Annotated in this window: 47 protein-coding genes and 1 tRNA gene; 21 read left to right on the plus strand and 27 right to left on the minus strand. The window is 47.0% G+C overall.

Features of this window, described 5'->3' with window-relative positions:
• From VLE72_02520 to VLE72_02530, 3 genes are all read right to left on the minus strand, one after another.
• A partial coding sequence (locus VLE72_02520) for an SOS response-associated peptidase family protein (protein HSX14761.1) occupies positions 1–212 on the minus strand: 212 nt, incomplete at its 3' end.
• 188 nt (positions 213–400) lie between these two features.
• Positions 401–1,069 (minus strand): Ltp family lipoprotein, encoded by a 669-nt coding sequence (locus VLE72_02525; GenBank protein HSX14762.1) that lies wholly within the window; start codon positions 1,067–1,069, stop codon positions 401–403.
• An 84-nt stretch (positions 1,070–1,153) separates the two neighbouring features.
• Positions 1,154–1,399 (minus strand): helix-turn-helix transcriptional regulator, encoded by a 246-nt coding sequence (locus VLE72_02530; GenBank protein HSX14763.1) that lies wholly within the window; start codon positions 1,397–1,399, stop codon positions 1,154–1,156.
• Between the two features lie 160 nt (positions 1,400–1,559).
• Here VLE72_02530 and VLE72_02535 point away from each other — a divergent pair, with 160 nt between their 5' ends.
• From VLE72_02535 to VLE72_02545, 3 genes are all read left to right on the plus strand, one after another.
• Positions 1,560–1,829, plus strand: a complete 270-nt coding sequence (locus tag VLE72_02535) for a hypothetical protein (protein HSX14764.1) — start codon at positions 1,560–1,562, stop codon at positions 1,827–1,829.
• A gap of 161 nt (positions 1,830–1,990) precedes the next feature.
• Entirely contained in the window at positions 1,991–2,476 is a 486-nt protein-coding gene (locus VLE72_02540; GenBank protein HSX14765.1) for a helix-turn-helix domain-containing protein, read from the plus strand.
• Positions 2,469–2,831, plus strand: a complete 363-nt coding sequence (locus VLE72_02545) for a hypothetical protein (protein HSX14766.1) — start codon at positions 2,469–2,471, stop codon at positions 2,829–2,831. The genes VLE72_02540 and VLE72_02545 overlap by 8 nt, the downstream gene beginning before the upstream one ends.
• A 1,570-nt stretch (positions 2,832–4,401) precedes the next feature.
• On the opposite strand, the gene VLE72_02550 is transcribed toward VLE72_02545, so the two are convergent.
• The 5 genes from VLE72_02550 to VLE72_02570 form a co-directional block, all read right to left on the minus strand.
• A tRNA-Asn gene (locus VLE72_02550) sits at positions 4,402–4,476 on the minus strand.
• Between the two features lie 47 nt (positions 4,477–4,523).
• Positions 4,524–4,907, minus strand: a complete 384-nt coding sequence (locus VLE72_02555; protein ID HSX14767.1) for a DoxX family protein — start codon at positions 4,905–4,907, stop codon at positions 4,524–4,526.
• Positions 4,908–5,121: 214 nt separating this feature from the next.
• Positions 5,122–5,262 (minus strand): hypothetical protein, encoded by a 141-nt coding sequence (locus VLE72_02560; protein ID HSX14768.1) that lies wholly within the window; start codon positions 5,260–5,262, stop codon positions 5,122–5,124.
• A gap of 162 nt (positions 5,263–5,424) precedes the next feature.
• Positions 5,425–6,042, minus strand: coding sequence for a transcriptional repressor LexA (lexA, locus tag VLE72_02565; protein HSX14769.1), 618 nt, complete (start codon positions 6,040–6,042; stop codon positions 5,425–5,427).
• A 115-nt stretch (positions 6,043–6,157) separates the two neighbouring features.
• Positions 6,158–8,035, minus strand: a complete 1,878-nt coding sequence (locus VLE72_02570) for a VanW family protein (GenBank protein HSX14770.1) — start codon at positions 8,033–8,035, stop codon at positions 6,158–6,160.
• A gap of 149 nt (positions 8,036–8,184) precedes the next feature.
• Here VLE72_02570 and VLE72_02575 point away from each other — a divergent pair, with 149 nt between their 5' ends.
• The 5 genes from VLE72_02575 to VLE72_02595 are packed head-to-tail and all read left to right on the plus strand — an operon-like array spanning position 8,185 to position 12,431.
• Positions 8,185–8,889, plus strand: coding sequence for a glycosyltransferase family 2 protein (locus VLE72_02575; GenBank protein ID HSX14771.1), 705 nt, complete (start codon positions 8,185–8,187; stop codon positions 8,887–8,889).
• Complete coding sequence (locus tag VLE72_02580; protein HSX14772.1) at positions 8,882–9,256, plus strand: hypothetical protein; 375 nt, start codon at positions 8,882–8,884, stop codon at positions 9,254–9,256. The genes VLE72_02575 and VLE72_02580 overlap by 8 nt, the downstream gene beginning before the upstream one ends.
• A gap of 49 nt (positions 9,257–9,305) precedes the next feature.
• Positions 9,306–10,349: an SDR family NAD(P)-dependent oxidoreductase gene (locus tag VLE72_02585; protein HSX14773.1), complete on the plus strand. Its 1,044-nt coding sequence runs from the start codon at positions 9,306–9,308 to the stop codon at positions 10,347–10,349.
• Positions 10,350–10,354: 5 nt separating this feature from the next.
• Positions 10,355–11,203, plus strand: a complete 849-nt coding sequence (locus tag VLE72_02590; protein ID HSX14774.1) for a sugar nucleotide-binding protein — start codon at positions 10,355–10,357, stop codon at positions 11,201–11,203.
• Positions 11,190–12,431, plus strand: a complete 1,242-nt coding sequence (locus VLE72_02595; protein ID HSX14775.1) for a glycosyltransferase family 4 protein — start codon at positions 11,190–11,192, stop codon at positions 12,429–12,431. The genes VLE72_02590 and VLE72_02595 overlap by 14 nt, the downstream gene beginning before the upstream one ends.
• Before the next feature lie 17 nt (positions 12,432–12,448).
• Here VLE72_02595 and wecB read toward each other — a convergent pair whose 3' ends face one another.
• Together wecB and VLE72_02605 are read right to left on the minus strand one after the other, a co-directional pair.
• On the minus strand, positions 12,449–13,531 hold the full coding sequence (wecB, locus tag VLE72_02600; protein ID HSX14776.1) for a UDP-N-acetylglucosamine 2-epimerase (non-hydrolyzing): 1,083 nt from the start codon (positions 13,529–13,531) through the stop codon (positions 12,449–12,451).
• Complete coding sequence (locus tag VLE72_02605) at positions 13,528–14,817, minus strand: class I SAM-dependent methyltransferase (GenBank protein ID HSX14777.1); 1,290 nt, start codon at positions 14,815–14,817, stop codon at positions 13,528–13,530. The genes wecB and VLE72_02605 overlap by 4 nt, the downstream gene beginning before the upstream one ends.
• A 96-nt stretch (positions 14,818–14,913) precedes the next feature.
• Here VLE72_02605 and VLE72_02610 point away from each other — a divergent pair, with 96 nt between their 5' ends.
• From VLE72_02610 to VLE72_02625, 4 genes are read left to right on the plus strand one after another with little or no spacing between them, the layout of a single operon-like run.
• Positions 14,914–15,267, plus strand: a complete 354-nt coding sequence (locus VLE72_02610) for a hypothetical protein (protein ID HSX14778.1) — start codon at positions 14,914–14,916, stop codon at positions 15,265–15,267.
• Between the two features lie 3 nt (positions 15,268–15,270).
• Positions 15,271–17,256: a hypothetical protein gene (locus VLE72_02615; GenBank protein HSX14779.1), complete on the plus strand. Its 1,986-nt coding sequence runs from the start codon at positions 15,271–15,273 to the stop codon at positions 17,254–17,256.
• A 51-nt stretch (positions 17,257–17,307) separates the two neighbouring features.
• Positions 17,308–17,868 carry a hypothetical protein gene (locus VLE72_02620; protein ID HSX14780.1) on the plus strand — a complete coding sequence of 187 codons (561 nt, stop codon included), beginning with the start codon at positions 17,308–17,310 and terminating at the stop codon, positions 17,866–17,868.
• A complete protein-coding gene (locus tag VLE72_02625) occupies positions 17,855–19,564 on the plus strand; it encodes a hypothetical protein (protein HSX14781.1) in 1,710 nt (569 codons plus the stop codon). Before VLE72_02620 ends, VLE72_02625 begins: the two co-directional genes overlap by 14 nt.
• Here the strand turns inward: VLE72_02625 and VLE72_02630 are convergent, their stop codons facing one another.
• From VLE72_02630 to VLE72_02640, 3 genes are read right to left on the minus strand one after another with little or no spacing between them, the layout of a single operon-like run.
• A complete protein-coding gene (locus VLE72_02630; GenBank protein ID HSX14782.1) occupies positions 19,565–22,453 on the minus strand; it encodes a glycosyltransferase in 2,889 nt (962 codons plus the stop codon).
• The gene (locus VLE72_02635) at positions 22,413–23,582 is read right to left on the minus strand and encodes an ABC transporter ATP-binding protein (protein ID HSX14783.1); all 1,170 of its coding nucleotides are present in this window, start codon (positions 23,580–23,582) and stop codon (positions 22,413–22,415) included. The genes VLE72_02630 and VLE72_02635 overlap by 41 nt, the downstream gene beginning before the upstream one ends.
• Positions 23,583–24,377, minus strand: coding sequence for an ABC transporter permease (locus VLE72_02640; GenBank protein HSX14784.1), 795 nt, complete (start codon positions 24,375–24,377; stop codon positions 23,583–23,585). It abuts the gene before it with no gap.
• A gap of 41 nt (positions 24,378–24,418) precedes the next feature.
• Between VLE72_02640 and VLE72_02645 the strand changes: the two genes are divergently transcribed.
• The 3 genes from VLE72_02645 to VLE72_02655 are packed head-to-tail and all read left to right on the plus strand — an operon-like array spanning position 24,419 to position 28,122.
• On the plus strand, positions 24,419–25,444 hold the full coding sequence (locus VLE72_02645) for a glycosyltransferase family 2 protein (GenBank protein HSX14785.1): 1,026 nt from the start codon (positions 24,419–24,421) through the stop codon (positions 25,442–25,444).
• Entirely contained in the window at positions 25,431–26,732 is a 1,302-nt protein-coding gene (locus VLE72_02650; GenBank protein ID HSX14786.1) for an oligosaccharide flippase family protein, read from the plus strand. The genes VLE72_02645 and VLE72_02650 overlap by 14 nt, the downstream gene beginning before the upstream one ends.
• A 7-nt stretch (positions 26,733–26,739) precedes the next feature.
• Positions 26,740–28,122: an O-antigen ligase family protein gene (locus tag VLE72_02655; protein HSX14787.1), complete on the plus strand. Its 1,383-nt coding sequence runs from the start codon at positions 26,740–26,742 to the stop codon at positions 28,120–28,122.
• 3 nt (positions 28,123–28,125) lie between these two features.
• Here VLE72_02655 and VLE72_02660 read toward each other — a convergent pair whose 3' ends face one another.
• Entirely contained in the window at positions 28,126–28,884 is a 759-nt protein-coding gene (locus VLE72_02660) for a hypothetical protein (GenBank protein HSX14788.1), read from the minus strand.
• Between the two features lie 176 nt (positions 28,885–29,060).
• Between VLE72_02660 and VLE72_02665 the strand changes: the two genes are divergently transcribed.
• On the plus strand, positions 29,061–30,164 hold the full coding sequence (locus VLE72_02665) for a glycosyltransferase family 1 protein (protein HSX14789.1): 1,104 nt from the start codon (positions 29,061–29,063) through the stop codon (positions 30,162–30,164).
• Here VLE72_02665 and VLE72_02670 read toward each other — a convergent pair.
• The 4 genes from VLE72_02670 to rpmH are packed head-to-tail and all read right to left on the minus strand — an operon-like array spanning position 30,157 to position 31,823.
• The gene (locus VLE72_02670; GenBank protein HSX14790.1) at positions 30,157–30,612 is read right to left on the minus strand and encodes a R3H domain-containing nucleic acid-binding protein; all 456 of its coding nucleotides are present in this window, start codon (positions 30,610–30,612) and stop codon (positions 30,157–30,159) included. The genes VLE72_02665 and VLE72_02670 overlap by 8 nt on opposite strands.
• Positions 30,612–31,340: a YidC/Oxa1 family membrane protein insertase gene (locus VLE72_02675; protein ID HSX14791.1), complete on the minus strand. Its 729-nt coding sequence runs from the start codon at positions 31,338–31,340 to the stop codon at positions 30,612–30,614. The genes VLE72_02670 and VLE72_02675 overlap by 1 nt, the downstream gene beginning before the upstream one ends.
• Positions 31,333–31,686: a ribonuclease P protein component gene (gene rnpA / locus VLE72_02680; protein ID HSX14792.1), complete on the minus strand. Its 354-nt coding sequence runs from the start codon at positions 31,684–31,686 to the stop codon at positions 31,333–31,335. The genes VLE72_02675 and rnpA overlap by 8 nt, the downstream gene beginning before the upstream one ends.
• Entirely contained in the window at positions 31,686–31,823 is a 138-nt protein-coding gene (gene rpmH / locus VLE72_02685; GenBank protein ID HSX14793.1) for a 50S ribosomal protein L34, read from the minus strand. Before rpmH ends, rnpA begins: the two co-directional genes overlap by 1 nt.
• A 237-nt stretch (positions 31,824–32,060) precedes the next feature.
• Here rpmH and dnaA point away from each other — a divergent pair, with 237 nt between their 5' ends.
• The 5 genes from dnaA to VLE72_02710 are packed head-to-tail and all read left to right on the plus strand — an operon-like array spanning position 32,061 to position 36,144.
• Entirely contained in the window at positions 32,061–33,422 is a 1,362-nt protein-coding gene (dnaA, locus tag VLE72_02690; GenBank protein HSX14794.1) for a chromosomal replication initiator protein DnaA, read from the plus strand.
• A complete protein-coding gene (locus VLE72_02695) occupies positions 33,415–33,690 on the plus strand; it encodes a hypothetical protein (protein HSX14795.1) in 276 nt (91 codons plus the stop codon). The genes dnaA and VLE72_02695 overlap by 8 nt, the downstream gene beginning before the upstream one ends.
• Positions 33,687–34,790: a DNA polymerase III subunit beta gene (gene dnaN / locus VLE72_02700; GenBank protein HSX14796.1), complete on the plus strand. Its 1,104-nt coding sequence runs from the start codon at positions 33,687–33,689 to the stop codon at positions 34,788–34,790. Before VLE72_02695 ends, dnaN begins: the two co-directional genes overlap by 4 nt.
• A gap of 12 nt (positions 34,791–34,802) precedes the next feature.
• Positions 34,803–35,879, plus strand: a complete 1,077-nt coding sequence (gene recF / locus VLE72_02705) for a DNA replication and repair protein RecF (GenBank protein HSX14797.1) — start codon at positions 34,803–34,805, stop codon at positions 35,877–35,879.
• Positions 35,866–36,144, plus strand: coding sequence for a DciA family protein (locus VLE72_02710; GenBank protein ID HSX14798.1), 279 nt, complete (start codon positions 35,866–35,868; stop codon positions 36,142–36,144). The genes recF and VLE72_02710 overlap by 14 nt, the downstream gene beginning before the upstream one ends.
• Here VLE72_02710 and VLE72_02715 read toward each other — a convergent pair.
• The 9 genes from VLE72_02715 to VLE72_02755 form a co-directional block, all read right to left on the minus strand.
• Positions 36,141–36,578, minus strand: coding sequence for a hypothetical protein (locus tag VLE72_02715; protein HSX14799.1), 438 nt, complete (start codon positions 36,576–36,578; stop codon positions 36,141–36,143). The genes VLE72_02710 and VLE72_02715 overlap by 4 nt on opposite strands.
• Positions 36,575–37,795 (minus strand): C39 family peptidase, encoded by a 1,221-nt coding sequence (locus tag VLE72_02720; protein ID HSX14800.1) that lies wholly within the window; start codon positions 37,793–37,795, stop codon positions 36,575–36,577. The genes VLE72_02715 and VLE72_02720 overlap by 4 nt, the downstream gene beginning before the upstream one ends.
• Positions 37,792–40,431, minus strand: a complete 2,640-nt coding sequence (locus VLE72_02725; GenBank protein HSX14801.1) for a hypothetical protein — start codon at positions 40,429–40,431, stop codon at positions 37,792–37,794. Before VLE72_02725 ends, VLE72_02720 begins: the two co-directional genes overlap by 4 nt.
• The gene (locus VLE72_02730; GenBank protein HSX14802.1) at positions 40,431–42,491 is read right to left on the minus strand and encodes a DUF87 domain-containing protein; all 2,061 of its coding nucleotides are present in this window, start codon (positions 42,489–42,491) and stop codon (positions 40,431–40,433) included. Before VLE72_02730 ends, VLE72_02725 begins: the two co-directional genes overlap by 1 nt.
• Complete coding sequence (locus tag VLE72_02735; GenBank protein HSX14803.1) at positions 42,491–43,243, minus strand: hypothetical protein; 753 nt, start codon at positions 43,241–43,243, stop codon at positions 42,491–42,493. The genes VLE72_02730 and VLE72_02735 overlap by 1 nt, the downstream gene beginning before the upstream one ends.
• Entirely contained in the window at positions 43,230–44,255 is a 1,026-nt protein-coding gene (locus tag VLE72_02740) for a PrgI family protein (protein HSX14804.1), read from the minus strand. The genes VLE72_02735 and VLE72_02740 overlap by 14 nt, the downstream gene beginning before the upstream one ends.
• A 44-nt stretch (positions 44,256–44,299) precedes the next feature.
• Complete coding sequence (locus tag VLE72_02745) at positions 44,300–46,711, minus strand: hypothetical protein (protein ID HSX14805.1); 2,412 nt, start codon at positions 46,709–46,711, stop codon at positions 44,300–44,302.
• Between the two features lie 143 nt (positions 46,712–46,854).
• A complete protein-coding gene (locus VLE72_02750) occupies positions 46,855–47,529 on the minus strand; it encodes a hypothetical protein (protein HSX14806.1) in 675 nt (224 codons plus the stop codon).
• A 100-nt stretch (positions 47,530–47,629) separates the two neighbouring features.
• The coding region (locus VLE72_02755; GenBank protein ID HSX14807.1) for a hypothetical protein at positions 47,630–47,825 on the minus strand (196 nt) is incomplete at its 5' end.

Here is a 47,825-nt window from a genome sequence, read left to right on the forward strand (position 1 = left end):
GAATTAATCATTGAATATCCAGTATTTATTCCTTTGGCCCATTGGGGCACTAATCCCCAGTGCATTCCCTCAATCGCCTCTGACGTCACCACAGGCAACGTTTGGGCGGGAGAAGCGTTGTAATTCGGCTTATAGCTTTGCAGGTTACTCGTCTTATGATAATACCGCTCTAGGTCTTGCTGTTTTTTGATTAAATCAAATCGTCCACACATAAGATTATTCTAACTTATTAAAAAGATTCCGGCACAAGGGGGGCGTGTCGGAATCAAATAATACCCTCAGGAGTAAGAATACTTTAGTGTTAAGAGTAGAGCAAGCACGAGCGGTAATAAGGTATTGTTGCGAGATGTCACGAATGAAAATGTTGTCGGTGCAAGGTATAATTTATAGATTACTATATTCAGTCATTCAGATGCTGGATGGCAAAATCTGCCTCTGCTTGAGTAAACTTTTCTCCATACTGAGAAGTTAGTTGGTCATGAATAGCTGCGGGCGACATGTGCTGATTAGTTTGATAGCTTTTTGCAGTAAATAGAGCATTTGCGTTCCAATCAGCTTTGACATTATCAATCGCATACTGGGCAGCAGCTACCGAAAACTTTTCACCGTACTGAGATACTAGCTGGTCATAGACACTTTGTTTGGACATATGCTGATCGTTGGCGTATGAAGTGGCCTGGTAGAGAGCCGATGTGTATTCGGCGGGTACACTAGGTTTACTGTCAGCGCTTGCCGTAGTCGGCGCAGATTCACTTGTGGTGCTATTTGTTGTCGCTGGGGTGGGTTGGTTTTGATTGCTCGTATTTGTTTTTGTAGTTGGTTGTATTTGAACTAACCATGAAATGATAATGATCCCACAAACAGCGGTAACCAGTATTTTTAGAGGAGTTTTCCAGTTTGATTTAGCCCAGATATACCAGATACCGAAGACCGGAAAAAACAAAATGGCGAGTACAATACCCCACCACTTCTGATACCATTGTTTGCCCTGCGACTTCTCATCTACTTGATGCTCAGTGACAGGTGCCTGGTGGTGATGTTCTGAAGGCTTAGTTTCATGTTCATTCATTAGATAACACTCCGGTTGTGAACTAAGTGTAGATCCACCTATTTACCATTGTCAAAGCAAAAACTAGATCGATCAGGACCTGCTTTATACGAGCGGTAATAAATAAGCTCCATTGATTGAGAGAGGTTGCCCTAATCGGTAAAGGTTTTTAAGAGAAATATTCGCTTTACCAGATTCAAGCCTAGAAATATAGGTTCGATCAAAACCAGCCATGTCAGCGAGCTCACTCTGCGTTAATCCAACAAGTTCTCGACGCCCTCTAAGATTCGACCCAAAATCTCGTAACACCCATTCCCAGTTATCAATAAGATACTCAGCTTTCATATTCATCCTCATATTATGTAGCTTATTTTACACAATTGGTTCATCCCATGAAACTCTACACCTGAAATAACTCGTTTAAGTCGAAAGTCATGGACAGAATCCAAACTCAGCCAGATGATTAGTGCAGGACGAGCGCAAAGCTCGTTTTTGATTAATGGAGGATTAGATGAATAAGGAGCCAGAACGGATTCCGCTCGATCACCCCGATTTTTTTTACTGTAGTGACCTGCCATGTGCAGCGGCGCTTGAAGAAGCAGGTTTTCGGCATCGTTGGCTGGATAACTCAAATCCAAGGCGCATGGTCTTCATTTTCAATCAACGGGAAGCAGGTTTTGAGGAGGCGCTGAAGGCATATCGGGATGATGAACTTCCAGTTATACCACGACTTTACTTTGACCGCATACGAGCCCTTAAAACGAGAATTTACGGCGGCTGAGATGCACCTGACGGACGAACAGGTTATGGATTTCCAATCGATTTACAAAGTCAGATTTGGGACTCTACTATCCTTCGAGGAGGCCAATGCACTGGGCTCACAGCTTGTACAAGTTATGCGAGCCGTCTATCGACCAATAACCAATGAAGATTACGAGATATATGATGGAAAATCAGGGTCGAAAGTATAATGTTCGATTTTCAAGATTGGCAGAGCTTGTGGTCAGAAAAGCTTCGATTTCAAGAAGCGCAAAGCTTATCTTCATTGATTTACTTCTTTATGCAGGCACTGATGGATCAGCATTTCCAAGCCACCAAACACTTGCAAATAACGCAGGGCTTTCTAAACGTAGGGTTAACGATTTGCTCCAGGAATTAAAACGAGCAAATCTTGTAAGCTGGTCAATGGGTAGCCCCGGGCGAAGCAATAGATACAAGATAACCCCTGAAATATACTTCCCTAATGCAGGAACTCCAGTGCAATCAAACCGAGGCAGTCAGTTGCAGCCAAATGTAGTAAATGAATGGAGTAAAAGAAAGCGATTTAAGCCCTGCGGTATAGGCAGTTGTGTTAATGGATACTTAACTAATTCCGATCCAGTGGTACCATGCCAGTGCCTTAAGACATGGGGTCTTCAAAATGTCTGATCGTCATCAATCTGCGGAAGATATTAAGGAATTAAAAGCCAAGTTTGTTGTATATTTCAGAGATGTCCCGGTTCAAAAATATGCAGGCCTGTTTATTGGGAGATCCGAAAACACTATTACCAACTGGCTTAACAGCGATCAGGATTTCTGTGACCGTGTTAATCAGGCAAAAGCCGAATGGGTCAAAGAAAGAGTTATATCCGCCAAAGCAGAATTTGCTCTTGAAAAACTTGAACGTGAAGTGTTTAGTCCACACCCTATCGAAGTAAAGATTGACCCACTTAAGGAAGTATTGAGAGGCTACGGGCTGCCGGTAGATGGAGATGACAATGATAATAAAACAGGATTAGACTGAAGATATGAAATACTTTCTTTATGCTCGTAAATCAACCGAAGATGAAGAGAAACAGGTGTTATCGTTGGAGTCTCAGTTAGATCAGGCCAGGGCCACTTTCCCAAATTTGGACATTATTGAGCTACCTCCAGAGTCTGCGAGCGCCTTCAAACCCTATAACAGGCCCGTCTTTGATGATATGCTAAAGCGCATCGAGGCAGATGAGGCGCAAGGCATCGTTGCGTGGCATCCAGATCGCTTATCAAGGAATGAAGTAGATGCAGCTGCTATTACTTACATGGTAAGAACAGGCAAGATTCTGGACCTGAAGTTTTGTTCGTATCCGTTTGATAACTCGCCAGAAGGAATAATGATGCTTCAAACCATCATGTCCCACTCACAGTATTTTTCGGCAAAGCTAAGCAAGGACGTTAAGAGAGGCTTCGAAAAGAAACTTCAAATGGGATGGAAGCCAGGGATGACGAGAGTTGGGTATCTAAATACACCTGAACTAGATAAAGGAACCAAGATCATCATTAAAGATCCCGAACGCTTCGCAAACGTTCGGAAGATGTGGGAGATGCTCTTATCTGGAGCATATACGGTCCCTGAGATCCTTGAGATCGCAAACAACGATTGGGGCTTCAGGACCAAGAAGAGGCGAAAGGTAGGTGGCGGTCCGTTATCAAGGAGTTGTATATACGACGTCTTTACAGACATCTTCTACACTGGTTGGTTTAGGCACAATGGAGAGTTGTATAAGGGCAAATACCCGCCCATGATTACAGTGGATGAGTTTGATCGTGCGCAAATGATCCTTGGTCGAAAAGGGAAACCACGCCCGCAAAAGCATAGGTTCGCTTTCACAGGGTTTATCCGTTGCGGTGATTGTGGCGGAGCGATTACCGCCGAATCAAAACTTAAGTTCATAAAAAGCTCGAAGCAGACTAAGAAGTACACCTACTATCGATGTACTTGGAAACGCCCATGCGGTCAACGCAAAGTTATGCGTGAGGAAGAGTTGGAAAGACAAATTGCTCAGATCCTGAACTCAATCACTATTCTACCCGAATTTAAAACCTGGGCAATTAAAGTCTTAAACCAGTCCAACGATTCCGAGATCGAGGATCGAACTAAACTCCACATCACTCAATCTAGAGGTACTCTTGAGACCCAAAAGGAGCTAGATAACCTAACAATGATGCGCTATAGAGACCTGATCGATGACGAGGAATACTCATCTGAACGGAGCAAGCTAAAGGCAAAGCTAGCCAAGCTCCAAGAGAATCTGAGGAGCACTGAAGATCGGGCGTCAAAATGGTTAGAACTCACCGAACAGACATTTGAGTTTGCCACATATGCCAAGGAGAACTTCGAAAAAGGTGATCTAGGCACCAAAAAGGAAATCTTCGTTGCCTTGGGGAATAACCCAACAATCCAAAATGGAAAACTCGAAATCCAGTTGAATAACTGGTTCGTTCCAATTGCAAAAGCAGCCGGTGAATTAAATGCTGATTATGAAAAGATTCGAACTAATAAATATGCCTCCCCAAAGCAAAAAGAGGGCGATTTGGCCTCAATAAATGCAAAATGGCTCCGGAGGCCGGATTCGAACCGGCAACCATCACCTTAACAGGGTGTTGCTCTACCGTTGAGCTACTCCGGAATATCGTACTGCCAGATTATACCGAGAAAGAGCCGCCTAAACAATCCTTAAAACAGCCGGTATGCTCCCGGGCCAAAGGTTAGTAGAGTTAGACACAGACCGAGCAGGATTAGATCGTAGCTCCAATCGGTGAAGGGCTTATTACCCTTGGTGGTTTTCCAAATAATACCCAGAAACATTTCGCCACCAAAACCCAGAGCTGGTAGCCAGTACAGGACTCCAGTGATAATGCCAATACCGCCGGCGAATTCAATGGCCGCACTTAAGCCATTAAAGAACCAACCTGGTTTATAGCCCTTTTTTTCGAAGTCCTTGATGTTGCTTTTGGGGTCACGAATTTTGGGCCAGCCGTAATAAATCATGACGCTGCCTAGTATTAAGCGAATGATGAGAAGAACTAGATCGGGATAACCGCTAAGAGGAATTATCATAACACTCTTATGGTTATCGTTTGGCTAACCAAAGTCAACCCAAAACGAATACGCCCCAACTGGGACGTATTCCCCTTACCAACCCAGCAGTTGCCGGACGGACTCCCCCTAACTTATGGCTGGTGAACCCAGCGGTGATCAATCTGATCGATGGTTTCAAAATTGTAAGAGAAGAGGTAGCGGCGGTAAAGTGCTCGCCATTTTCGCTTGTTCATCAAACTTCCTCCTTGGCTAATTTAGCGATTTGACCGGCCGTGACTGGCAACACGTGCTTGGTCCGCTCAGCGTGAATCAGGTCGTACAGGGCTGGGCCGAGGTATCGCCGGTAGGTGATTTTTAATTTACGTTTATTCATTTTCCCCTCCTTTCACTCAACCGGCCCTTAACCCGGTTCGTGATGTTTTTATTTGTTAACGAATTCTTAGAGTTCTGCTAAGATACGCAAAGGACGTTTTCGAGCGTTCACGAGAACTTCTTGCTTGCCGGCGGAGGTTCTCTTTTTTACTAATCGGATTTGCTAATACTTTCTAATCACTCCGATGCATATCCCTTGAATTTCAAACGGTGTGCCTGGTTTGACGATGATTGGATCCATGGCTTGATTCTCCGGCTGCAGGCGAATGTGGTCGGCTTCTTTGTAGTAGCGTTTGAGTGTAGCCTCGCCGTTGACTAAAGCCACGATCATATCGCCCCGAGATGGCTCCGGCTTTTCCTGAATCACTACATAGTCACCGTCCATAATGCCGGCATCCTTCATGCTTTCACCCCGGACCTGCAAGACGTAGGAATGGCGGCGGCCGACCATAAATGGCGGAACCTCCAGGGTTTCGGCGTGGCCGCTGATAGTCTCAATCGGCTGACCGGCGGCGATTAGACCCATAATGGGCAAGCCAACGCTGCGCGAGTCATCGAACTCTTCGGTGCTGGGGCTAACTAGTTGCAATGATCTAGCCTCGTTCTCGTTTTTACGCAAAAGTCCTTTGGAAATCAGCGTATCAACGTGCTCCGCCACCGTTGCGACTGAACCCAATTTGAAAGCCTCGGCAATCTCGCGGTAACTCGGTGCGTAACCATGCAATTCGATATACTGCGTGACGTAATCGAGAATCTCTTTTTGCCGCTTGGTTAATGGCATTTATATTTGTACCCTCCTTTCCGTCTGGTTACCCAGACTCGTTACTCCTAACATACCGAACAAAAACCGAATTGTCAAGACGGTTTTGGTAATTTGGATTATTCAGCTTAAATGTCTAATTCAGTTCTTTGACCACCGGGAAGTCGAGGCTGGATTTGTAGTGAGTCTGGATGGTATCGGTTTTGATAACATTGCCAGCTAAGTCTAAAATATCGCGGTAAAAAACCGTGGTCGAGGGCACGGTCGGGTTCCAGCCCGCCCCCCCCGCCGGATCGATAAAGTAGGGTCCGCGGATGCGGCCAGTTTTGACTTTGGTGCCGTAAAAATCAAACTTTAGGGTAGTGCCCGATAGGACAGTTTGAATCAGGATGTAATGCCCGGTATCGTTTTTGAATTTCAAATCGATGGAAGCGTTAAAGACGGTAGCATCAACGCCCGGCACGCCATAAGGCGCCGTATAATAACCGACGGCAAAGGAGTGGTTGTGGCGCTCGACAATCGGTAGCCCCGAAAACAAAGCCGCGCGATAAGCCGTTGATGAAACCTGGCACATGCCGCCTCCATATTGAAACTCTTCATGGTCGCCCAGAATGACCAAAGCCGGGGCGTAACCAGTAGCTGGGCCAACATCGCCCAAGTTTGATTCGAACGAAAAGACCTCATCGGGTTTGACCAGGACACCATTAAATTTAGCGGCCCCGACCCGGATATTTTGCATCCGAGCCGCTGGTGAGCCGGGGAAATAAGTTACGCCCTCGCCGATCAGTTCGTTGATACCCAGGTCATTCAAGTTGGCTTCGGTCACGGCCGGATCCATGGTTTTAACAGCCACCACAATGTTTCGATCGCTCGGTAATTTGACGAGCGCGGCTTTGATGGCGCTGGCCGTCCCGACCTGGTCCATATGGTAGCCGACGATGCTGGGTTGAAAGACAGTGGCGTGGCCATCTTGGATGGTTAGAGCGGCGTTTTGACCGGTTTTGTCGGTGGTTTTAGCTAGCCCAGCGACATAGGCAGCGATGGCTGCATCGCTAACACTTAGCGTCACTGGTACCGGCGGGGCGTAGTTAGCCACCTGATCGATCGTCAAATTTGGGGCTAACAACGATGGAGTCGGTCGATCAACACTAATCCATTTGATGATATCGGATAGCTGAACCAAGGTAGTTTTGTTCAAAATCGCGAGCGTGATAGGGCCCTGCAAATAAACGTCGGCCTGCGATTTGGCCGATTCCAAGTCGCCTGTCTCAATATTTGGGCTTTGTTGGTAGATCGGTGCTGTAATGGCCTCTGCGCTGCTGGCGGCGATACGTTGTTCTAATGATCTAACGAGCAAACCAATATCCAGGCGTTGGCCAGCTTGGCCCGGGTTAACAGTAGCCCGCCCAGTATCGGAAAAGTTCAGAGTGGCATTTACGACTGGAGTATCGGTTTTCTCGACGATTTCGGCAACATAGGGCGCTAGTTTAGCATCGTCATAACTGTAATGCACCAATTTGGTGGGCCGGTCAGTAATGGCCCTGGCAACCTGACGCAGATGGTCGCCCAAGCTGCCCTCTCGGCCATGAGCGTAAGCTTCAGCCACAGCCGCATCGCTATCGTAGCTAATCCCGATTTGGGAAATGTCGACCGAAAGGGTCGTATTGCCATAGCTAATCGGCACCTGCTCATCTTGGTAAGTTTGGCTAGCCCGATCAAGCGCGGTTTTGGCTTGAGCCTTCGTCAGGCCACCCACGGACGTGCCATTAACGCTAACGCCAGGGTAGATTTTGCTGGCGTAGGCCACTTTGAAGCCAACCAAACTGGCGATGGCTATGATGCCGCCGACGCTAACTGCAATCAGCCAGTGGTGAGTCCGCTTCGGTCCCAAATCCGCAAAAGCGTCATCGCTATCGCTGCCGGAATCAGCGTCGAGGGTTTCGGCGTCTGCAATTGGGGCGATCGGCTGCTCAGAGGTCTTTGAATCGTCCTTGGATTTTTTTGCTCTGGCCATTACCAAATATTATACTTGAACGTCACCGGCTTTGGGCCCAAGTCAGCCAAATCGACCGAGGAGGCTTTATTTCATCAGATAAACCTGAGAAAATTGCCTAGTACTAATGAGCCAGCTCAACAAAATTACGTGAAAGGGTTATTTAAGTAGTGAGTTTGCGTGTTGCATTCGTAATACCGGCCTACAACGAGGATAAAGTGATTGGCGATGTGGTAAAGGGTTTAGCTGAAGCCTTGGCTGAGCAAACCTATGAGTCTAGCATTGTGGTGGTAGACGACGGGTCTAAAGACGCTACTGCCAAAGTGGCCGAACAGGCTGGCGCTATTGTAATTAGGCATATTCTGAACACCGGATCTGGGGGAGCTACCGCTACCGGCTTAAGTTACGCCCAGCAACAAGGTTTCGATATCGCCACCACTTTGGACGCCGATGGCCAGCATATCCCAAAAGACGTCTTGCGCGGGGTTGAATTGATCCAACAAAACCAGGCCGATCTACTGATTGGTAGCCGACTAATTGATGCCTCTGGCATGTCTAATGTGAAGGTTTTGGGTAATAGAGGCCTAAGCGCTCTCACCTTAGTATTGTTCGGTGTCAAGGTGACCGATTCGCAGTCCGGTCTGCGGGTATTTTCTAATCGTGCCCTTAATGAGCTGCGTTGGCGCACCAGCGGTTTTGAATTTTGCTCAGAGATGCTCTGGAGAGCCAAGCAGTCGGGTCTTGTGATCGAAGAGTACCCGATTAAGGCTATTTATACTGAATACTCGCTCTCAAAAGGTCAAAGTAATTGGAATTCATTACACATTGTGAAGTCGCTTGTGCAGCGTCGGATTTTGGAGTTACTCGGTGAGTAGATACCTTATCCTGATCATTCTAAACACGCCGTTGATTGTGGCTGCAATATTAAAAGCCATCATGCAATACAAATTGGGGCGCATCACCCGCCGAGGCTGCATTGTCCGAGTGGGGCTATGGGCCACAATACTCTTAGGCCTCATCTTTGCCGCGCCAATTTATGCCTTCCTCTTTTCCAATAATTTAACTCAGACTGAGCCCTTGAGCCTATTTGACGTTATCCAAATCACGGGCATTATCGCGACGCTGTTTATAGCAACCCAGGCCTATAGTAAAGCCGATGCACTTGAGCACCGAGTGCAGGACTTACATCAAGAACTGTCTATTCGATTAACGAATAGCAGTACTAAAGACGGTCAGAAATAAGTTTCGTCTTTAAGAATAGGGTAAATCTGGTACTCTAATGGATGTGGATGTGAAAGAAAGCTCAATGTTTAAAAACAAGACCCTGCTAATTACCGGGGGAACCGGATCGTTCGGGAATGCCACTGTCAGGCGATTCTTGAAAACCGACATCAAAGAGATCCGCATCTTCTCACGAGACGAGAAGAAGCAAGATGATATGCGTAAAGAACTCAAGAATGACAAGCTCAAGTTCTACATTGGCGATGTTCGAAATCTTGAGAGCATTCGAGATGCCGTTAGGGGCGTTGATTATATATTTCACGCAGCAGCTTTAAAGCAGGTGCCTTCTTGTGAGTTTTTTCCCATGGAGGCGGTTCGTACCAACGTCATTGGCACCGATAACATGTTAACCGCGGCCATCGAGGAAGGTGTTAAGAAAGTGATCTGCCTTTCAACCGACAAGGCCGCTTATCCCATTAATGCCATGGGAACATCGAAAGCTATGATGGAGAAAGTGATTATTGCCAAATCTCGCAACATTGACTCTGCCAAAACCATTATCTGCTGCACTCGCTATGGTAATGTCATGGGATCGAGAGGCTCCGTGATCCCCTTGTTTGTTGATCAGATAAAGAGTGGGCAAAAGATCACAATTACCGACCCCGACATGACCCGCTTCCTCATGGATCTGGACGAGGCGGTTGATCTGGTGTTGTTTGCCTTCCAGAATGCCAAACAGGGTGATTTGTTTGTCCAAAAATCTCCTGCCAGTACAATCGAATACCTTGCGCAAGCTCTGATTGAACTTTTCGGCACCAACGTCGAGGTATCAATTATCGGTACTCGACACGGCGAAAAGGCCCACGAGACATTGTTAACTCGCGAAGAAAAAGCCAAGAGCATTGACCTGGGGCTGTATTTTAAAGTGCCGGCCGACACCAGGGACCTCAATTATGAGAAATATTTTGTGAAAGGTGAGCCAATGTCCATCACTATTGAAGAATACACCTCGTTTAACACTACCAGGCTGACAGTAAAAGAGGTCAAGAAAAAGCTCCGCGCAACAGACTATATCAAGAACGAGATCGAGGGCCGCAAAGGAGTCACGCTATAAAAATCTTGGTACTTGGTGCCAGCGGTATGGCTGGGCATGTGGTGGCAATATACTTGCGCGAAAACGGCTATGCTGTTGACACCCTCTCCAGCAAACATCCTCTAGATAAGAACACACACTTAATTGATGTCACCGATTCCGCAAACTTCAGGGAGTTTTTGGATAGCCATTTATACGATGTGGTGGTCAATTGCATTGGGCTTTTGGTTAAGGAAAGTGAGCAACGCAAGGACTTGGCAGCTTACCTTAATGCATACCTGCCCCACTTCCTAGAAAACTACTACAAAGAATCAAAGACAAGGGTAATACACCTCAGCACCGATTGTGTATTTTCCAGCAATAACTCCCCTCACAAGGAAAACTCTGCGTATGATGCTGAGGGTTTTTACGATCGCTCGAAGGCGCTCGGTGAGATAATTAATGCGAAGGATTTAACCTTTCGCATGTCTATAATCGGCCCTGATATGAGAGCCGATGGTTCTGGGCTCTTCAACTGGTTTTATCAGCAAAAAGGTGAAGTCACAGGCTACGATAAAGTCTTTTGGAGTGGCATAACAACTACTGAGCTAGCCAGAGGTATTAGGGAAGCAATTGAACAAAATATAGGTGGTGTTTACCATCTCGTCCCCAAAAAGAACATCTCAAAGTATAATCTTCTACAACTCTTCCAGGAGATCTTTGATCTTAAGTTCGTAAATGTTAAGCCCAAGAGTGATATCGCACAAGACAGAACATTGATAAATACCAGACGCGACTTCGACTTCGCTGTACCTGATTATCGGAAAATGGTGACAGAAATGAAGGATTGGATAACTCATCATCCTCAACTGTACAAACATTATGAAAGCCGGTGAATCAAAGCGAAAGAGAGTATTAGTAGTTTGCCAACACTTCTGGCCAGAATCCTTTCGGATCAACGATATTTGTGACTATTTGGTCGAAAAAGACTGTGATGTGGAAGTACTCTGTGGTATTCCTAACTATCCGTCAGGCCAATTTTTTGATAGTTATTCAATCTTTAAAAATCGCCGCCAGGTGCATAACAGAGTAAAGATCAGGCGGGCTTTCGAAATCCCCCGAGGAAGTAATACAAATTTTCGGATTTTTCTAAATTATATCTCATTCCCGTTGGCCAGTCTTTTTCATGTACCTAGATTATTAACTAAGAAGTATGACAAAATTTTTGTTTTTACCTACTCACCAATAATGATGTCCATTGCAGGAATAATCGTTGGCAAGATTAAAAAAATCGAGATTACTATGTATGTGCTCGATTTGTGGCCCGAGAATCTCTTTTCAGTTTTGAAGATTGAGAATCGATTTCTGCGGTATCTGGCCACTAAAGTTTCACACTGGCACTACCGCCAAGCCGACAAATTGCTGGTACTATCTGATGCAATGGGTGCTCGGGTGGCCGAGATTACCAAACTTTCCAAAGAAAAAATCGCTTTAATCCCCCAGGCCTGTGAGAAGATTTATGAAACGGAGATTCACGACCGAGCCTTAGCTGCCAGATATAGTAATGGCTTCAATATTTTGTTCGCGGGCAACATTAGTCCGGCTCAGTCGTTCGAAACCGTAATAGCGGCTGCCAAACAATTAAAATCCGCGGGGATCTCAGATATCAACTGGATAATTGTCGGCGACGGTATGTCGCGAAAATGGTTAGAGAAGAAGGTTGCTGAGGCCGGACTGGAAAGTAGTTTCTTTTTTGAGGGGTATAAACCGATTACCGATATCCCACGTTATACCGGCATCGCAGATGTGTTGCTTGGTTGTTTAGTAAAGAGCCAGTTGCTAGAAGCCACCATCCCGGCCAAAGTCACATCATACTTGGCCGCCGGTAAGCCGATGGTACTGGCCATGGACGGTGAGGCTCAAAATCTAGTAAATAATCTGGCCAAATGCGGATATGCAGGCCCGACCGAAGATCCTGAGGCTCTGGCTGCTAATATAAAGAAAATCTACGCCCTCTCTCCAGCCGAGCGCGAAAAAATGGGTGAGCGGGGGCGTAATTACCACTTCCAACACCTGGAAAGAAATTTAGTCCTCGGAAAATTATACGAGTTTATATTTAGCTAACGATTACTGAGATAGTCTTAAAACCAATTGGTGATCTGGCTGCGAATACAGTTTACAACTACATTTGATGCTTCGAAGCCTTCATTAAGATCATACCTGGCTGCGTAAGGCTCCCTTACTATCGTCTCGACTGAGTCGGCAATGTTATTCGGGTCCATGCCGGCAACAATGTGTCCACCGCCCTCAACAGTTTCGGGACGCTCCGTGGTCATACGCAGCGATACTACGGGAACTCGGTAATACAACCCCTCCTCGGATGCAGTGCCTGAATCCGAGAGCACACAAAATGCATCAATAAAGAGGCGGTTGAAGTCGTAGAATCCGAGTGGATCAATGATTTTAATACCTTTAGGGACCCCGATTGAGCTCATTTTGCTCTTGGTTCGCGGATGCATGGGATACAGCACCAGTTTATCGAATCGTTTGGCTATATCCTCAAAAGCTTTAAACATGGCGGCAAGATATTCCGGATTATCAACATTCTCACTACGATGCGCAGTAACCAAAATATAACCATTTTTAGAGAGCCCCAGCTTTTTCATAATTGAGCTTTCATCTATCCTGGGCCGAAATTTCCGCATAGCTTCAAAGGTGGGGTTGCCGGTTAGAAAAATCTTGGCTGGGTGGATATTCTCCCTAATTAAGTTCTCGCGATGATAATTATTAAATGGCAATAGAATATTGCTCATATGATCAATAAGCATCCGGTTGCGTTGCTCGGGCATCCGTCTATCCCACGCCCTTAGCCCAGCCTCCATGTGGAAAATCTTAATACCGCGTTGTGCCGCTGGTATGACTGATAGCCCGCTATATGTATCCCCGAGAATCAATAGAGCATCAGGCTGCTCTTTTCCAAATAGTTCATCGGATTTTACGATCACATCAGCCGTCTCCTTGGCGGGGCTAGAGGTATCGATTTCTAGTTGATAGTCTGGTTGTCTAAGTTCTAGGTCATTGAAGAAGAAGTTCTTGAGTTCTGGGGTAAAGTTCTGTCCGGTATGGACCATAATGTGGTCAAAGTTCAGATCGTCTAATTTCTTTAGGGTCGACCACATCTTTATCATCTCAGGCCGGGTACCAAATATCGACATTACTTTCATGGTTGCTCCTCTGTTGGATAGATTTTTACTTCGGGCAGCGGTACAATCACCCGACCACCCCGTCCTATGTAATTATCTAGTTTTGCAATAATCTCTTTGTAAAAAGCCCAAGCAAATATCAAAATGTAGTTTGGGTGGTCGGCTGTAAGCACCTTATTAGCTTTTATCTCAATATGAGACCCGGGCGTATAGAGTCCCTGCTTGGCTGGCGCATCATCAATAATATAGTCAATATGGTCACCAGTAATGCCGCAGTATTGGATTATGGTATTGGCACGACCTGAAGCCCCATATCCGACAATGCTTTTGCCTTCAGCCTTTAACTTCTCTAGAAGACTCATTAGTTGGTGCTTCTTGATTGCAACACTTTTCCCATAGCGGATGTAAGTTGAGGCCTTATCATAACCTAGTTCAAGCTCCTGATCACGTAGTTTTGTCACGCTCGAAGAAATGTTCTTGGTATGTTTACTGCTTTTTTTAGCGGCGTAGTAGCGGATAGAGCCGCCATGGATAGAGATCGGTTTGATATCAAATATGACCATGCCATGACGGTTAAGGTGGTTTTGAAGCGCTATCAGTGAGTAGTAGTAGATATGCTCATGATAGATGAAATCGTATTGCATCTCTTCGATAATTTTACCCAAGTAATGGACCTCGAACACAAAGACTCCATCATCAGCCAGGAGATTATAAACCCCATCGGTGGCACCGTTAATATCACTTATGTGGGCAAAAACATTATTGGCCATAATGAGATTGGCCTTACCGTATTTTTTTTTGATCGATTTTGACGTAGCGACGTTGAAAAAATCATTTATAACGATAAACTCATCACTATTGACCGACTTGGTGATGTTCGTGGCTGGGTCAACACCAATCACAGTGCCGATGCCTTCTTTCGCCAGAGGCCTTAGTAGTACCCCGTCGTTGCTACCAAACTCTACTGCTACAGCCCTGTGGGGGTCTTTCAGGAATCGATCGGTGACTTCGGCGGCATACTCCACAAAGTGATCGCGTAAGGTCTTGATAGCTGATGAGAAGTAGAAGTCATTGGCAAAGAGGACCTTCGGATCAATATGGTCTCTTACCTGGACTACGTAGCAGACCTCACAGAAAACGATCACCAGCGGGTATTTCTTTTCGTTGGGAATTTGCTCTTTAGTCAAGAAGGCGCCAGCAAGCGCCATGTCGCCAAAATCAATAACTTCTGATAATTTTGTGTTGCCACAAAAAACACAGGTTTTGGTTCGTGTTTTTTGGGCATTAATCACTTTAGTTTTGGACATAACGGATCCCATTCTACCGGAGAATTTATGAAATTCAAAATACCTGTATCCGGTGAGCTTATTCCCTCGGATTTAAAAATTAGGTACAATGGACTGGTGCAGAAACCTCTGATCTTCGCCTACGTTATTACTACATCGCTCGGATTGATTATTTTGAAGTTGGGCACTCGGACTGGTTTGCCCGTCTCTTTTGTTGACAATAAGGTTAGCCTGAATTTAAATCTCATGACTATTACAGGTATCCTTTTTTACGGCATTAGTTTTATGACTTACATCTATTTAATCTCCAAGTATGACCTTGGTTATATTATTCCGTTGGTCGCAGCTTTTGTTTACATTCTAATCTTTGTGGCTTCCTTCTTCATATTTAAAGAGGTCTTTACCGCTACCAAAATTATCGGCATTGGCCTGATTATGGCCGGCTTAGTCTTTCTAAATTTTAAGAAGTAATTAGTGGCTGCTCCGGCTAAACGCAATAGACTTAAGCTCAAACTGAGCTTTAAACGTTTTTATGAGAGCGTATGGTTATACCCGACGATTCTGGGGGTAATATTGTTCGGGTTGACCGCGTTTAAAGTCAGCGGGAGTTCGATTGGAATTTACCACTCAATTCTTTATGGCAACGAGAACAACCCCGAGCTACTCCTAAACCAGCCCCGTCCGATTAGATCAGATGAATGGTTGGTTAATACCCAAATGACAATTGTGCAGTTCCGTGATCACTATCCAGCCATAAACCCTGCAATTGGTAAGGGCGAAGATATGACTATAGGCACCGATGTGCCTTCCAAAGATTGGAGTACGGTTTTTCGGCCTCAAAATTTGGCTTTTTTTGTTCTCCCGTTCAACCAAGCTTTTGCTTTCCGCTGGTGGCTTTGGCCTTTCTTGTTGACATCTGCCGTCTATTTCTTCGTTTTGAAGTTTCTCCCTGGTAAGCGATTATTCGCTGCACTAATATCCCTGGCTGTAACGGCCAGTCCTTTTATTGTTTGGTGGTTTTTGGCCGGCACAATTGCGCCTATCTTCTTCAGTCTAACAATCCTATTGGTAGCTATTGGTATCATCGAGACAGATAGCCGGCGGCGGCAGCTGATTTTAGCTGCCGTTTTGGCGTATTTAATGGTCTGTTTTGCCCTAATTCTTTATCCGCCTTTTCAAATCGCCTCGGTTTTAGCTTTGGTCAGTTTCTTTGTGGGCTATTTACTCGAACAACATCGCCAGGTTCCCTGGAAAGACCTTTTTCTGAAGCTGCTTTGGGTAGCTGGGGCGGCAGGGATAGCAGCAGTTGTTTCGGCACTATTTGTGGCGACTCATCTGGGCGCTATCCGTACCACAGCAAATACAGTCTATCCTGGTGTCCGTGATATTCATAGCGGTGGACTGAGTTGGTTGCAGCTCTTTACCAGCCAACTCTCGCCAATCCTGCAATCGAACAGCCGTGGGGCTAACTTCTTTACCAATCAAAGTGAGGCCTCGAACTTCATCTTTATAGCTCCATTCTTGATAGTCCCATCACTTTACCTGTCTCTAAGACAAAAGCAAAAAAAAGGCAGTTATGACTGGCCGATGATCACCGTCAACGTTTTTATAACATTACTACTGGTTAGAGTCTTTGTGCCTGGAGCCAACATTATTTATAAACTCTTACTGCTCAACAAAGTTCAACACGCGCGGCTAATAATTGGTTTTGGGCTGCTCCAATTAATGCAAATCGTTCTGATTATTAGAAATCAGACTGTAAATAAGTGGAAGTTCCCTCTAATTGGGGCTATGGCTTTTTCAGTTATAACCCTGATTAGCTATCTTTACTCAGGGTTCTTCGTCAAACAGCATTTCCCGATCTTCTTGCATCCTAATGAGACAGTTTTGGTTTTGGGAGCAGCATTCTTTATGGCCGGACTGGTCTTCGCACTTCTAAGAAACTGGGGCCTTATCTTTGCCAGCGCTCTAATGGTTTTCACCCTGCTCTCTGTGTTTCATGTCCATCCTCTACTTAAGAATATCGGCCAAGAACCTGACCCCAAGATTATGAAAATCATCTCGAGCTACGATGGCGGTAAATGGGTGGTAATGGATAGCGTAGTATTCGAAAATCTTCCGCTTGATGCTGGCAAAAGCTCGTTAACAGGTGTCAATTACTACCCCCAGCTCGACTTATGGCACGAACTCGACCCCGATCGGGCCTACTCGGACATTTACAATCGGTACGCTCACGTCTACTTCACTCTTAGCGACGGTGCTTCGGCGACATTTAACCTCCACGGTACCGACAATTTCTCAGTGGCCTGGGACCCTTGCAGCCAATTTACCCACACCGAGGATATACGCTATGCGTTGTCACAGAACCTTTTGAACAATCGCTGCCTAACCTTAGTCAACAAGGTCGATTACCCGCAACTTAGCTTCTACATTTATAAAACCGTGCCGCCAGCACTCTGATAGTAGCTACGCTTATGGTATAATCACTCCGAGGGGTAAAAATCAAACTCGTTGAAGAAATTCTCCAAAAAACAGATCATTTTCATTTTGAGCAGCCTGGTTTTGGTGGCTGGCATGGGTTTCTTGGCATTTAGCCACCATAAGTCCGCCAAAAACACCGTCGTTGAGCCCAAAGGTGAGCAACAACCAGGTACGCCAACAACGACAGCTCCGTCGACTTCGCCCACCGCTTCGTCTCAACCTTCCAGGGAAAGTTCGAGCGGAATTTCTTCTTCTGGCTCAAGGTTGCCCGTGCCGACGGGCCAAGTTATTAATGTTAAAAGTATTTCGCTCTCGGCCATGCCGTGCGGTAATGCTCAACCTGCGCCCAATTGCCCTAATCTGGAGTCAACTTGCCAAACAATTGTCGGCGGCAATTGTACGCTGAAAATTTCCGGTAGTAAGGCTGTTACTATTCAACCTTCTTCAACTGACGGTAACGGTCAATTCATCTTTGATTGGAATGCTGGAAAGGTTGGTCTCACTCCTGGTGACTGGAATGTCCAACTAGTGGCGGAAAAGGACGGGCAAACCAGCTCATCCGGAGTAGAGGTATTACATGTTTCGAGTTGAATTCTATAAAAAAGCTGTCTTTAGTTTGATCATTACGATTGGTATATTGCTAAGCCTAGTGGCCTCAGCTGGTACGGCTCGCGCGTCCAACAGCCGCATGATCGACGATCAGATCTTTAATAACACCGCCTCTATGGGCGTTTCGAGCATACAATCATTCTTAAACGGCTTCCCAAACAGTTGTATAAAGAGTTATGCCTCTATTATGCCAGTTGCATACTATACTTACGGTGGCAACGCTCCGGCCGCCGATATAATTAGTTGGTCGGCCAGTAACTGGGGCGTTAATCCTCAGGTCCTGCTGGCTACTATGCAGAAAGAAGAGCAATTGGTTGATGGTAGCCAGGGCTGTGACGCTTGGCGCTTTGTCTCGACTATGGGCTATGATTGTCCGGGATCGCTTTTGTCTTATCCGCCAGGTAATTACCCGACCAATAACTCTGGTGGCACATCGCCAAACTATCCCAGCGGCATTTCCAATACTTGCGTCCAACACGGTACGGCCATTGGGTTCTCAGCCCAAGTTAATCACGCTGCTTGGCTCTTAGAGTTCGGCTTACAAAGATCATATGGTAATACGACGTGGGACGGCGATGATGCACTGACCTATTACGGTCCCATGACACAGGGTTATCGCAAACGTTGTGGGTCCTGTGCAACGATCTATTATGACGGCAACAACACAATTAATGGTCAAACCATCTACATTGAGAATGGCGCAACCGCTTCGCTATATAACTACACTCCGTTCCTTAACCAAAATTTCCCCACCATCTTCACCAACTGGTTTGGTAACCCTCTCTCGGCCTGTTTGAGCACGGGTAACCTTGCAACAACCGCTGGTCCAAAAATCCTTAGTTATAAATATGGCACCACTTCCACTAGTTTCCTAACATATACCCAGCTCAATAACACTGGTTCAGCTTGTGCCGAGGCCCACGTTTGGAACCCGGGCTTCTCAACTTGGTTAACCCATATTGCCGCTGGTATGCGTTCAAGTGATCCTAGTATAGGTACCTTTGTGTCATCAAAGTCAGCCGTTGATATGCAGGCTAGCCTCAATTACCTGGTCTATGGCGGTAGTGGCTTATTGGAGGTTCATCGACTCAGTCCCAACCTCAGATTAATGCCTGGATACTACGACGTTGCTACCAATCTCAGCGGCGTCAGTCCGGCCAGTGGCACCTTTGTAGCCGGAGACTTCTTTGGCCGCGGCTACGATCAGTTAGTTTACGTTTTGTACAACGGCTCCAACGGCCGGGCAGAAATTCACATGTTCGACCCCAGCATGCGCTCCGCCATTGGCTATTACGATGTACCGACCAACCTGGGCGGCGTCAGTGCAACCAGTGGCACCTTTGTGGCAGGAGACTTCTTGCATATTGGTCATGATCAACTAGCCTATATTCTCTACGCCGGGGGCTCCGGACATGCTGAAGTCCATGTCTTTGACCCCAGCCTGCGCTCCGCCATTGGCTACTACGATGTACCGACCAACTTAACGGCGGTGAGTAATGCGACCGGAACCTTTGTTGGCGGTGACTTTATTGGCCGTGGGTATTCCCAGTTGGTCTACATTATCTACAACGATAGTGCCGGCCGGGTTGAAACCCACATGTTTAACCCCGCGATGACTCAAGCTACCGGTTTTCAAGACGTTATCACCAACCTGACAGGATTTGATCCGAGTCAGTAGCTAATCGAGGCTTAGCCGAGCATTGGCCGTGTCACGGCGGAAGTTGGGATTATAGTATGGATCATTATTGATATAGTCCCAGCCCCACTTCTCTCCGAAGAGTTTAATTTCTTGATTAAATAAATTGAGATCACGATGTTTTGAGCCAGGCACCCCTACTGAAACCGATTCATGATGGAATAGTTTCACGTATGGGTTAAATATGTTGAACAGACCCTCTTTTCGCAGTTTGAGGCAAAAGTCGACATCATTCCATGCAATCTTAAACTTACCATCAAAGCCACCTACCTTATTAAATTTGGTCTTGGATACCATTACACAAGCAGCCGTTACCGCAGAGAAATCTCGAACGCCACCAATATACAAAGCTTCGGTCGAGTCTTCCGGAGGATTATCTTGATAGGCCGGGTAGAAATGTCCAGCTATGCCGGGGGTTTGATTGTTACCACCAACTCCGAGAATAACACCTGCATGCTGCAAGGTATGGTTGGGATAGAGTAGCTTGCAGCCAACTGCGCCTGCATGTGGTTGCTGAGCAAACTGTAAGAGCCCCTGGACCCAATCACGGGTTATTATCTCTGTATCGTTGTTTAAGAACAACAAATATTCGCCGCTAGCACTCTGGGCTCCAAAATTACAGACATCCGAGAAATTAAATTCATCATTCCACTGTATTTGTTTAAAGTTCTGGTGTTGCCGGTATTTTTCGTAGAGCTGCCATACCCGCTTATCCCCCGAGCCAGTATCCACCAACACAACCTCAAAGTTCGAGTAGGTTGTGCGTCTATACAATGTGGCAAGGCATTTGCTGATATGCGGGTATTGATCTTTGGTGGGAATGATAATGGAAACTTTAGGTACGCCATTGAGCTTATAGTCTGAACGCCACATTAAATTTGGCACCCCCCATTTGAGCTCTCTGACTTCGAGACCACGAGCAGTAGCGTCATCCATTAGTGCTTTGCGTTGGTTGGTATAAGCATACTTCTTAGCAGAAGCTAAAAGAGCAGTAGAAGTATTACTCTTTCGCCAGCTATATATGATTTTGGGTATGTGATAGATCCGACTCGTCTCACGTGATAGTCGAAGAAACAGGTCCCAGTCCTGAGCGCCCTCATATCCCAATCGAAAACCGCCTACTTTATCCATAAGCTGTTTTCGTATTACCGCAAAGTGAGTAATGTAGTTAACTGACCGCAAATAGTCAGGGCTCCAATCCGGCTTAAAAAAGGGATCAGAATGCACCAGGCCTTTTTGGTCTATCTTGTCTTCGTCACTGTAAATTAAATCTGCATCCGGATGCCGATTGATTGTAGCAACGACCTCATATAACGCATTGGCCCAAAGAAAGTCGTCATGATCCAATAAGGCGATATATTTACCAGATGCTAGTTCGAGCGCTGAATTGGAGGCAGCACAGATGTGGCCATTCTTTTTTCGAAATTTAACCTTAATACGTGTATCACTGTTAGCATATTCGGACAATATATGCTGCGTACGTTCGCCTGGCGAAGCATCGTCGGCTATACACAGTTCCCAGTTTCTATAACTCTGATTCTGGACCGACTCAATACAGGTTTTTAAGAAATCTGGTTGGGTATTATATGTCGGCATGATGATGCTAATAAGGGGTTGGCTCTTAAAAAGTGTCGACGACTTTGCTTGATCTTCTAGGTCAAACGAAGTCGGACGATGTTGACGAACCCACTCAAGATACTCATATTCACGTAAGCGTTGATTCTTTTTACGTTGGATCTCGGCATGTGTAACGCTCAATATACGCCGGATATAAGGCGTCTTCATAGCAATGTCCAATACTATTGATTTGATCCATTTAAAGATTTGTGTTAATCCAATCTTTCTAAATATTTTTTTAAGTATTGAGATAAGTTTTCTTGCAACCCTGAAGAAGAACCAAAGCTTTGAATCATATATACCATTGAGCTCCTCTTGTAGCGCGTGGTTGTGCCTCAACAGTTCAGTGGCTTCGATGTTAAGCAAATCTTCGTTGTGAGAGTGTACCCGGATAGAACTTGCCAAGCCGGCCAATATGTTCTGTGTGCGAAGGCTAAAATGATCCTCTATACCAGGCTCTACTTTAGGGGTATCAAATTTTATCAAGGACCCACTACCACTAACGTCTATGATATAGATCGTGCGATATCCTTTCTCGCAGAAATCGTGAGGACCATATTTTGAAATGTAATCATTGTTTAGCGCTTCAATTTCGCCTTCGATGCGATCATCGTCGGCAATTGCACCTTCTACTGACAAGAAGTTTAGTTTTGTTATGAGCTCCCAGCTTGGCAAGCAGCCATGATCAAATTTAATGAAGTTTATGCCTTCTTCCTTAAGTATTTCTTCAAGCTCCGTTGCTTTGGGTAAGCCATAAGTAATGTGTTCGTTAAGCCAGGGGTGTTCCCGACCAAAGATGCTATTAAAGAAATTGTTAACGCGCTTCTCGGCGGCAGCCGATTCCGGGCTATACATGGGGCCGCAAAGTATCACAAATTCCTTACTTATCCGAAGTAGCTCTTTTATGAACGTTTGACGGTCGTCTTGTTTGATGTGTTCGTAGACATCGCATGACGTAACAATGTCGTAGCTATGGTCTTTTATCGGCATATCTAATGCCGATGCTTTGATGTAATTCTCGTAGTTGTTTTCAGGTAGATCTAGTAGATCGATTTTTTTATCCAATATGTCTGGTAACGGACTGCCATTCCCGCCAATATCAATTATTTTTTTGTCTTTATAGGCTCCGCCAGTTAGGCTATGAGTGATCTCGCCAACTAACCAATACCTAATGATGAAGGTTGGTTCTTTGATAAGTAAGGACTTAGATAGTTTAATCTTTTGACCAATCAGGCTCGAGGTTGATAATGCCATGTCTTTCCTTACCGATTATTTGTAGACTTCCGGCCTCATTGACAAAATCATATGGAGACGAGAGGTCTTCATTAAAACAACTAGCCGTTAGATTGTAAACACCTGGAGCAAGAGGATTGAGATTGAATCCGGCCATAACTTTGCCGCTCCCGTTAACTTTCCCGAGACTGAGCCTCGATTCCATAGTGTTCGGTCCCGCGACCGTCAAGCCGTTAATCTCTAGCGCTAGTCCAAAGACTGGATTGGCAACTTCTTGCGAAGCTTTGTAGCTTATCTCAATATCAAATGGCTCCCCCTCTGGGACATGCATAACGGCCTTGCCTTTCGACAGTGCCCTAATCTTAGTAATCTGAACTTCACCGGTCCCAATATGTTGAAATTCTCGCTTCTCCCCTATATCGCCGGCCGACATCAAAGTTTGATACTGGGCGATAACTTGGGACGTTACTCCGGCTGCTAAAATTTTTCCCTCATTAATTAGCACCGCCCGGTCGCAGAATTCTTCAACAGCCGCTAAGTCATGGCTAATAAATATAATGGTGCGGCCCGACTTCTTCAATTGCCTAAAGACATCAAGGCATTTGCGTTGAAACTTAACATCACCGACAGCTAAGACCTCATCAATCAATAGGATCTGGGATTGAGCCTGAATAGCAATCGAAAAAGCCAACCGCACCTGCATGCCAGAGGAGTAATTTTTAAGTTTTTGATCCATAAACTTTTCTAATTCAGCGAAAGCTACGATTTCGTTGTATAGCTCATTGATCTGTTTTGGAGTTAAGCCAAAGATGGCCCCGTTAAGATAGACGTTGTCACGGCCGGTTAGTTCCGGATTGAAGCCCACTCCCAGTTCTATAAAAGGGGTTAGCAATCCGTTAACATTGACTGAACCGCTGGTGGGTTGGTAAATCCCCGCCAAGATTTTTAGCAGGGTACTCTTGCCACTACCATTGCGACCAAGAATGCCAAAGAATTCTCCTTTTTTAACCTTAAGTGAAATGCCCTTCAGAACTTCCAGCCGCTCAAAACGTCGCCGCTGAAAATGAAGTAAGGTTTGTTTCAAGGAAGTGTTTTTGTCATGAGGTAGTTTGAATTCTTTGAAAAGGTCGTGAACTTCGACGGAGTTCATCTAGATCTCCTCTGCGAACATGCGTGACTGCATCCTGAAGTATATGACAGCAATATATGTTACCACGATCACAACAACGAACGGGGCTAGAGATAGGGGCCCATAAATCAGCTTGCCAGTAGTGGGCGTTTTAGAGGTTACCATGACTGAGCGTAGATATTGGATCATTTGCGCCAGGGGGTTCATAAGCAGGATTTTTTGGTACTTAGTAGGAATGATTGCTAAGGGGTAAATGATGGGGGTGGCATAAAACAGAAGCTGCATCATGACCTCCCAGATGTAGGAAATATCACGGAATTTGACATAAAGAGCTGCCAAAAAGAATGAAACAGCTCCCGAAAAAATCAGCAGCTCAATCAAGATAAGTGGTAACAACAAGGCCCCCCAATGAATCTCTGCGCCGGACAACAGCAGAAAAACCCCGAAGACAACCAAGTTGATGATCAAATTAACAAATGCTGAAAACGAAGTTGAAAGCACGAGTATGAATTTTGGCACATTGGTTTTACGTATGAGTTCGCCTTTGTCGACAATCGCCCTTAAACCCAGCATTGAAGCTTCCTGGAAATATGTCCAAACAACGATTCCAAGCAGTAAGTAGGCTGGGTAATGCGGGATGCTTGCGCCCAGTTTTAAGAATTTGCTGAAGACAATATAGAGGATAGTAAAAAGGGCTAGTGGTCTAAGTAATGACCATAGGTAGCCCAGAACCGAGCCTTGGTAACGCAGCTTGAAATCAGTCCGCACAAACTCTCGAAGAAGGTAATAATTATGCTTTTTAAATATATTCTTCATATCTAATCTGACGACTTCCTTGATTTTGCTATAATACTCTAATGATTGCAATCATAGTGCCAAACTGGAATGGCGCTGATTTTTTAGAGCCCTGCCTAAAATCATTGCTCCAAATGGACCACAACGACTTTGAGGTGGTAGTAGTTGATAATGGCTCGGTCGATGCTTCTAAAGACATTATCAAGCAACAATTTCCCCAAGTGACGCTTATTGAATTGGACAAAAATTACGGCTTCGCTGGTGGGGTTAATGCTGGCATCAAGTACGCCTTAAACAAGAAAGCTTGGGCGGTAGCACTATTTAACAATGACGCCGTCGCCGACAAGGATTGGTTAAGACGGCTCGAAGAGACACTTAGGCACAGCAATCTGGCGGCAGCTGTGACATCACAGTTCCTAAATATTGATGGTAAAACGATCGATAGCATTGGTGATTACTATTCAGTTTGGGGTTTGCCTTTCCCAAAAGGCCGCGGCCAAGCCAGACAGTCTGACGCCAAAGTTTTAGAGGTCTTCGGAGCCAGTGGTGGCGCCAGTTTGTACCTCGCAGAGGCCTTGCAAGACATTGGGCTGTTCGATGAGGATTTCTTTGCCTACTACGAGGACGTCGATTTGAGTTTTCGGGCTAGGTTACGGGGTTGGAAAATCTATTATCAACCCGCAGCCATTGCCTTTCACCATATCGGAGGCACTAGCTCAAAGTTGTCCGGCTTCAGCCGCTACCATTCTGTAAAAAATCTCTACTTTGTGTACACCAAAGATATGCCGACACGCTTGTATTGGAAATATCTTTTTCGGTTCTGGATTGCAATGGTTTTGGTTGCATTCAATAGTGTTCGCAACCGCCAAGCTTGGCCAATGTTTAAGGGTTCATTGATGGCATTATTGCTGTTCCCTAAAATGGTCTTAAAACGATTCCAGATTCAACATCATAGAACCATAAGCGCAAAAGAGATTGATGCCTTGCTTTACCATTCACTGCCACCAACACAGGTGAAAGCCATCCGCGCCTTTGGTAAGCTGCCACTCATTAGTAATTGGCTCATTTCTGAAAATGATGGTGATTAGAAAGTTTCGATCAGCTTTGGGGATGGCGGGCTCGGCTACCGCCAGAGACTCGTTGATCTTTTTTATCGGCAACTTTGCAAACACCGCCCTATCTTTCATTGCGGTCATAATAGTATCGCGCCACCTCGGGCCCTCTTCATTCGGCATTCTGGCTGTATTTAACACATTTTATGTGCTGATTATTGCTCTGACTGATTTAGGTTTAAATACCACCTCAATCCGTCTAGTATCGCAATATCGTAAGGAGGACCCCAAAAAGGCCGCCATTACCATGAATGTAATCGTACGAATCGAGTTCTTTGTTGGAGTTCTAATTCTAATTACTGGCTCTCTATTTGCCCGACCAATTGCAAATCTAGTTGGTGGCCAGGATTATTTGACCGCTGTAAGAGCTGCTTTTCTGGCTGGAGCTTTTGCTTCCGCAGCCGCTTTTTTCGGTCCATTTTTTGTGGCTTATCGGCAATATGTTCGTAATGCGGTCTTAAATTTTGCTAGTTTTGTTTTAAGAACTGGTGCCGTTTTGGTCATGTTGGCGGGGGCCGCTTTAAGCCTAAACCGAGTCATTGCAGTTTATACCCTGGTACCAATAATTTTTTTTGGCGTTGGTTTGTGGTTTATCCCCCACGATTTTTTTGTTAAGACTAAGAAAACTGACCGCTCTAGTGCCTACCAGGATGTTATTCATTACAGCAAATGGATCTTTTTGTCTCTGGCAGCCAGTGGTGCTATTAGTCGCCTTGACCTCCTATTCCTAACCCGTTACCACGGCGCTCAACAAGCCGGCTACTACTATGCTGCCCAACAACTTATTACCATCATGCCGCTTATTATTACTGCTTTGAGCACGGTGCTATTGCAACGTATCAGTCAATTAGATAGCAGTCAGTTTGGTGCTTACTTAAAAAGGGCCTTCGGAGGTATCCTAGTTCTAGGAATTTTCATGTTACCAGTACTACTACTAGCGCCATATTTGTTCCAAGTCGTTTTCGGCAACAACTACGCCAGTTCAGCTGGACCATTTCGGTTATTATTTTTAGCTCAGTTAGTCTTACTCCTAGTAATACCTTTGAATGTTAAACTCCTAAGGATTGGGCAACCGGCCAAGATAACTTTGGCAACAGCCGTCCAATTTCTGGTTTCAATATCGTTATACATTGCCCTTATCCCCAGCTATGGCATGACCGGGGCTGCTGGCGCTATCCTAGCCGGTAGTGTTGCTTCCGCCATCATTTTGTTCTTTTTCGCCATGCGCCCTATGCGTGGTAAGTCCCAGGAATTGGTGGTTTAATACGCTTATGTCACCATTCTTAGTGCTAACAATCCTGACGTTTATACTAATAGCTTTTTGCGTGCTGTTGTTCTACCGCCATATCAGCCTTGGAATTGCTGCGTTTATAATTGCGCTACCGTTTGAACGCATTGGTGCCTACCCGTTAAATCCCGCTACCGGCTATCCACTACTACATCCAGCCCAAATTGTCGGAGTTGCCTTAATCGGAGCCTATTTTTTGAGATGGATTATGGGCTTAGAACGGCCCCGGAACATTAACTCACTCCCCTGGCTTCTCTTATTTTTAGCAACGTCGGCGATTTCGGCCTTCATGGCCCATTCTCAAGAGGTTTGGCAAATTTTAATCTGGCTTTTTTTCATAACTACCCTCTTCTGGGTCGTGGCTAATCTTGCAGCTAACACATCCCTAGCCAATACCAGAAGGCTACTAGCCATAACGGTCATCATTGTTTCGATCTTTGGGATCTACCAATTTTTTGGCGATCTGGCCGGACTACCAAATAGCGTTACGGGCATTCGCGACCGTTACAGTAAATCCGTTCTTGGCTTCCCTAGGCTCCAATCGACGGCCCTTGAGCCCCTTTATTTTGCCAACTACCTGTTTCTGCCATTATTTGTGTTGTTTGCAGTCTTAATTAGTGAAAGCCGCCGCGATCGTTTGACATGGGTGGCACTTGGGCTTGGTCTAACTGCCTTTGCTCTAACCTTCTCCAGAGGAGCTTTTATCTCGGCTATTGCCGGGCTATTGGTTTTGGCAGTGTTGTTGAGGCAGCGTTTAAAGGGTTGGGCTAAGGCTCACCTAGTGCCGATTATAGCCATATTGGCAGCAACAATTCTTGTTTTGGTGTTAATAGTAGCTGTTTCGGTTAACCACACTAAAAATCATGGTGGCACGTCTATACTGAAAGATTATTTTACTCTCAAAACTCTTCGATCGGGCTCTGCTACCGAGCGATTCCGTGATCAAAAACTAGCCATTGATATTTATAAACAGCACCCGGTTTTTGGCGTTGGCATCGGTGGTTTTGGCTCGGCTTATTATGGCTGCCGGGTGGGCAAATGTGTCTATCGGCCCAATAACCAGGCTTTGGAAGTTCTTGCTGAAGGTGGGATTATCGGATTCATCACCTTTCATATCTTTTTGCTTTCGGTCTTGTATTATGGTTGGCGAGCGCTTAAACGGACCACTGGCGAGCATCACGCCATGATTGCGGGATTAATGGCGGCTGAAGTCGCCATGATAGTGCAATCACAGACCTTCTCGGGCTTCCTGTGCTGTTTAACCTATACTTGGGCGACGTTGGCCCTGCTAGCCGGTTTGAGTACAAGCTCCGCCTCAAAACGCGAAAAGGCGGTAGCTGATGCTACCGCCCCCTCACCCTCCTAGAGCTCAAGCGAACCATTCTGGATTGGGCCACGACCATCCCAGGAAACGGTTGAAATGACCGAACGTGGTCTGATAGACCGGGTTCAGAGTCCCACAACTTGGCGTTGTGATGATGTTGCCGCTGCCCAAGCTGAAAACAACATGACCATTGGGGTAGTCGTAGAAGACTAAGGCGCCCGTTGGCGGGTTACGATCGTAATGGACCATACCGCGATGCAACAGGTCGCTGTAGTGCGCCTGGGCCGATGAGTAGCCGCTGCTAGCCCGCCCGTAAACGAAGGCCGCAAAGTGATCGCACCAACAGGCCCAAGGCGTGCGCCCATCTGGCTGATAGACCCGCCCGATTTGGGCAGCTGCCCGACTAATAGCCATTAGGATCTGGAGAGATCCTGGGCCGCCGGGTGGCGGTGGTGGCAGCGGCGCAAAGCAACGCGGCAGACCTGGCGAAAAGGCGTTGAAGTTGGGCGTTGAGGCGTAATAATCACTGATCCAACCATCAGCGCCGGTTAAGGAATAGGGGTTTCTGATCAAATCCCAGATATTGGTGCCGTGGGCGGTAGTGACGCCGTAGTCCTGGCAAAGGATGTTGATGTTCTGCCCAGGCGCCAAATCAAAGATTCGGCTCGATGTTGGGGTCTGCTGCTGGTAGGCATGCACGGCGTTAGCGGCATTGACGATGTGGTAGGTACTGGCCTGAACCGGGATGGTCGACATCTGAATTGTGCTCAATGCCATGACGACGACCATTAGCAGTCCGGGCAAACAAAAACGGGGCGACACCTGCACCGCTCCGTTTCTTTGACTGACTCGTGACACCTCGCAACCCCCTTGCTCCGACGTGTCCAAAAATGAGCCAAATCTTGGCTCACCTACCCAAATTAACTGCTTGACCAAATTGGGTCAAGCTCAAGGGTTTTGAATCGGCTATAATACCTTGCATGAGAATCGTCATCGACGCTCGTATGATGGCCCTACGTTGGACCGGCATCGGGCTCTACACCCGCAAGTTAATCGAAAATTTGCAACAAATTGATCGGGATAATAAATATTTTGTGTTGTTGGACCGAGATCAGTTTGAAGTCTGGCAGCCGAGCAGCCCCAACTTTAGTAAGGTGCTTGCGCCCTATAAAGTTTACGGTTTGAGCGAGCAATTGTTCCTGCCATTCAAATTACGCCGATTAAAGCCAGATTTGGTGCACTTCCTGCATTTTAATGCCCCAATTTTCTACTCTGGTCAGCGCATTACCACCATTCACGACACCACTCTGGTTGATTTTGATGTTTCGCCCGGCGGGATGGTTGGCTCTCTCAAGTACCGATTAAAGCAAGTTGGGATGCGAGCCGCCTTCAATCGAGCCTCCAAAGCTCAGGCCATCATTACTCCATCACAAGCCACAGCTGATGCTCTGATTAAGCGCTTGGGGCATGAACTTGCCAACAAAATTACTGTAACCCACGAAGCGGTTGATCTACCCAACCAAGAACCGACACATCTGATTATTTTAGACCCGCCTATGTTACTTTATGTCGGCAATCTCTACCCCTATAAAAACCTTGGGCGCTTACTCGAAGCCATGCCAGTAGTTTTGAAATCGGCGCCTCAAACTAGGCTCCAAATTATCGGCAATACTCCTAGATTTATTGATCAATTGAAAGCCCAAGCTAAAGACTTACAGATTGCTGATCACGTTGAATTTTTGGGGTTTGTGTCGGACCAAGAATTGCAGCGCTATTACAGTAATGCCAGTCTATTTGTGTTCCCGTCGCTTTCGGAGGGCTTTGGCCTGCCCCCATTCGAGGCCATGGCCGCCGAGTTGCCGGTGCTGGCCGCCAGAGCGACTTGCCTGCCCGAGGTTTTAGGCGATGCCGCTGAGTTTTTTGACCCAACTGATAGCACAGATTTGGCAAACAAGGTCATAACTCTATTAAACGACCCCACAAAATTAGCTGGGTTACAGCAAAAAGGCTGGCTGCATCTAAAACAATTCTCTTGGTCAAAAATGGCTGGGGAAACTCGCTCGGTCTACAATAAATTTAATTAGGTTTAATCACGACGCGACGTTTGGGCCCTTCACCGACGCTCTCGCTCACCACACCCTCAGTTTCCCCCACTACCACATGGACTAATCGCCGCTCAGCTGGATTCATTGGTGGTAGCTCAAGACTTTGGCCGGTTTCAATGACTTGGCCAACTTGTTCGCGAGCCTTGGCCGTAACTTGCTCGGCTCTGGCCTTTTTGTAGCCGCCGATGTCGATGCCGACTCTTAATTCTTCACTGTCGCGGCCGCGCAGCATCATGTTTATGAGGTACTGCAAAGCCCTTAGGTTCTCGCCGTGATGTCCAATCAGATGAGCGCTGTCTTCGGTTTCAACCAAAAATTCGACTCTTTCGTCGGTTTCCTCGATTGCAACTTTGGTGTTGATCCCAAAAAAAGTTAGGATCTCTTCTAGTCGAACTTTGGCTAAGGCCATCTGGTCTTCGCGACTCATTATTCCTTCTCCAGGTCACGGACGTCTTCCCTAAGTAGGATCGATTGCTGCAAAATCGCTACTAGGCTAGCAACCGTCCAGTAGAGCGCTAGAGCCGATGGCAATCTCAGGGCAATTAGGAAGGTTAGGAACGGGAAAATTTTGGTGGTCGAATTCATAACTTGGGCTTGAGTGTCGCCGGAGGTTGATTTTGGCATTAATTGCTTGGTCTGGAAGTACTGAGCGATTCCAGCTGTAATAGCCAAAAAGATATTGGGTTTAGTTAGATCGATAATACCCAAGAGTTCTGGTTTGAAAGCTGCGGGATTTGCGATAATTTCTTTAATAATTGGGATACTCTTGAGCGGCTCATACATTAAATGAGCAATTTCGCCCGGTTTCATGACGTCTTTTAGAACTATGAATAGGGCCAAAAAGAGGGGCAGTTGGATTAGTAGGGGCAGAATTGAAGCAAAGGGGTTAATTTCCTTTTCTTTATAGAGCTCCATCAACATTTTGCTCTCAAGTTGCTTGTCGCCAGCGGCTTTTTTACGAACTTTGGCTACTTCGGGGGCCAAATCTTGTAATTTCTTTTGGGACCGCAGTTGGGATGATAGTACCGGCCAGAGTGCCAAGCGAACCAGGATGGTTAAGATAATGACGGCAATACCAAAATCGTGGCCGGGCAGAACGGCATAAATCAGCATTAACAGGTTAAATAGTGGTTGGACTAGGATTTTATTAAACATTGTTTCCTCGAGAGGCACCGGCTTTTGTTAGGGCTCGTTTTAATTGAGCCTCAAGTTGGGTCACTGTTAGAGTCAGTGTGCTGGTTTTGACTGTTACTACTATATCGCAGCCAACTTTAATTTGCTGCCAATCTTTGGCTAAGAGTTCGCTTAACTGGCGCCTAATTTTGTTGCGATCAACCGCCTTCTTGGAGACTTTCTTGCCGACCACCACGACGGCTCTAGAATCCGCGCGATGACGATCCAGGGATTTAACACTTAAGTTTTCGGCACCACCAAAACGACCGGTTTTATACACCCGATTGATGTCGCGACTACTGCGCAGACGTCTCGGGCGCGCTAGCATTAAGCACTCACTCTCTGGCGTTTCTTCAGGCGCCTGCGGGCAATAATGTTTTGGCCAGCTCGGGTCCTCATTCTAGCCATGAAGCCGTGAACTTTTTGGCGATGGCGTTTCTTTGGTTGGTATGTTCTTTTGGGCATAAATTTACCTTTAATAGTCACAAAATGTACCAAGATAGATTACGCTAAATCGCCGATAGCGTCAATTTTACTGAAATTATGTCTGGGTTGCTTTCCACACAAAGAATTGAGTTATCCACCAAAATTGATCTGAAAATTTACATCTGTGGATAAACCGTACGGCAAATATTCGGGTTGTGGAAAAGGCTTATGGTACGTTATGCTCTTTATAACGAAAAGCGATTAAGGTGGAGGTATATGGAAGGAAAGGGGCTTTGGCAGGCTGCGCTTGGTGAATTAGAAGTCACGATCAGCCGCGCTAATTTTGCAACTTGGTTTCGGCACACTTCGATCGTTGCCAACAACGACGGCTTAATCGTGATTGCAGTGCCAAATATCTTTACCAAAGAATGGTTGGAAAAGAAGTACGATAACGATATTAAGTCGGCTCTAACCCGAGTTTGTAGGGGTTTTAAGGGGGTGGAATATAAGGTCAAATCAACCTCTCCAGAAAAACTCGATCCAGTTTTGGCTGAAACCCTAGCAACCATTCCAAAAGCTGTCTCTGGCCCCCAAAGTCCAACCCTAAGCGACACTCATTCCAACATCAACTCGAAATACACGTTTGAAACTTTCGTTGTTGGCTCCAGTAATGAGTTAGCCTACGCGGCTTGCCAAGCGGTGGCTAAGCACCCAGGGACCAAATACAATCCTCTGTTTCTCTATGGTGGCGTTGGTCTGGGTAAAACCCATTTAATGCAGGCGGTTGGGAATGAAATATTAAGAACAAATCCCAATAAACGAGTAGCTTATTTGACTAGTGAAGGTTTTACCAATGAGTTTTTGTCGAGCCTATCGCGAAAAAAATCAGAAACCTTCGTCGAAAAATATCGCCGGGTCGATGTCTTAATTGTTGACGACATGCAGTTTTTGGCCGGCAAGGAAAAGACTCAAGAAGAATTCTTCCATACCTTTAACGCTCTTCATCAATCAAATAAACAAATTATCATTTCAAGCGATAAGCCACCCAAAGCCATCGCTGGGTTGGAGGAGCGTTTACGCTCAAGGTTTGAATGGGGCATGACAGCCGATATCCAAGCCCCGGACCTAGAAACTCGCTCAGCAATACTCATGAATAAGGCTAATTCTCAGGGTATTACCCTTCCACTAGAGGTAGTCGACTACTTAGCCAGAACTTTCACTGGTAATATTCGTGAATTAGAGGGGGCTCTAACAAAATTACTAGCTCACTGCGAGCTATACGGCTCCGAACCGACTTTAATGGCGGCCCAAGCTTTGTTGGGAAGTATGGGTCTAAAACCCAGGCAACGAGCTCTAACCGCCAAAGTAGTGCTCGAAAAAATTGCGGCTTATTTTGATTTACAGGTGTCTGATCTAGTTGGTATAAAACGAGATAAAGAGATCGTTGTGCCCAGGCAAATGGCCATGTATTTAATGCGTCACGAATTGGGTATGAGTTTTCCTAAAATCGCCCTTTCGGTCGGTGGTAGGGATCACACCACGGCCATGCATTCGGTATCAAAAATTGAGCGTTCGGTCGAAGGCGACGAGATCTTACGACAAGAACTGGTGGGGATCAAAGAGCAGCTCTATGTTTGAAATTTCTGGTGATAAGGGGGTTGGTTTATTGGGGAAAAAATCACTAAATTTTTGGATTGACAGTCGATTTTCTTGGTCTAGTGTGAACAAACGGATGGTTACCCACAAATCCAACCACACCCAAACCCCAGCTTTAACCACACCTAGTCGGGAAAACTTTTTTGAAGACTTAAGCCAAAAAAACAACTTTTCCGCACAATCCACATCCACTATGATAACTATGGCTACTAATTTATATATAAAAAGATTTGAAAGTAGGGGGATATGAAATTAAGTGTCACACAAGAGGGTTTAGCTAAAGCTCTTAATACAGTTAGCCGGATGGTTAGTTCTAGAAGCTCCTTGCCAGTTCTCGGTAATATATTAATAGGGACTCAATCAAACAGATTAAAATTAAGTGCCACTAACCTGGAAGTCGGTATTAATTACTGGCTGGGTGCCAAGATTGAAGAAGAGGGTGCCATTACGGTGCCCGCTCGCCTCTTCCAAGAATTCATTACGGGACTAGTCAGTGGAAATATCAGCCTCTCAACTAATGACCAAACATTATTGGTTAAAGCTCCGCATGTTGAATCAAGTATTAATGGAATTTCGGCGGAAGAGTTTCCGTTAATACCCCAGATTAAAAATGATCCAGCTCTTGAACTTCCGGCTGAACAACTCCATGATGCCCTAGTTCAGGTGGTGGTAGCCGCCTCAACTGATGAGGCTAGACCAATTTTGACAGGAGTTTATATTTACAATGACGGTGCCAAATTAGTACTAGTTTCAACTGATAGTTACCGTTTAGCGGAAAAGAAAATTACTTTAAAGAAAAAACCAACCAATGATTTTAAAATCATTGTGCCCGCCAAAACCATTCAAGAACTAATTCGTCTCTTGAGTGATAATGAGAATAATTTGGTGGTTTATGTAAATGACAATCAAATTATGTTTGAAATCGATGGTATTGAATTAACCTCCAGACTAATAGATGGGCAATTTCCAGATTATCGCCAGATTATCCCCAAAAACTCTGAAACCACCGTGACTGCTGACACCGAGGAGGTGGCAAGAGTCACAAAACTAGCTAGCCTCTTTGCCCGGGAAAATGCTGGCAGTGTTCGTTTGGATATAAAAGCCGAAGGCCGCCTTGATGTTGTTGCTAACCCATCCCAAGTCGGAGAAAACACCTCTAGTGCCGATTGTGAAGTTGAGGGCGAAAATAGTGAAATTTCTTTGAATGCCCGATATTTAAGTGATGCTCTCTCGGTCCTAAAATCACCCAAAATGGCCATGTCGCTAAGCGGTAAATTGAGCCCATGCGTCATTCAACCAACAGGAGCCAATTCGGACTACCTCCACATCATCATGCCGCTTCGTACTTAAACTGCGGTCTAAATGATTAACGATCTAGAGCTCCAAAACTACCGCAGCTACGACCACCATCGCTTCCCCTTGCATCCCAGCACCACTCTGGTGGTTGGACCAAACGCCACCGGTAAAACCAATCTACTGGAATCGATATTTGTGCTGGCTAATACAAAGTCTTTTAGAACCAGCGATCGCGAGCTAATTAAACACGGCCAGACTTTTTTCCGGATCGAAGCCACAACTCCGGAGGGGAAAATTGGCTTGGGTTATGAAATAAACCCAAAAACCACCAAGAAAATTGATTATAACAGCGTTAAACGACCACTAGCTAAACATATAGGTAACTTACCAACTGTCCTATTTGAACCATTTGACCTTCAACTTCTGAGTGGCCCCCCATCCAATCGCCGGCGCTACATCGATGGACTCTTAACCCAAACCGATCAAGAGTATTTACTGGCTTTAAATCAATATCAAAAGATCCTCAAACAACGCAATTCATTGCTCGAGAAATTCGATATCGGAGCGGTTAAAGACCAGATATTTGCTTGGGATCTCAATTTGACGACGGCCGCTAAACTCATAGTTGAAAGGCGCCTCGACTTACTTGAATACTTAAATTATTCAACTCCACCACTTTATGCAAGTATTAGCGGCCAAACTGTCAGCCTCAACTTTCAATATCTATCTTCAATAAAACTAACCAACAACTATGGCGAAGCTTTTTTGGATGCTTTAGCTCAAAATCTCCCCAGAGATCTGGCGGCTGGTTTTACGACTATTGGGCCGCATCGCGAAGATTTTGGCTTAAGCTTCGATAAATCTGAAGTTGCGGCCGTCGCGTCCCGTGGTGAAATTCGCAGCCTGATATTGGCTCTAAAACTAGCCGAACTCGAACTCATTGCTCAAATGAAAGATAACCCCATTTTATTATTGGATGATGTTTTTAGTGAGCTCGACGAGAGTCGGCGGAAGTTTTTAATTAAACGTTTAGCTGGCTACCAGACTATCATCACCACCACCGACGCTGATCTGGCCAAAAACATCAAACTGGATCACTCTCTCATAGAGATGTCCAAGATCGATCGTTATGCAATCAATTGATCCTGATTACTTCAAGAATAAAGCCGATGAGCTGGGTTTGGAGCGGGGTCCGCAACTCCAAACAATCCAGAAAATCCTCGACCAGCGCTTTCCCACCAAAGTTAGGGTTATGTCCCTGAACCGAAACGTCCTAAAACTAGTTACCCCCAATGCCTCAATGGCTTCAGAACTTCGCCTAAATCAAATCAACCTACTCGAGCAGTTTCAGCACCAAACCGGGGTTACCATCGACCGCTTGCAAATTGTCATTAGCGCAATTGATTAATCGCTGCCGCTGGAGTAAACCTGGACCGTGCTTTGGTAATTATCAGTCGGCACAGCTACCGTCACTACCCCATTGGGCAGGCGATCAATTCGCACTGCCACCGTTTTGTTGGCCCCATCGATCTGGAGATGAAAACTAATAGAACCATCGTTTGCGACTGTTGGTTCATCTGTAACGGTCGCACTTTTAGCACTTGGATACTTGGTTTGGACGTAGCTGGCTAGATTAGTCCGAACCGCGATGAATTGTTGGTTCAATAAAATATCGGCTAATCCACCCGCATTATTAATCGATACACCTGGCTGGCCCGGCGCCGTGGCTGTTTCAGGCTCTCTGGGCGCCTTTGGATTGTAAGTTGATCGGGTAGCTATCAAACCAATAATAAACAAGCCCAAAATTACTGCTACCAGAATTAAGATCCGATTGCGATTCATTTAGTAAATCCCCAAAGTGAAGTTAAGTTGCCTTGCCCGAGTAGGAAGCTAGAAGTAAAGGCGGTGTTTTCGCTATCGTTGTTTCGCCCGTCGCCATTGGGATCGGCCAGGTAAAAACCAGTACCGTCAGGTGTGATGGCCCTGATCACCATGATGTGGCCGTTTAGGGTAAAGTGTCCTGAACTAACCGTTACTATCACTAGTCCGCCTTGACGAATAATATTGGCTGCGGCGCCCAAATCCGTTCCCAATGATGTCACTTTGAGTCCGTAATCTTGGCCAGCCGCTGGGAAGAGCGCGTGTGAAGAACCGGCCGCCACGTGGTATTTGTCCCCGTATTTATCAGCAATCGTGACCGGAGTAACACTGTGGTCACCCGTCAAAGTGGCTACCACCATGGCAACGGCGGTTGGTCCGCAACCCGAATCACTCAAGGGCGATTTGCCTGTTCCGTAGGGGTGATTGGCCCATCGAACGTCACCCTGATCGTAGCTGACCATGGCATGGGGCCCGACCCCCAAATCCCAGCCCAGGGCTCCGGCGGTGGTGGTTCCATCGGCGCAGCTGGAAACCGGCGCAATACTTGGGCTACTGCTATCAGTAGTGATGCCGTCCAAGATTTTGTGCATACCATCAAGGTCATTTAACGTCTTCCTCTCATATGCTTGAGAATAGATCTTCTCGATCTGTGCAATCGTGGTTAAGTTGGCTGGCGGGCCTAAGTAAGTTCCACTGCTAATCAGTTTAAAAAAGCCTTCAGTCCCTGCTAAAACGTTAGGGTAGTTTGAGCCAGCCTTACCACCATAAACCCCGATACCATTAACGTCATACTGAGGTGCACGCCCAGAACCAGTTGTGCCCAAAGAAGTTTCAGCATTAGCATCAGCTACTTCAAAAGCTGGGTTAACATCGTACTTTTGGCCCAGCTCAACAATTTGGGAGCCCAAGCCTTTAAAAGGTGAGCCAGGGACGGTTTTTTGAATAAAGTCTTCAATTCTAGTTGCTAATTCCTTGGTGTCCGAAACTTTTGGAAAGCGCGGGCCAAACAGCGGACCGCTGCCAGCTGGGCCACTTATTAAACATTGGGCATTAGTGTCATAGCGGCAAGAATTATTGATAGCGCACTGGATCTGATTAGGGGTACCGGCCAAAGCATTGATCGGCAGGAGAGCTACCAAGAACATTGCTAACCAAACGACTGAGAGAAATCGTTTCATGGGCTGCCCACCGGGACTTCGATGTGCAAATGACCACAACTGTCATTAAAGGTGTTGATCCCAGAAGGCAAGTTCGGCGTAGTCCCACATTGGGCTTGGCCAAAGGCCCCGCCCTGCGGCATCAACGGGGCTAAGGTATTGATAATAGTGATCGAGGCCGGATTGCGACCAGTCACAGGCTGGCCGTCTAGTAGATCGATATCAACAGCGTCGCCAGTGTAGTGCCGGCTGCTGGTGGCATGCCCGGTGCCGCCACTTTCGAGGGCGGTGATCTGGTAGCTATGACCATTGGATAAGGCAACAAGCAGGGCCAATAAAGTCTGGCTCAGCGGAGCCCCAGCCGAGGCCGGTTGGCCCTGGCTAGTCGATTGCAGGTCTTGGAGAACCAACCGCCCAGTTTTATCGACCTTGGGGTTGCTGATGAGTTGCTGAGCCAGTTGTTGAGCCGAACCTGACGGTAATGTCGTTGTAGCGCTAGTAGAAATTGACCCACCATTAGACGATCCGTCCTGGTGGTTGTAAAGCAAGACCAGATCGCGGGTTACTCGTTGATCGAGTTTGAAGATGCGGTAGTGGGCAAAGGCGATCCCATCGGCCGTTGGAGCTATCACGGTACCCGTAGAGGCTAAGCGAATATTATTTGCGGCGTTGAACGCAACAGTGCTCTGAGTCTCTAAATTATTACACTTAGATCCTATCCCACCATTGTCGGCCAAGATGTCACCCATCGGCGCCGAAAAGCATTTATCAAATTCATCGCGCTTGGTTGGTGAGATATTACTGCGGACCCAGCGAGAGTTTTCAACTACACCCCAAGTGTCTAATTCGGCGTCGGTAAAGCCATAATCAGGAATTCCATAGGTGTTTGATTCGACATTCGCAGCGTAGGCCAGTCGTGATGGGTTAAACAATGTCGAGAAGCTTTGCAACAGCTTTTGGGGGCTTAGAGCGGTGGCAAAGAATCGACTAATGACGCCCATAGTAGCGCTAGGCGAGGACGGTGTGCGATCAGCCAGGAGACCAAAAGTCGAATAAGGGTTTTTAGGACTAAAGAATCGATAAGCCAAACTTTGGTTGCGACTCTGTTTGATGGCATCGGCCTGAATGGATAAGGCCACCCGCTCGTTTTCTTGAGCCGTCAGTGGCCGGCAGCCATTGACGCGGCAGCTATCGGTGGCCAAGGCTTTATAGCCGGCCCCCGTCACATTACCCTGTTGAATCGGGCTAAAGTGTTGTTTGAAATAGAGGCCGCCATAGTGGAGGGCGGCATCGAGAGCCAGAGCCTGCCCGGCTTTGGTGGCAAAAATCTGAGCACCAGTAAAGGCAGCCGCTTGGGCGACTGTGCCAAATCCAAAATCAACCGTATCTGTTACCACACCCAAAATCACAGTACCAACACTGGCAGCTGCGAATATCACTTGAGTTGAGGGTTGAAGAATGGTCCCACAACCAAGCTTTAGAAGCGGGATACTATTTAACCCAGTATTAACCTTATCCCCAATAGCCAGGGCAGAGCCAATAATGCCGGCTGTACTACCACCCAGCTGTTGGCTTGGTCTTAGGTTGGTATTAAGGTCGTTGTGATCCAGATCATACTGAGTCACCGGTTGGTTGGTGGCTCTTTTGTAGGCTGCCGACTGTACGAATGATTCTTTGCTGTTATCGTACATAGCTCCAACTGTGCCAATTTGGGTTAGCGAACACTTGCCTTGGATCTGACAATCGGCGTATTTGGATTGAGTGGCGCCGGCCCGAGCCAAACCGGCAAACTTGAGTTGGGCCACCACATGGTAACTCGAAACATAAATATCCCTAGCAATGCAGCCCAGAGTAGCAAATATAAATGGACCAGTTATTTTGGAGAACAGGCTATTGAGGCCACGCGAGAAGCCTTTAACGGCGGCTTGAGTAACACCATCAGCTGAGGCGCCACTTTCGATGGCCGTAGTAGCTTCGTCGGCGGCATCCTTGGCGGCGGGGCTGGGGCTGTCCTTGGGCGCATCACCTTTACTTAATTCATCGCTGATTGATTTTTGAGTATCTTTAGCGATCTGGTCGTTGCTCTTGCCGCTTTCGTCGGCAATTGATGTATCAATGCCAAGTTCAGGATTGATCACTCCCCCACTACCAGCCGAACCCGCATCAAGCCCTTCAGCCTCGCGGACGGCCTCATTAGTGGCATCAGGGTTGCCTTTGAGTTTCTCAATTTCGGCGGCATTGGCGGCTGCTAGATTTTCCTCCGGGGTAGCACCGTCGGCTACAGTACTATCGGCACTACCCTTAGCATCGGCCTCAGTAATTGATTTCTCCAAGCGATTGCGAAAACCGCGGTTGAATTTAGCAAATTCATAATCGATGAATAAGTTCTTAATATGAATGTTTTTAAAGAGCAAAAGAAAAAACAGGATAACCATGAGGCCAGCCAGCGCGCCAAAACCGCCTCCAGCAATGAAGAACTTCTTGCGGTTAGATTTAAGAAAGTTGGTGGTGCCACCTTTAATATCGAACTTGAAACCGGATCTAGACCCAGAACCAAGCTGGTATCCGGCATTGGATTCTAAATCTGGTTTAGCATAGCGATCCTCTGAAACCTCTTCCGATTGCTCCGGTTCTAAAGCGGTACCCTGCTCATCCATTACCTAACCTCGTTGGCGGGTGGGATTGGGGCCTCGGCTGGCGTTGCAGGTGGGTTTTGAGCTGTTGGTGGCTCGGCTGGTGGAATGGCGGCTGCAGCTTGAGTGCCGGGTTGAGCGGGGGCTGGAACTGCATCTCCACTTGGCTGTTCTGGCGGCGGCGGCAGGTCAGCTGGGCTGGGAATCGGGGTTGATTCGTTGGTGGGTGATGCGGCTTGAGCCGCAGCAGCCTGCTCGGCTAATTGTTGCGGGTTGGTGGTAATAAGCTGAGCCTCGGTAGCGGAAGCTAAAATCCGAATAATAATATGATTCAACCCAGCAAAGAACAAGCCTTCACCGATTGGGAATTGACTTAACCTTTTGGCTTCCTCATCGGTTAATTTGAAAGTCTGGCCGACGATATCAACGGCCGAAGGAGCTTGCTTTAACAGCAGCTGCAAAGACGAGTTAGAGACGACGGCTCGCCCCATTCGGTTGCTCAAAAAGTCCTCGACGTCTTGCGAAATTGTAGTCAGGCCAAGATAGTATTTCCGGGCCCGCTTGGCTAGAGAGAACATGAAGTTGGCTGAATCCTCGTACTTCATCAACTGCCAGGCCTCATCCACAATCAAAATCCGCTTGCGTTTATCGGACTTAACCCGGTTCCAAATATAGTTGAGGGTAATGTACATTCCGACCGGTCGCAGTTCGTCTTCCAGATCGCGAATGTTGAAAACGATGAACTTATTATCCAAATCAACATTGGATTGCTGGCTAAATATGCCCGAGAAGGTGCCGCTGGTGTATTTGCGTAAGCGTTGAGCCAGCTCCGGACCATTGCCAGCCATAGCCTTAAGGGTTTCATAGAGATCGTTCATGGTTGGCGGTGGAGCGGTGTGAGTCAGGGGATCATTGGTAATGCCAGCCTTGGCGTAAGTGTTAATAATCGCCACGTCCAAATCAGCATCTTCAGCTGGGGTCAGAACCGAAACGGCCGGTCCACCGGTGCCCGCGCTCTGGGGCAGGGCGCCGCCCATCATTAGCCGCAACAGTCCGTGTAGCGTAATAATGTTGGCTCTGAGCGCATTATCAGCGTCCTCGGCATCGAGAACTTTGGGCAGGTCAAAGGGGTTGATTCTAGTATCGGAGGCCAGAGAGAGTTGCAAATAACTACCGCCGACAGCATCGCTCAAGGTTTGATACTCATTTTCGGGGTCAATCACGATGACCTCAGTCCCCATCATCAGCGAACGTAACGCTTCTAGTTTAACAGCAAAGGACTTACCAGCTCCGGATTTGGCAAACACCACCATATTAGCGTTTTCTAGACTAAAACGATCGAACAGCACCAAGCCATTATTGTGGCGGTTCAAACCGTATAGGATACCCTCATTACGGCTTAGTTCAGCCGAAGTAAACGGGAAGGTGCTCGAAAGTGCGCCCGTATTCATATTGCGGCTGACTTGCAATTCGTCATCACCAGCTGGGAGGGTGGCGTTGAAGCCCTGCTCCATCTGCAAAGTCGCCGGTTTGGTGTAAATCAAAGATTGGCCAAAGATGCCTTCGATCTTGCGCTGGGTTTGATTTAACTCATCTAGCGAGTTGGCGTAGACGGTGACGTAGAGGCCAAAGCGGAAAAAACGCTCCTCCCCAACTTGCAATTTATCTCGCAACTCCTCGGCATCTTGAATAGCTGCCTCCAGACCCGGATCGCGCACCCGACCCTTTTCTTGGTTAATGGAATAGGTGGCTTCCAATTGACCAACTTTGCGGCGCAGGTTTTCCAGCACCACTCGGCTTTCGACCGGATAAATAAAGATCGAAATATCGATGACTTCATCTAAGTTAATAATCGGCGAGAGCCAACCAGTAAAAATTTGGCGGGGGTAGCCGTAAACGTATAGGGTTCTAGCATAGCGTTTGCCAATTCGAACGTGGCCGGATTCAACCTCGAATGAGGGTGGTGCAATCAAATCGCGCAGGGTCACAATCCCCTGCCTATAAATTAATTCAGCCTCTTGTTGCTCCTGCATTTGCTGGGGTAATGCGGCATTAGGCTGGCTCTTACGCCTAAATAGGGCCATTACTTTGGTTCCTCACTATCGCTGCCAATGGCAGCACTAGGCAAAGTTCGTTTGGGCGCAGCCCCCTCGCCCTTAGTAACGGTTGCTCCCTGCAATTGGGCTGGATCAATCAACTTCTGGTTCTGGGCCACATCTGGGTTATAAGAACTATAAAAGAGATCGACTAACTCTTGGGTATTGAGGTTAACGGCCCTGATACCGATTTGGTTAAGGCCACTGGTAACTTGGGTGACGCGTTGCGACAGCTCTTTTTTGTAATCATTAAACTGCTGCTCCGTCACAGTGGTAACTTGTTGCGGCCTGAGGGTATTAGCCAGCGACGAAAAGAAGCCGGTCTTGGTCGTTAGCGGCGGGAAATAAGGCACAGTCACGTAGAACTGTTTACTCATGATGTTGACTTCTTCGATCAAGCCTTTGATGTTGGCGATGTAGTCTTCCATTAGTAATCCCAAAAGCTCATTGTCTTGTTGGGCTCTAAGGCCTGAGAGCTTTTCAATATAATTGTCCAAGTCAACTTTTTGCGATCGAATCAAAATTTGAATCGGAAAATGTAGAGAATTAAGAAAACCCTGGTAGGCATACTCAACCGCATCTTGCTCGCGGCTGCTCATCAAATCAAAATTAATGGCGCTGGCAAAAACAACCGACCGCAAGGTTCCGTCTTTGAGGACCAGGATGCCGTCTTTGATCTCACCTACTATTAGAGAGTTCTGGGTACTTTTGAGTTGGTCTTGTGCTTTAGCTTTTGCCATTCTTTCTCAAGCTAACAGATTGGCCCTCGGCCAGCGGAGCTTTGCGGTTGGCTTGGGCCGCTACCTGAGAGACCGTTAGGTCCTCATTATCCATTGCTAGCTTGAGTATATCATCCAACGGGTTGGTAGTCATCTCGCCTACGCTTACTTCGTCGCTTCGGCGAGCAGGCTCGCTTGCGCTTACATTGTTGCCCTGGCCAGTAGCCGGGCGGCCGGGCTGGGGTTGGCTAGCGGTCACCGTCGCACTCTGAGGGCTGGTAGTGGCCGTCGGTTGGTAGGTGGCATCGGGGGCCGGAGTTTGATCTGTCGTCAAATTACTAGACCCAACCGACACTTGTTGGTCCGGCGGCGGCGTGGTTTGAGCCTGAGCCTGGGCGTGGAGTTTCTTTACCGCTTCCTCGCGGATGGTCTTGGCTTGGTCTTTAATGAGGGAACCGATGTTGTGGGCGCTGGGGTTGTTTTGAAAATCCAAAATATCATCAGCCAGGCTAACGTCAGTTTCAATCGGTTCGCCGCTAGCCGGCAAGTTGGGTTCCACCAATCGACCCTCTGATTCCAGCCCGGCCTCGCCGCTGGGTTCCTGTAACTCGGCTTTCTTGGAGCTCCAACCACGAGTGTCGACGATCTGGCTCAAGCGCTCCAGTTGACCGCGGACCTCCTCCGGATCGCGTTGGGTAACTTCCTTCACAATTTTCGGCGCCTCGATTTTAAAGACCTCTTCGATCGGTTCTTTAATCCAAATGCGTTTGCGCGGTTTGGTCATGAAACTAACTAGCGATAGAAACAAAGCCTCAAACGGCTGATCTTGGCGCTGATACAAACCCAGTAGTAAAAAGAAGGCTGTTGGCGGCAGGCCAATAATCAACATCACTATTGGCGTTTTGCGCATGGTCAAAAAGCTGACTAGCCCAATCATGACTCCAGCCACGGTGTAGATGAATTGCTTGAGTGTCAGGGCGCCGATGATTTTATCTTCGGCTTCCACGTTTTGAGGTACTTTATATTGACCCATAATTTAATCCTAACAGAGCTTACTTATTGGAGCTGCATTAAGAATCATGTCTCTCTTCTCTTCTCTGGGTCAAAAGGCACTTGCTCCGGCATTGGTACGCCAACCTTATCCCCGATCTTAGTCCACCAAGTGCCTTGGTCAGTAATAACATCAGCCATCAAGCGGGGCTGAAGACTCGGTATCGACGCAGCCTTAGTTGCGAATTCACGCTGAGCAGCTACTGAGCCACTTTCGTAAATGGCTTGGGCGGCTCCGGCCTTGGTTTTGGCAATTTGAGCCAGTGAGGCTTTCTTGGTAAAGGAATCAATTTTTTCTTCAAGACCGCCACTCTCGAGCATAAATCCGCCTTTATCACTAATATCACTCCATTTATTGTTTTTGGTTCTCTGCCAGGCCACGTCTTTGTCCATCTTCGCGCCGGCCAGCCCTGCCAACCCTTTAGTCCCAAACATGTTCCTGTCGATCATAGCCTCGTAGGCGGCCTGGCGGGTATATTCGTTTGAGCTCTTTGCAGCTTTGAGCAAAGTAGCTTCTTGTCCCGTGTCGTTACCAATGTCCCGCTCAAGTGCCACCGAGAGCTTATCTCGCTCGGCCTTGGTTTGCTCCTCCTGGGCTTTGCGGGTGGCTTCAAGTAGTCTGGCATTGCCGATTTTTCCCTTATTGCCGGTTAATGCACGAGCTGCCTTGCGGCCAAAAAAACCACCACTGTAGAGCTTGCCGGCCGTGATTTCACGCTTGGCGGCCCGGTTTCTAGCCCTGTTCGATTGTCGCTGCTTTTCTAGATCGCTCAGCCTGTCGCCGGCCAGCTTATTGCCCGCTCCGGCAGTGAGCTTACCGAATGCATTGTTAGCAGCAGTTAGTCCGCTTCCGGCCCATTTGAACGTCATCGGCACGGCAAAGAAGGCAGCAATTGGGAAGAGTGAGGCTAATATAATCTGCCAAATATCGGCACTTGGGGAGTAATTGACAATGGCTGAACCAATACCGGCAAAGGCAAAAAGTAAAACTATTAAAGGGTACATCAATAGCAAGCGACTAAAGGTTTTGAACCAGGTTTTAAAGATGCTTTCGGTGTTGGGTAAAACCCAAGCAATGAAGGCAAAAGGCGCTAGCACTATCAAGATTAAGAGAATCAGCTTACGTAACTCAAGCGTCAAAAACACCGCTAAGATGCTCAAAATCAAACTAAAGAGAGCGATTATTAAAGGTAGTGCAAAGGCGACAGTGATAGCCACCGCTGCTATACCAGTAATGGCTATGCCAACAGCATTGATTACATCACTGGGACTCGTATTGACTGTTGAAGGTACGGCCCTGGTAATTAAGTCGGCAATACCGGCTGAGATAATATTAGTAATATCGAAAGCGAGCTGCATCAATATCCATGAAAACTGGACCAAAACTACGGCTATAACCAACCGCGGTAAGATCTTTTTGATATCATAGTTACTTAATCCAATCGAGAGCGTGCTCGAAAATATGACCACCAAAAAGATCAAAATAAAGAGAATATTAGCTAGTCCGCGGAAGGCCTGCCAAACGTTATAGGCGCCCTGGTAACTTTGATTATCGAGCGGACCGGTTTGGAGAATATTGACGACTTCGCTTTCTAACCCCCGAAAAATTTGGTTGCCCATATCGATCGTAGGACAGAGGATGAAGGCGAAACCGCCGCTGATTGAACAACCAGATGCCGCCGCATCATCGTGCTGGGAGGTAGCGCCACTACCAGGGGGCTTAGTGGCGTTTTCGGTATTGCCAATCTGGATATTGACTGGTTTTGAGACCACACAACCGTCTTTGGAGGTGGTTTGGCCGTTTTTAACTTGGTCCTCTAGAGTCTGATCAAACGGGTACCAGTTATAGTCATTCTTGATATCGTCGCCACTCTTGGCCCAGACACTTAAGGTCCCAGAATCTTTACCATTGGTGGCGGTAATGCTATCACGACAATTGGATTCGTTTTCTAAGAAAGTGCCCACATCTTTGTTGAGAGTGTATTCCTTGCCGTCATCGGCTCGGATTATTGTTCCACTATCCACCCACAGGAAGGATATTAAGTTATTAGATGTGCCAACAATAGTAATTGCGGTATTATGCTCTTCTTTGCCCGAACAACCACCAGCTTGAACAGAATAAATTAGTTCATGATAGATTAAATCCGGATCGTTCGCGACATCAGCACTCCGTCGGTCGGTACTGAAGTTAGCGATGAAGTCCGTGCATTGGTCTGGGTCGTCGATACGATAATAAGTAAAGTGGCCGTCACCAATGTTGCCGTCGAAATAAATATGGCCGCGGAAGGATATGTGAGCCCGATCGACCCATATGGCCACATTGGGGTTAGTGGCGCCGCCACCTGGATCTTGGATCGCTTGGACGCCGCTGGATCCCAAAAGGACTATCAACTGCAGCAATAGCGCGGCGATACCTGTTATTGCCCACCACCTTTTCATACTGCTTATGGTACACCAAAGGGTTGGCTGATGCCATAAGGTTTGATTGATGCTTTGAGCCAAGAAAATGGTTATAAAACACGAAAGGCCCCGGCCTCCGATCCGCATTAGATGCGAAACGGAGATCCGGGGCCAAACCGCACTTACGGGAAGTCGATGATGTCGGCGGTCGGGGGAACGCTGAAGAAAACCGGCAGCTGGCCACCGTAGTAGTGCATGGCCATCTTGAAGTTGTGGCTGGCACCACCGACGGTGTAGGTGATGTCCCACTGCGATCCACCGACGCAGTTGCCACAGCCCTGCTCCGTGACCGCGGTGACGGTGACCGGCCCGGCGCTGAACGGGTCTAGTTGCCCGCTGCTGGCATCGTTGCGGCCGACCTCCAAGTCAGAGAGAGAGTTGACCGCTGTGCTCATGCAGGCGGCATTGCTCAGCTGGTAGCCCGCCTGAACGATCTCGATCAGGTTCTGGGCAATGGCCACTTGGCTCAAACCAGTCTGGTCCAGATGGACCGGACAGGTGCTGTGTAGCGGGGCCGCTTGGCTCGGCGTGGGGTCGGCTTGCGGTTGGCTGACCGGCGTGGTGCCGACCGACTGGTTGGCATTCGGGTTCGGGCTGCTCGTGAACGGCTGGTTCTGGGTTGATACAGCGCTGTTGTGGCCGGCCACGAAGGCAATGCCTCCAACGATGAGCGCGAGCACAACGACGAAGACAAAGGTGCCGATGACGGCCGCTACCGCACTAATGGTGTGCTTACGGCGGTCGAACGGTTCGGCAGCGGGCGGGCTGAGGGGATTTGGTGGGCTCTCAACAGCCATCTGGCTGCCTCCTGATAGGTGCGGAACCAGGTGAATTACCTGGTTTTGTGATACCTATATTACCAAAAAACTAATGCTTTGTCAATAGCTGTTATGGCAATTATTCGTTACCGTCACCACCGTTGCCCGACCCAGGGTAGTCATGACGAACGTCGCCAGGGCTGGGGACTTGCTCGAGCACTCGTTTAATGATTTGTTGTTGTTCGGCACCAATGCTGGCTCCAGGACTTTGCGACAATATATTCACAATAATCTGGCGCGTGACTTGCTGGGCGGCCAAGTCTTGCAAAATGTGA

Source organism: Candidatus Saccharimonadales bacterium, from assembly GCA_035480635.1.
GTDB lineage: Bacteria > Patescibacteriota > Saccharimonadia > UBA4664 > DATIHN01 > DATIHN01.

Excerpts from the sequence above, each read along its gene's own strand:
- VLE72_02525 (HSX14762.1), bottom strand. The coding sequence starts at position 1,069 with ATGAATGAACATGAAACTAAGCCTTCAGAACATCACCACCAGGCACCT.
- VLE72_02530 (HSX14763.1), bottom strand. The coding sequence starts at position 1,399 with ATGAATATGAAAGCTGAGTATCTTATTGATAACTGGGAATGGGTGTTA.
- VLE72_02535 (HSX14764.1), top strand. The coding sequence starts at position 1,560 with ATGAATAAGGAGCCAGAACGGATTCCGCTCGATCACCCCGATTTTTTT.
- VLE72_02540 (HSX14765.1), top strand. The coding sequence starts at position 1,991 with ATGATGGAAAATCAGGGTCGAAAGTATAATGTTCGATTTTCAAGATTG.
- VLE72_02545 (HSX14766.1), top strand. The coding sequence starts at position 2,469 with ATGTCTGATCGTCATCAATCTGCGGAAGATATTAAGGAATTAAAAGCC.
- VLE72_02555 (HSX14767.1), bottom strand. The coding sequence starts at position 4,907 with ATGATAATTCCTCTTAGCGGTTATCCCGATCTAGTTCTTCTCATCATT.
- VLE72_02560 (HSX14768.1), bottom strand. The coding sequence starts at position 5,262 with ATGAATAAACGTAAATTAAAAATCACCTACCGGCGATACCTCGGCCCA.
- lexA (HSX14769.1), bottom strand. The coding sequence starts at position 6,042 with ATGCCATTAACCAAGCGGCAAAAAGAGATTCTCGATTACGTCACGCAG.
- VLE72_02570 (HSX14770.1), bottom strand. The coding sequence starts at position 8,035 with ATGGCCAGAGCAAAAAAATCCAAGGACGATTCAAAGACCTCTGAGCAG.
- VLE72_02595 (HSX14775.1), top strand. The coding sequence starts at position 11,190 with ATGAAAGCCGGTGAATCAAAGCGAAAGAGAGTATTAGTAGTTTGCCAA.
- wecB (HSX14776.1), bottom strand. The coding sequence starts at position 13,531 with ATGAAAGTAATGTCGATATTTGGTACCCGGCCTGAGATGATAAAGATG.
- VLE72_02605 (HSX14777.1), bottom strand. The coding sequence starts at position 14,817 with ATGTCCAAAACTAAAGTGATTAATGCCCAAAAAACACGAACCAAAACC.
- VLE72_02625 (HSX14781.1), top strand. The coding sequence starts at position 17,855 with ATGTTTCGAGTTGAATTCTATAAAAAAGCTGTCTTTAGTTTGATCATT.
- VLE72_02630 (HSX14782.1), bottom strand. The coding sequence starts at position 22,453 with ATGGCATTATCAACCTCGAGCCTGATTGGTCAAAAGATTAAACTATCT.
- VLE72_02635 (HSX14783.1), bottom strand. The coding sequence starts at position 23,582 with ATGAACTCCGTCGAAGTTCACGACCTTTTCAAAGAATTCAAACTACCT.
- VLE72_02640 (HSX14784.1), bottom strand. The coding sequence starts at position 24,377 with ATGAAGAATATATTTAAAAAGCATAATTATTACCTTCTTCGAGAGTTT.
- VLE72_02645 (HSX14785.1), top strand. The coding sequence starts at position 24,419 with ATGATTGCAATCATAGTGCCAAACTGGAATGGCGCTGATTTTTTAGAG.
- VLE72_02650 (HSX14786.1), top strand. The coding sequence starts at position 25,431 with ATGATGGTGATTAGAAAGTTTCGATCAGCTTTGGGGATGGCGGGCTCG.
- VLE72_02655 (HSX14787.1), top strand. The coding sequence starts at position 26,740 with ATGTCACCATTCTTAGTGCTAACAATCCTGACGTTTATACTAATAGCT.
- VLE72_02665 (HSX14789.1), top strand. The coding sequence starts at position 29,061 with ATGAGAATCGTCATCGACGCTCGTATGATGGCCCTACGTTGGACCGGC.
- VLE72_02670 (HSX14790.1), bottom strand. The coding sequence starts at position 30,612 with ATGAGTCGCGAAGACCAGATGGCCTTAGCCAAAGTTCGACTAGAAGAG.
- VLE72_02675 (HSX14791.1), bottom strand. The coding sequence starts at position 31,340 with ATGTTTAATAAAATCCTAGTCCAACCACTATTTAACCTGTTAATGCTG.
- rnpA (HSX14792.1), bottom strand. The coding sequence starts at position 31,686 with ATGCTAGCGCGCCCGAGACGTCTGCGCAGTAGTCGCGACATCAATCGG.
- rpmH (HSX14793.1), bottom strand. The coding sequence starts at position 31,823 with ATGCCCAAAAGAACATACCAACCAAAGAAACGCCATCGCCAAAAAGTT.
- dnaA (HSX14794.1), top strand. The coding sequence starts at position 32,061 with ATGGAAGGAAAGGGGCTTTGGCAGGCTGCGCTTGGTGAATTAGAAGTC.
- VLE72_02695 (HSX14795.1), top strand. The coding sequence starts at position 33,415 with ATGTTTGAAATTTCTGGTGATAAGGGGGTTGGTTTATTGGGGAAAAAA.
- dnaN (HSX14796.1), top strand. The coding sequence starts at position 33,687 with ATGAAATTAAGTGTCACACAAGAGGGTTTAGCTAAAGCTCTTAATACA.
- recF (HSX14797.1), top strand. The coding sequence starts at position 34,803 with ATGATTAACGATCTAGAGCTCCAAAACTACCGCAGCTACGACCACCAT.
- VLE72_02710 (HSX14798.1), top strand. The coding sequence starts at position 35,866 with ATGCAATCAATTGATCCTGATTACTTCAAGAATAAAGCCGATGAGCTG.
- VLE72_02715 (HSX14799.1), bottom strand. The coding sequence starts at position 36,578 with ATGAATCGCAATCGGATCTTAATTCTGGTAGCAGTAATTTTGGGCTTG.
- VLE72_02720 (HSX14800.1), bottom strand. The coding sequence starts at position 37,795 with ATGAAACGATTTCTCTCAGTCGTTTGGTTAGCAATGTTCTTGGTAGCT.
- VLE72_02725 (HSX14801.1), bottom strand. The coding sequence starts at position 40,431 with ATGGATGAGCAGGGTACCGCTTTAGAACCGGAGCAATCGGAAGAGGTT.
- VLE72_02730 (HSX14802.1), bottom strand. The coding sequence starts at position 42,491 with ATGGCCCTATTTAGGCGTAAGAGCCAGCCTAATGCCGCATTACCCCAG.
- VLE72_02735 (HSX14803.1), bottom strand. The coding sequence starts at position 43,243 with ATGGCAAAAGCTAAAGCACAAGACCAACTCAAAAGTACCCAGAACTCT.
- VLE72_02740 (HSX14804.1), bottom strand. The coding sequence starts at position 44,255 with ATGGGTCAATATAAAGTACCTCAAAACGTGGAAGCCGAAGATAAAATC.
- VLE72_02745 (HSX14805.1), bottom strand. The coding sequence starts at position 46,711 with ATGAAAAGGTGGTGGGCAATAACAGGTATCGCCGCGCTATTGCTGCAG.
- VLE72_02750 (HSX14806.1), bottom strand. The coding sequence starts at position 47,529 with ATGGCTGTTGAGAGCCCACCAAATCCCCTCAGCCCGCCCGCTGCCGAA.